This is a genomic window from Actinomadura rubrobrunea NBRC 15275, assembly GCF_001552235.1.
Lineage (GTDB): Bacteria > Actinomycetota > Actinomycetes > Streptosporangiales > Streptosporangiaceae > Spirillospora > Spirillospora viridilutea.
Genome location: NZ_BCQU01000005.1, coordinates 1 through 57,671, shown reverse-complemented (window position 1 = coordinate 57,671; position 57,671 = coordinate 1). Strand labels below are relative to the sequence as shown.

At 73.7% G+C, this 57,671-nt stretch carries 49 protein-coding genes (1 of these 49 running past the window's edge); 34 read left to right on the top strand and 15 right to left on the bottom strand.

Annotated elements, in window-relative coordinates; genetic code table 11:
• Positions 1–1,376, top strand: the 3' portion of a protein-coding gene (locus tag AR3_RS02685; RefSeq protein WP_067907768.1) for a DUF5719 family protein. It extends 67 nt beyond the left edge of the window; only the last 1,376 of its 1,443 coding nucleotides appear in the window; its start codon lies off the left edge, out of view; the stop codon is at positions 1,374–1,376.
• Positions 1,377–1,469: 93 nt separating this feature from the next.
• Here AR3_RS02685 and AR3_RS02680 read toward each other — a convergent pair whose 3' ends face one another.
• Complete coding sequence (locus AR3_RS02680) at positions 1,470–1,898, bottom strand: metallopeptidase family protein (RefSeq protein WP_227022928.1); 429 nt, start codon at positions 1,896–1,898, stop codon at positions 1,470–1,472.
• Between the two features lie 149 nt (positions 1,899–2,047).
• Between AR3_RS02680 and AR3_RS02675 the strand changes: the two genes are divergently transcribed.
• The 9 genes from AR3_RS02675 (at position 2,048) to AR3_RS02635 (ending at position 11,525) form a co-directional block, all read left to right on the top strand.
• A complete protein-coding gene (locus tag AR3_RS02675; protein ID WP_146150157.1) occupies positions 2,048–3,322 on the top strand; it encodes a sensor histidine kinase in 1,275 nt (424 codons plus the stop codon).
• Positions 3,319–4,005 carry a response regulator gene (locus tag AR3_RS02670; protein ID WP_067907757.1) on the top strand — a complete coding sequence of 229 codons (687 nt, stop codon included), beginning with the start codon at positions 3,319–3,321 and terminating at the stop codon, positions 4,003–4,005. The genes AR3_RS02675 and AR3_RS02670 overlap by 4 nt, the downstream gene beginning before the upstream one ends.
• A 169-nt stretch (positions 4,006–4,174) precedes the next feature.
• Positions 4,175–4,561, top strand: coding sequence for a DUF3499 domain-containing protein (locus AR3_RS02665; RefSeq protein WP_067907754.1), 387 nt, complete (start codon positions 4,175–4,177; stop codon positions 4,559–4,561).
• Positions 4,562–4,776: 215 nt separating this feature from the next.
• Complete coding sequence (locus tag AR3_RS02660; protein ID WP_067907752.1) at positions 4,777–6,126, top strand: phosphomannomutase/phosphoglucomutase; 1,350 nt, start codon at positions 4,777–4,779, stop codon at positions 6,124–6,126.
• The gene (locus AR3_RS02655; RefSeq protein WP_067907749.1) at positions 6,123–6,305 is read left to right on the top strand and encodes a Trm112 family protein; all 183 of its coding nucleotides are present in this window, start codon (positions 6,123–6,125) and stop codon (positions 6,303–6,305) included. The genes AR3_RS02660 and AR3_RS02655 overlap by 4 nt, the downstream gene beginning before the upstream one ends.
• A 188-nt stretch (positions 6,306–6,493) precedes the next feature.
• On the top strand, positions 6,494–7,630 hold the full coding sequence (locus tag AR3_RS02650) for a bifunctional phosphoglucose/phosphomannose isomerase (protein ID WP_067907746.1): 1,137 nt from the start codon (positions 6,494–6,496) through the stop codon (positions 7,628–7,630).
• Positions 7,631–7,766: 136 nt separating this feature from the next.
• Positions 7,767–8,753 carry a cation diffusion facilitator family transporter gene (locus AR3_RS02645; RefSeq protein WP_067907744.1) on the top strand — a complete coding sequence of 329 codons (987 nt, stop codon included), beginning with the start codon at positions 7,767–7,769 and terminating at the stop codon, positions 8,751–8,753.
• Between the two features lie 403 nt (positions 8,754–9,156).
• Positions 9,157–10,746 (top strand): sensor histidine kinase, encoded by a 1,590-nt coding sequence (locus AR3_RS02640; protein ID WP_227022929.1) that lies wholly within the window; start codon positions 9,157–9,159, stop codon positions 10,744–10,746.
• A 98-nt stretch (positions 10,747–10,844) separates the two neighbouring features.
• Complete coding sequence (locus AR3_RS02635; protein WP_067907739.1) at positions 10,845–11,525, top strand: response regulator transcription factor; 681 nt, start codon at positions 10,845–10,847, stop codon at positions 11,523–11,525.
• Between the two features lie 66 nt (positions 11,526–11,591).
• Here the strand turns inward: AR3_RS02635 and AR3_RS02630 are convergent, their stop codons facing one another.
• A complete protein-coding gene (locus tag AR3_RS02630; protein ID WP_067907736.1) occupies positions 11,592–12,005 on the bottom strand; it encodes a MerR family transcriptional regulator in 414 nt (137 codons plus the stop codon).
• A 212-nt stretch (positions 12,006–12,217) separates the two neighbouring features.
• On the opposite strand from AR3_RS02630, the gene ahcY (AR3_RS02625) reads away from it, so the two are divergent.
• The 3 genes from ahcY (AR3_RS02625) (at position 12,218) to AR3_RS02615 (ending at position 15,772) form a co-directional block, all read left to right on the top strand.
• Positions 12,218–13,648, top strand: a complete 1,431-nt coding sequence (gene ahcY, locus AR3_RS02625; protein ID WP_067907733.1) for an adenosylhomocysteinase — start codon at positions 12,218–12,220, stop codon at positions 13,646–13,648.
• A gap of 230 nt (positions 13,649–13,878) precedes the next feature.
• On the top strand, positions 13,879–15,135 hold the full coding sequence (ahcY, locus tag AR3_RS02620; RefSeq protein WP_067907730.1) for an adenosylhomocysteinase: 1,257 nt from the start codon (positions 13,879–13,881) through the stop codon (positions 15,133–15,135).
• A gap of 34 nt (positions 15,136–15,169) precedes the next feature.
• Positions 15,170–15,772 carry a hypothetical protein gene (locus AR3_RS02615; RefSeq protein ID WP_067907727.1) on the top strand — a complete coding sequence of 201 codons (603 nt, stop codon included), beginning with the start codon at positions 15,170–15,172 and terminating at the stop codon, positions 15,770–15,772.
• Positions 15,773–15,852: 80 nt separating this feature from the next.
• On the opposite strand, the gene AR3_RS02610 is transcribed toward AR3_RS02615, so the two are convergent.
• On the bottom strand, positions 15,853–17,004 hold the full coding sequence (locus AR3_RS02610; protein ID WP_083950868.1) for an RDD family protein: 1,152 nt from the start codon (positions 17,002–17,004) through the stop codon (positions 15,853–15,855).
• Positions 17,005–17,086: 82 nt separating this feature from the next.
• On the opposite strand from AR3_RS02610, the gene AR3_RS02605 reads away from it, so the two are divergent.
• Entirely contained in the window at positions 17,087–18,082 is a 996-nt protein-coding gene (locus AR3_RS02605; RefSeq protein WP_067907724.1) for a stage II sporulation protein M, read from the top strand.
• A gap of 95 nt (positions 18,083–18,177) precedes the next feature.
• Here AR3_RS02605 and AR3_RS02600 read toward each other — a convergent pair whose 3' ends face one another.
• The 5 genes from AR3_RS02600 to AR3_RS02580 form a co-directional block, all read right to left on the bottom strand.
• Positions 18,178–19,473 carry a DUF58 domain-containing protein gene (locus AR3_RS02600; RefSeq protein ID WP_067907721.1) on the bottom strand — a complete coding sequence of 432 codons (1,296 nt, stop codon included), beginning with the start codon at positions 19,471–19,473 and terminating at the stop codon, positions 18,178–18,180.
• A gap of 136 nt (positions 19,474–19,609) precedes the next feature.
• Positions 19,610–20,611, bottom strand: a complete 1,002-nt coding sequence (locus AR3_RS02595; RefSeq protein ID WP_067907718.1) for an AAA family ATPase — start codon at positions 20,609–20,611, stop codon at positions 19,610–19,612.
• Positions 20,608–21,903 carry a DUF4350 domain-containing protein gene (locus AR3_RS02590; RefSeq protein ID WP_227022930.1) on the bottom strand — a complete coding sequence of 432 codons (1,296 nt, stop codon included), beginning with the start codon at positions 21,901–21,903 and terminating at the stop codon, positions 20,608–20,610. Before AR3_RS02590 ends, AR3_RS02595 begins: the two co-directional genes overlap by 4 nt.
• Positions 21,900–22,685 (bottom strand): DUF4129 domain-containing protein, encoded by a 786-nt coding sequence (locus AR3_RS02585; RefSeq protein WP_083950867.1) that lies wholly within the window; start codon positions 22,683–22,685, stop codon positions 21,900–21,902. The genes AR3_RS02590 and AR3_RS02585 overlap by 4 nt, the downstream gene beginning before the upstream one ends.
• A complete protein-coding gene (locus AR3_RS02580) occupies positions 22,682–23,800 on the bottom strand; it encodes a hypothetical protein (protein ID WP_067907715.1) in 1,119 nt (372 codons plus the stop codon). Before AR3_RS02580 ends, AR3_RS02585 begins: the two co-directional genes overlap by 4 nt.
• A gap of 680 nt (positions 23,801–24,480) precedes the next feature.
• Between AR3_RS02580 and mtrA the strand changes: the two genes are divergently transcribed.
• The 7 genes from mtrA (at position 24,481) to AR3_RS02545 (ending at position 34,659) form a co-directional block, all read left to right on the top strand.
• Complete coding sequence (gene mtrA / locus AR3_RS02575) at positions 24,481–25,158, top strand: MtrAB system response regulator MtrA (protein ID WP_067907712.1); 678 nt, start codon at positions 24,481–24,483, stop codon at positions 25,156–25,158.
• A 155-nt stretch (positions 25,159–25,313) separates the two neighbouring features.
• Positions 25,314–26,936 (top strand): MtrAB system histidine kinase MtrB, encoded by a 1,623-nt coding sequence (mtrB, locus tag AR3_RS02570; RefSeq protein ID WP_067907709.1) that lies wholly within the window; start codon positions 25,314–25,316, stop codon positions 26,934–26,936.
• Positions 26,937–26,965: 29 nt separating this feature from the next.
• Positions 26,966–28,756: an LpqB family beta-propeller domain-containing protein gene (locus AR3_RS02565; RefSeq protein ID WP_227022931.1), complete on the top strand. Its 1,791-nt coding sequence runs from the start codon at positions 26,966–26,968 to the stop codon at positions 28,754–28,756.
• A 59-nt stretch (positions 28,757–28,815) separates the two neighbouring features.
• Positions 28,816–29,493, top strand: a complete 678-nt coding sequence (locus AR3_RS02560) for a ComF family protein (RefSeq protein ID WP_067907706.1) — start codon at positions 28,816–28,818, stop codon at positions 29,491–29,493.
• 1,007 nt (positions 29,494–30,500) lie between these two features.
• Positions 30,501–31,163 carry a ribosome hibernation-promoting factor, HPF/YfiA family gene (gene hpf, locus AR3_RS02555; RefSeq protein WP_067907703.1) on the top strand — a complete coding sequence of 221 codons (663 nt, stop codon included), beginning with the start codon at positions 30,501–30,503 and terminating at the stop codon, positions 31,161–31,163.
• Between the two features lie 234 nt (positions 31,164–31,397).
• Entirely contained in the window at positions 31,398–32,150 is a 753-nt protein-coding gene (locus tag AR3_RS02550; RefSeq protein ID WP_432705402.1) for a response regulator, read from the top strand.
• A 1,330-nt stretch (positions 32,151–33,480) separates the two neighbouring features.
• A complete protein-coding gene (locus AR3_RS02545; protein WP_227022932.1) occupies positions 33,481–34,659 on the top strand; it encodes a winged helix-turn-helix domain-containing protein in 1,179 nt (392 codons plus the stop codon).
• Positions 34,660–34,764: 105 nt separating this feature from the next.
• Here AR3_RS02545 and AR3_RS02540 read toward each other — a convergent pair whose 3' ends face one another.
• Positions 34,765–35,115, bottom strand: coding sequence for an HGxxPAAW family protein (locus AR3_RS02540; RefSeq protein WP_067907698.1), 351 nt, complete (start codon positions 35,113–35,115; stop codon positions 34,765–34,767).
• 182 nt (positions 35,116–35,297) lie between these two features.
• Here AR3_RS02540 and secA point away from each other — a divergent pair, with 182 nt between their 5' ends.
• Positions 35,298–38,195: a preprotein translocase subunit SecA gene (gene secA, locus AR3_RS02535; protein ID WP_067907695.1), complete on the top strand. Its 2,898-nt coding sequence runs from the start codon at positions 35,298–35,300 to the stop codon at positions 38,193–38,195.
• Between the two features lie 806 nt (positions 38,196–39,001).
• Here the strand turns inward: secA and AR3_RS02530 are convergent.
• The 3 genes from AR3_RS02530 to AR3_RS02520 form a co-directional block, all read right to left on the bottom strand.
• The gene (locus tag AR3_RS02530; protein ID WP_067907692.1) at positions 39,002–39,574 is read right to left on the bottom strand and encodes an Rv3235 family protein; all 573 of its coding nucleotides are present in this window, start codon (positions 39,572–39,574) and stop codon (positions 39,002–39,004) included.
• Between the two features lie 284 nt (positions 39,575–39,858).
• Entirely contained in the window at positions 39,859–41,274 is a 1,416-nt protein-coding gene (locus tag AR3_RS02525) for a PTS transporter subunit EIIC (RefSeq protein ID WP_067907690.1), read from the bottom strand.
• A gap of 31 nt (positions 41,275–41,305) precedes the next feature.
• Positions 41,306–42,046 carry a GntR family transcriptional regulator gene (locus AR3_RS02520; RefSeq protein WP_083950866.1) on the bottom strand — a complete coding sequence of 247 codons (741 nt, stop codon included), beginning with the start codon at positions 42,044–42,046 and terminating at the stop codon, positions 41,306–41,308.
• A gap of 356 nt (positions 42,047–42,402) precedes the next feature.
• Between AR3_RS02520 and nagA the strand changes: the two genes are divergently transcribed.
• From nagA to ptsP, 7 genes are read left to right on the top strand one after another with little or no spacing between them, the layout of a single operon-like run.
• Positions 42,403–43,563, top strand: coding sequence for an N-acetylglucosamine-6-phosphate deacetylase (gene nagA, locus AR3_RS02515; RefSeq protein ID WP_067907686.1), 1,161 nt, complete (start codon positions 42,403–42,405; stop codon positions 43,561–43,563).
• Positions 43,560–44,603 carry an SIS domain-containing protein gene (locus AR3_RS02510; protein WP_067907683.1) on the top strand — a complete coding sequence of 348 codons (1,044 nt, stop codon included), beginning with the start codon at positions 43,560–43,562 and terminating at the stop codon, positions 44,601–44,603. The genes nagA and AR3_RS02510 overlap by 4 nt, the downstream gene beginning before the upstream one ends.
• Positions 44,604–44,659: 56 nt before the next feature.
• Positions 44,660–44,893 carry a PTS sugar transporter subunit IIB gene (locus AR3_RS02505; RefSeq protein ID WP_067907680.1) on the top strand — a complete coding sequence of 78 codons (234 nt, stop codon included), beginning with the start codon at positions 44,660–44,662 and terminating at the stop codon, positions 44,891–44,893.
• Between the two features lie 16 nt (positions 44,894–44,909).
• Complete coding sequence (locus AR3_RS02500) at positions 44,910–45,359, top strand: PTS sugar transporter subunit IIA (RefSeq protein WP_067907677.1); 450 nt, start codon at positions 44,910–44,912, stop codon at positions 45,357–45,359.
• On the top strand, positions 45,350–46,123 hold the full coding sequence (locus tag AR3_RS02495; RefSeq protein ID WP_083950865.1) for an HAD family hydrolase: 774 nt from the start codon (positions 45,350–45,352) through the stop codon (positions 46,121–46,123). The genes AR3_RS02500 and AR3_RS02495 overlap by 10 nt, the downstream gene beginning before the upstream one ends.
• Positions 46,120–46,392, top strand: a complete 273-nt coding sequence (locus AR3_RS02490; protein WP_067907674.1) for an HPr family phosphocarrier protein — start codon at positions 46,120–46,122, stop codon at positions 46,390–46,392. The genes AR3_RS02495 and AR3_RS02490 overlap by 4 nt, the downstream gene beginning before the upstream one ends.
• The gene (gene ptsP, locus AR3_RS02485) at positions 46,385–48,100 is read left to right on the top strand and encodes a phosphoenolpyruvate--protein phosphotransferase (protein WP_067907671.1); all 1,716 of its coding nucleotides are present in this window, start codon (positions 46,385–46,387) and stop codon (positions 48,098–48,100) included. Before AR3_RS02490 ends, ptsP begins: the two co-directional genes overlap by 8 nt.
• Before the next feature lie 98 nt (positions 48,101–48,198).
• On the opposite strand, the gene AR3_RS02480 is transcribed toward ptsP, so the two are convergent.
• Both AR3_RS02480 and AR3_RS02475 read right to left on the bottom strand, forming a co-directional pair.
• Complete coding sequence (locus tag AR3_RS02480) at positions 48,199–49,878, bottom strand: glycoside hydrolase family 3 protein (RefSeq protein ID WP_067907668.1); 1,680 nt, start codon at positions 49,876–49,878, stop codon at positions 48,199–48,201.
• Positions 49,879–50,480: 602 nt separating this feature from the next.
• Complete coding sequence (locus AR3_RS02475) at positions 50,481–51,617, bottom strand: N-acetylglucosamine kinase (RefSeq protein WP_067907664.1); 1,137 nt, start codon at positions 51,615–51,617, stop codon at positions 50,481–50,483.
• A gap of 88 nt (positions 51,618–51,705) precedes the next feature.
• On the opposite strand from AR3_RS02475, the gene AR3_RS02470 reads away from it, so the two are divergent.
• Together AR3_RS02470 and murQ are read left to right on the top strand one after the other, a co-directional pair.
• Positions 51,706–52,680, top strand: coding sequence for a MurR/RpiR family transcriptional regulator (locus AR3_RS02470; protein ID WP_169803774.1), 975 nt, complete (start codon positions 51,706–51,708; stop codon positions 52,678–52,680).
• The gene (gene murQ / locus AR3_RS02465; RefSeq protein ID WP_067907659.1) at positions 52,677–53,573 is read left to right on the top strand and encodes an N-acetylmuramic acid 6-phosphate etherase; all 897 of its coding nucleotides are present in this window, start codon (positions 52,677–52,679) and stop codon (positions 53,571–53,573) included. The genes AR3_RS02470 and murQ overlap by 4 nt, the downstream gene beginning before the upstream one ends.
• 129 nt (positions 53,574–53,702) lie before the next feature.
• On the opposite strand, the gene AR3_RS02460 is transcribed toward murQ, so the two are convergent.
• Positions 53,703–54,359, bottom strand: coding sequence for a LysE family translocator (locus AR3_RS02460; protein WP_067907656.1), 657 nt, complete (start codon positions 54,357–54,359; stop codon positions 53,703–53,705).
• A 63-nt stretch (positions 54,360–54,422) separates the two neighbouring features.
• On the opposite strand from AR3_RS02460, the gene AR3_RS02455 reads away from it, so the two are divergent.
• The 3 genes from AR3_RS02455 (at position 54,423) to pruA (ending at position 57,518) form a co-directional block, all read left to right on the top strand.
• A complete protein-coding gene (locus AR3_RS02455) occupies positions 54,423–55,058 on the top strand; it encodes an HAD family hydrolase (RefSeq protein WP_390097762.1) in 636 nt (211 codons plus the stop codon).
• A gap of 91 nt (positions 55,059–55,149) precedes the next feature.
• Positions 55,150–55,662, top strand: coding sequence for a DUF6912 family protein (locus AR3_RS02450; RefSeq protein WP_067907653.1), 513 nt, complete (start codon positions 55,150–55,152; stop codon positions 55,660–55,662).
• A gap of 227 nt (positions 55,663–55,889) precedes the next feature.
• Complete coding sequence (gene pruA, locus AR3_RS02445) at positions 55,890–57,518, top strand: L-glutamate gamma-semialdehyde dehydrogenase (RefSeq protein WP_067907650.1); 1,629 nt, start codon at positions 55,890–55,892, stop codon at positions 57,516–57,518.
• Positions 57,519–57,671: the final 153 nt, after the last annotated feature.

Below are 57,671 nucleotides of genomic sequence, written 5' to 3'. Positions count from 1 at the left end.
CGGCTCTGTACGGTGTGGCGTCGCTGTCTCGGCCCGGCGGGTCCGCCGAGAAGGCGCGCGCCGCCGCCGCGCCGGTCACGTCCACCGTGATGGTGTGCCCGGCGGGGGAGCGCGGCCGGCTGAGCCTCGCGTCGTCCTCCCGGATGCGGACGGCGGGCCGCGCGGACGTCGTGGAGACGCACGACGGCACCGGCGTGGCCTCGCTCGGAACGCCGGGGGCGTTCTGGATGAAGGACGGCCTCAAGACCGACCAGGGCTCCTACACGGTGCGGGCCTCCGGCGCGTTGGCGCCGGGGCTTGAGGCGGAGCGCACCATCCATTGGCCCGGGGGCGCCGACCGGGGCCTCGCCGGGACGCAGTGCGCACGCCCCGCGACCGACATGTGGTTCGTGGGGCCGGGGCCGATGGCCGCCGAGCGCATCGAGCTGTACCTCACCAACGTGGACGCCCAGCCGGCCTCCGTGGACGTCATCGCCCTTTCAGGGGAGGGCCCGCTCGACACGACCGAAGGCCGGGGCATTCCCGTCGATCCCTACACCACCAAGATCGTGCGCATCGGCGACGACGGGGAAGGGCTGGGCGACGTCGTCGCGATGGCCCGCGACCTGTCGCTGCGCGTGCGCGCCACCACGGGCAGGGTGGCGGCGGCCGTGCGGGTGCGCATCGACGAGGGCAAGGGCATCGAGTGGCTGCCGCAGGCGCACCAGCCCGCCACGTCCGTGGTGGTGCCCGGAGTGCCCGGGGGGTCGGGCCGTAGGCAACTGCTGGTGGCCGTTCCCGGTGAGGCGGACGCCCGCGTGCGCGTCCAGGTCGTCACCCCGAAGGGCTCCTTCGCCCCGCAGGGGCAGGACGTGCTCGACGCCCCCGCCGAGACGGTCACGGCCTTGGACCTCGGCCGCGCCCTGTCGGGAAAGCCCGCCGCGGTGCGGCTGCAGTCCGACCGGCCCATCGTCGCGGGTTTCGCGGCCGAACGCGGCGCCGACGTGGCCTACGGGGCCGCGACGCGTCCCCTGGGCGCCGACGGAGGGCTGGTGGCCGACAACCGGTTCGCCGCCTCGCTCCTGCTGACCGCCCCTGACGCGGGCGCCACCGTGCGCGTCACCCCGGTCGGCCCCTCGGGAGCGGGGAATGCGCAGGAGGTGAAGGTCCCCGCCGGGGGGACGGCCGAGGCGAAGCTCTCCGCGCCCCAGGGGGCCGGCGGCGGGTACGCCGTGCTCGTGGCGCCGCGCCCGGGATCCGGACCCGTCTACGCGGCCCGCGTGCTCGCCACGGGCAAAGGCGACGAGGGGCTGGTGACGGTTCTGCCGGTCAACCCCGCCTGGACCACCATGCTGCTTCCCCCCGCCGACGATTCGCAGCGGGCGGTGTTCCCCTAGAGCCCAGTTCCCCGAGAGACCACGGCGAACGTTGCGCGTGCGTGAGGAGGGCGGTCCTCGCACCCCGCTGATCGCCCTCCGCGCGTCGCCCCGCTAGTCGTCGTGGGACTCGTAGGTGGGGTCCACGGACTCGGGGGAGAGGCCCAGAAGATCGGCCACCTCTTCGACGAGGACGTCGCGGATGATCTGGGCCGTCTCGCGCTCGCCGCCGCCGCGGGCCTCCACCGGGCGGCGGAACACCACGATGCGCACGGGACGCGACGCCGTGCCGGGATGGGTCTGGGCGAGCGGCACCGGGCCGTCGAACCACGGCTCCAGCTCGGGGACCTCCTCGACGGCGAACTCCACCCGGGCCAGCTCCCGGCCCCAGCGCTGCCCCAGACGGCGCACCTCGTCGGCGACGAGGTCGTCGAAGCGCTCGGCGCGGGAACGGGAGAGGGGCGCCTGCGGAGGCGCCAGAGGGCCGCGGAGGCCGCGACCGTGCCGGTCGCGGCGGCGTACGCCTGCCACACGGGATCGCACGTCACCAAGAGTACCCCGCCGGGTCGGGGCGGCTCTGCGGGCGGGCGCGACCGGCATCGGGCCTGGTGGCAGCGGTCTGCGCGGGCGTCCGCGAACGGCGGGCGTTTCCTGTACCTCTGTTGCGAATTCAGTGATTAAAGTTACCGAGCGTGGCACACAGACCCGCGTGGCCGATGGCGCGGAGAACCGCCTGGTCGCCGCTGGGGGTGACCTTCCAGCTGCTTCTGTTGTTCCGGGGCCTGCTGCTGGCGATGGCTCTGGTGCTCATGCCCGCCGCCCGCCTGGACCTGGGACTCGCGTCCGCTGTGGCCGCGCTGACCGCCGAGACCGCGCTCGCGGCGGCGGCCTGGCGCACCGTCCTGCCCCGCCTGCGACGCTCCCCCCTGCTGTGCTGCCTGGACGGTCTGCTGGTGTACGCGGTGCTCGCCCAGGGAGGCGTGTACGGAGAGTTCTTCCTGCTGACCGTCATCACGTCGGGCGTCGCGGGCGTCCTGTACCCGTGGCGGCGGGCGGTGCCGGTGTGCCTCGCGCAGATCGCGTTGTGCTGCCTGGCCATGGCGGCGGAGCCCGCGCCGGGCGCCGACGCGCTGGTGGGCCTGCCGGCCTTCTACCCCCTCACGGCGTGCGCCGGCGCCCTGCTGCGCCGGGTGCTCGACCAGTGGGCGCAGGCCGAGGAGGAGCGGCGCCGGATCGAGACCGCGGTGGCCGCGGCCGCCGAGCGGACCCGGCTGGCCCGGGAGATGCACGACTCCCTGGCCAAGACGCTGCAGGGCATGGTGCTGTCGGCGTCGGCGCTGCCGGTGTGGATCCGCACGTCGCCCGACCGCGCCGAACGCGACGCCCGCCACCTGGTGTCCGCGCTGGAGACGGCCACGCGGGAGGCCCGCGGGCTCATCGCCGACCTGCGGGAGGAGGCGTACGGGCTGCCGCTCCCCCTGGCCGTGCGGCAGGTCGTCGCCGCGTGGAGCCGCGACAGCCGGATCACCGCGTACGCGGACCTGGCGGACGCGGCCGGGGCGATGGACGCGCCCTCGATCGTCCGCTACGAGGTCGTGTCGGTGCTCAAAGAGGCCCTCGCCAACGTCGAACGGCACGCCGGGGCCGACGCCGTGCGGGTCCGCCTGCGGTGCGGCGCCGGGCGGCTGGAGCTGACCGTGCGCGACGACGGGAAGGGCTTCGCGCCGCCGCCCGACGGCGCCCTCCACCTGCTGGCGCGCGAGGGCCACTACGGGCTGGTCGGCATGGCCGAACGCGCCCGCCGCGTCGGCGGCCTGCTCACCGTGGACTCCGCGCCCGGCGAGGGCACCACCGTGACCATGGAGCTGCCTTGGTCCGGCGCCCCCGCCGACGCCCGGACGTTCTGGGACGCGGCCGAGCCCGCCCTGCCCGCGGCGGGCGGACCACCTGCGGGGGAGCGACGGTGAGCGGCGCCGGAACCCGCCGCGTGCGCGCGCTCGTGGTGGACGACAACCCCGTCGTCCGCGCCGGGCTCGTCGCCCTGCTGGAGGCGGGGGACGTGCACGTCGTCGGCGAGGCGGTCGACGGCGCGCACGCGATCGAGCAGGCCAAGCGCCTGCAGCCCGACATCGTCCTGCTGGACGTGCACATGCCCGGCGTCGACGGGACGGCCGCCGTCGGGCCGCTCAGCGCCCTGGCCAAGGTCCTCATGCTGTCGTACGACACCGACGTCGACGTGATCGGCGCGGCCATCCGCGACGGCGCGTCCGGCTACCTGGTGCACGGCTCGTTCACCGCGGAGGAGCTGGTGGCCGCCGTGCACGACACGGTCGCGGGCCGGGCCAGCCCGCTCTCCCCGGCCGCCAGCAAAGCCGTCGTCGAAGCGCTTCGCCGCGCCGCGGGCGGCGCCTCCGCCGAGCCCGGGCCCGACCGGCGGGCCCTGGGCCTGTCGCCGCGCGAGGTCGAGGTGATGGAGCTGATCGCCCGCGGCCACGCCAACCGGGAGATCGCCCACGCGCTCATGGTGTCCGAGAACACCGTCAAGAACCACGTGAACCGCATCTTCGCGAAGATGGGCGTGCGGACCCGCGGCGCGGCCATCGCGCGCTGGCTGGGCATCGCGGGCTCCCCGCCGCCCGCCCGCCGCTGACCTTCCGGCGCCCCCGGGACAGACCCGGACACACAGACCCGGACACAAGGTGCGCTGCGCAGCGGGCGACGTACGGATTGTGATCGTTCTCACGTAATTGGGCCGGTAACGGCGACACGTACCTCCGGGTGGTGGCGGAGGCGGCGGGAGCGGGGTACGGTCGGCCATCGTGAGCCCCGTCCGCATCTGCTCCCGCACCGCGTGCAAGGAGCCCGCAGTTTTCACGCTCACGTACGTCTACCGCGACTCCACCGCGGTCCTGGGGCCGCTCGCAACGTACGCCGAGCCGCACTGCTACGACCTGTGCGCCGAGCACTCCGAGCGGCTCACCGCCCCCATGGGCTGGGAACTGGTGCGACTGCCGGTGGAGGAGCAGACCGAACCCAGCGCCGACGACCTGGAGGCCCTGGCCGACGCGGTCCGCGAGGCCGCCAAGCCCGCCCCCGGGGGACGGCAGGAGCCCGTCGGGCAGGGTACCGAGGTCGGCCGCCGCGGTCATCTCCGCGTCCTGCGCTCCGAGCCCGCCGGAGGCCCCCAGAAGACCGGCCGGGACTGAGCCCTTCGCGCCGGGCAGGACGCCGTGGAACCGGCGGTCCCTTCCGGCGTGCGCGAACGACCGCGCGGTCGCCGAGGGGACGCCGCGCGCGGTCGTGCGGTCGTGGTCGCCCTCGCGGGGCGGGCCGGGCGCGCCCGGTAGGCTCGAGGCCGGGTGCCGGCAGCCAGGGAACGTCCCCTGGGAACGGACACAGCGAGTCGGACAGGGGAGCTGGAGTGGGCGATCTCGCCAAGATCTTCAAGGCGTACGACATCCGCGGCGTCGTACCGGAGGAGCTCGACGCGCAGACCGCCGAGGCGGTGGGCGCGGCGTTCGTCCGGGTGACGGGCGCGGACGCGGTGGTCACCGCGCACGACATGCGGACCTCGTCGGTGCCGCTGGCCGAGGCGTTCGCGCGCGGCGCCACCGCGCAGGGCGCCGACGTCATCCAGGCCGGGCTCGGCTCGACCGACATGCTCTACTACGCCAGCGGCAGCCTGAACCTGCCCGGCGCGATGTTCACCGCCAGCCACAACCCGGCCAAGTACAACGGGCTGAAGCTGTGCCGGGCGGGCGCCAAGCCGGTCGGGCGCGACACGGGCCTGGCCGAGATCCGGGAGCTGGTGGAGAAGGGCGTGCCCGCCCACGATGGTCCGCGCGGCACCGTCTCCTCCCGCGACCTGCTCAAGGGGTACGCCGACCACCTCAAGACGCTGGTGGACCTGTCGGGCGTGCGGCCGCTCAAGGTCGTCGTGGACGCGGGCAACGGCATGGGCGGGCACACCGTCCCGGTGGTGTTCGACGGCCTGCCGTTCGAGCTGGTGCCGCTGTACTTCGACCTGGACGGCACGTTCCCCAACCACGAGGCCAACCCCATCGACCCGGAGAACCTGCGCGACCTGCAGGCCAAGGTGCGCGAGACCGGCGCCGACATCGGGCTGGCCTTCGACGGCGACGCCGACCGCTGCTTCGCCGTGGACGAGCGCGGCGAGATCGTCTCGCCGTCGGCGATCACCGCCCTGGTCGCGGTGCGGGAGCTGGCCAAGCACCCGGGCGCGTCCATCGTGCACAACCTGATCACGTCGAAGGCGGTGCCGGAGATCGTCGCCGAGCACGGCGGCACCCCGGTGCGCACCCGGGTCGGCCACTCGTTCATCAAGCAGACGATGGCCGAGACCGGCGCGGTGTTCGGCGGGGAGCACTCGGCCCACTACTACTTCCGCGACTTCTGGTACGCCGACTCGGGGATGCTGGCCGCGCTGCACGTGCTGGCCGCGCTCGGCCAGTCGGACAAGCCGCTGTCGCGGCTGCTCGCCGAGTACGACCGCTACCCGTCGTCCGGCGAGATCAACAGCGAGGTGGCCGACCAGGCGGCCGCCGCCGCCCGGGTCCGGGCGGCGTTCGAGGGCCGGCCCGGCGTGACCGTCGACGAGCTCGACGGCCTCACCGTCGGCACCGAGGACTGGTGGTTCAACCTGCGGCCCTCCAACACCGAGCCGCTGCTGCGCCTGAACGTGGAGGCGGCGGACGAGACGACCATGGCCGGGATCCGCGACGAGGTGCTGGCGATCGTGAGGGAGAAGTGACCGTGAAGCTGGACGCCTGGCTGCTGGAGATCCTGGCCTGCCCCAACTGCAAGGGCTCGCTGCGCCCCGACGACGAGGCCGCCGAGCTGGTGTGCCAGGGCGACTGCGGCTACGCCTACCCGGTGCGGGACGACATCCCGGTGCTCCTCGTGGACGAGGCCCGCGCCCCCGCGTCCTGACGCGCGGCGCCGCGCCGACGCCCCGAGCCGATGTGACGATGATCGCGTCCGACCGCATTTTCCCTTATGGTCCGGAACGCCGGCGGCGGCGTGCGCGTCCGGAAAGTAGGCGGCCGCGGCGGGGCCGGGGCGCCGGTGCTGGTTGAGGACGGCGCCCGCGGGGCGTCGCGGAGGCGAGCGGAGACGCGATGAGCGACCCGGACGGGGCGGGCGGGCTGGAGGATCCGTCCGCGATCGAGGCCGCCGACCCGGGCGGGATGCTGCGGCAGGTGGCGTCGTCGGCCGCGCAGATCAGGGAGGCGCGGCGGCGGGCCGTCGAGGCGGGCGTGGCGCGGCTGGCCGAGGACGGACGGCCCCGGGCGGTGGTGGTCGCCGGCATGGGCGGCTCCGGGATCTCCGGGGACGTGCTGGCGGCCGTCTGCGGCACGGGCTGCCCGGTCCCGGTGGTCACGGTGCGCGGCTACCGGCTGCCCGGCTGGGTGGGCGCCGCGGACCTGGTCGCGGCGGTGTCGTGCTCGGGCGCCACGGAGGAGACCCTCGCGGTGGCGGCCGAGGCGGCGCGGCGCGGCTGCCGCCTGCTGTTCGTGGGCGGCGCCGACTCGCCGCTGGCGGACCTGGCCGCGCGGACCCGGGCCCTGTTCGTGCCGGTGCGGTCCGTGGGCCAGCCCCGCGCCACGCTGTGGGGCTTGACGGTCCCGCTGCTGGTCGCGGCGCGGGAACTCGGCGTGGCGGACGTGCCGGACGCGCTGCTGGAGGCGGCGGCCGGGCGGCTGGAAGAGGTGGCGCACCGCTGCCGTCCCGCCAGCGAGCCCTTCATGAACCCGGCCAAGCGGATCGCTCTGGACCTCAAGGGCGACGTCCCGCTGGTGTGGGGCACGTCCCCGCTCGCGGGCGTCGCGGCCTACCGGTTCTGCTGCCAGCTGAACGAGAACGCCAAGTATCCGGGCGTGTTCGGGGAGCTTCCGGAGGTCGACCACAATCAGGTGATGGCGTTCGACGGGTACTTCGCCCGTTCCGCCGCCGACGCCGACGACTTCTTCCGCGACCGCGCGGAGGAGGCCGAGCACGGCCTGCACCTGGTGGTGCTGCGGGACGCGGACGAGCACCCCCAGGTGAGCAAGCGCCGCGAGGCGTCCGTCGAGCTGGCGGCGGCCCGGGGCGTGCCGGTCACCGAGATCGCCGCCGAGGGCGCGCATCCGCTGGAGCGGATCGCGACGCTGATCGCGCTGTCGGACTACGTCACGGTTTACTTGGCTATCGCGCTGGGCGTCGACCCCACGCCCGTGCCTGCCATCCAGGAACTCAAAGCGAGGATTGTGGAATGAGAGCTGTGCGGCCTGCGACCCCGTCCGGCGCCGCCCTCACGACGGCGCCCCCCGCGGCGGAGCGCCGACCGCGGAGCCGACGGTTCGCGACCAGGGCTGTCCCCGCCGTGCGCGGGATGCGGAAGGGAGGTGCGCGGTGAGCGCGGAAGGCGGAGCCAAGGCGATCGTCGCGGCGCTGGGCGCCAACCTCGGCATCGCGGCCTCCAAGTTCGTGGCGTTCGCGTTCACCGGCTCGTCGTCGATGCTGGCCGAGTCGATCCACTCGGTCGCGGACTCGGGCAACCAGGTGCTGCTGCTGCTCGGCCGCAAGCGCTCCCAGCGCGCCCGGACCCCGCAGCACCCGTTCGGCTACGGCCGCGAGCGCTACTTCTACGCGTTCGTCGTCGCCGTGGTCCTGTTCACCGTCGGTGCGGCGTTCTCGCTGTACGAGGGCTACCACAAGATCCACGACGCCCTCGAGCATCCGGACCACGAGCTGGAGTCGCCCGCGTGGGCCTTCGGCGTGCTGATCGTCGCGATCCTCCTCGAGGCGTTCTCGTTCCGCACCGCCATCAAGGAGTCGAACCCGCTGCGCGGCGACAAGTCGTGGTGGCAGTTCATCCGGCACGCCAAGGCCCCCGAGCTCCCGGTCGTGCTGCTGGAGGACCTCGGCGCCCTGGTCGGCCTGATCCTGGCCCTGGGCGGCGTCACCATGGCCACGCTCACCGGGAACCTGGTCTGGGACGGCGTCGGCACGATCGCCATCGGCCTGCTGCTCGGCACCATCGCGGTCATCCTGGCGATCGAGACCAAGAGCCTGCTCATCGGCGAGGGCGCCGGCCCGGAGGTGGAGCGGCAGATCATCGACGCGCTGGAGTCGGTGGACCAGGTCGACCACGTCATGCACATCCGCACCGAGTACCTCGGCCCCGAGGAGCTGCTGATCGCCGCCAAGATCGCCGTCAACCACGACGACACGGCCGCCGACGTGGCCCGCGGGATCGACGCCGCCGAGGCCCAGGTCCGGCAGCGGTTCCCGCACGCGCGCCTGATCTACCTGGAGCCGGCGCTCGACCAAACCCCCGGCGTGTCGGCCGACGGCGCCGAGACCGGGGACGCGGCGCCCGCCGCGGCGGAGAACTGACGGGCGGCGCGCCCGTTCGCCGGCGTCCGCGCACGACGTCCGCACACATGGGAAGGCAGCCCCCCTCGCCGGTCGGCCGAGGCCGTGCCGGTCGACCCCAGCCCAGGAATGACCGGCAGCGCCTCCGCGGAGACCCACGGCCGCACCGGCGAGGGCGCCTTCCCAAGCGCCCGCCCGGACCCCTGCATCCGGACGGTCTGGCGTGACCGCGGCAGCCCCGCCGAACCCCCTGCGCCGGCGGGTCTGCCGTTCTCGGTCACGGACACGACATTACGTGTGGGCCGCCGTCGCGCACGTCGTCCCAGAGGAGGGAACCGGGGTCGTCCTCCAGGGGGATCCGGACCGGCGGCGTAGCCCCGCACGGTGAGGTGCGTCAGGGCGGGCACCGGCCAGTATGGAAGGCGTGACCAGTGACCACCGCCAGCAGAACGCCCCGCCGACGAACTTCGGCCCGACGCTCGCCCGCCACGCGTGGCGGCTGTCCGGACGCGTCGTCGCGGGACTGGGCCAGCTGCTGCTGTGGGCCCTGACCGGTGTCGGCGGCCTGCTGCGTCCGCTGGCGGCCCGCATCGGCGCCAAGCTGTACGGCACCGCGCGCCGCCCGCCGCAGGGCGCCCCCGGCGCCCCCGGGCGTCCCGGGGCGCGGGACGGCAGCACCCGCGTCGCGCCGCCCGTGGACGCGACCGCTCCGCTGCCCCGCTGGATCAACGCGTGGCACGAGTTCCACGCGTCCTGGTACTACGCCCCGCTCACCGGCCTGGCCCTGACCCTCGCGGCGCTGGCCGAGCTGGCGCCGCGGACCGAGTCGCCGATCAGCGTGGCCGGCGGGTTCGCGATCGCCTCGACGCTGCCGCTGGTGTGGCGGGAGGAGTTCCTGCGGCCGGTGGCGGCGATGGTGCTCGGCGCGTACGCCGCCGCGCTGCTCACCGGGCAGGCGCTCCTGGTCACCACGGCGTTCGCCGCGCTCTACACCCTGTACTCGCTGGCCCGCCGACTGCCCCGGCAGGCCACGGGCGGGCTTGCGGTCGGCGGCGCGGTCACCATCGCCGTCGTCTACCTGACCGCGAACACCCTCGACCACATCCCCTGGTTCGCCGCCGTCCTCGTCGTGCTCGCCGCGGTCGGCCTCGGCGACGCCCGGCGCACCCGGGAGACCGCGGGACGCACCGAGGCCGAGGCGAACGAGCGCACCAGCGAGACCCTGACCCGGCTCATCGCCGTCCAGCGCGAGCAGGCGGTGATGCGGGAACGGGCCCGCATCGCCCGGGAGCTGCACGACGTGGTCGCGCACTCCGTCTCGATGATCGCGGTGCAGGCCGAGACCGCCCCGTACACCGTGCGGGACCTGTCGCCGGAGGCCCGCGAGGGCTACGCCGAGATCGCCCGCACCGCGCGGGAGGCGCTGGTGGAGATGCGCCGCCTGCTCAGCGTGCTGCGCGCCGACGCCAAGGCCGAACCCGAGTCGGCCCCGCAGCCGCGCCTGGACGAGCTGCCCGCCCTGATCGAAAAGCACCGCGGCGCCGGAGGCCGGGTCGAGCTGACCGTCCGGGGCGAGCCGCGCACGCTGTCCACGACCGTCGAGCTGTCGGCGTACCGGATCGTCCAGGAGGCCCTCACCAACGCCCGCCGCCACGCGCCCGGCGCCGAGGTCAAGGTGGAGCTCACCTACCTGCCCGACAGGCTGGCCGTCCGGGTGGTGGACGACGGGGGGTCGGCGCCCACCATGGTGATGAACCGGAACGGGGCGTCGTCCCGTACCGCGGTGCTGGATCCCCAGTCCCCCGGCGCGGGTCCCGAAGAGCCCACCCGCTTGGAAGAGGCGCCGTCGATGGAATCGGGCGGCGGACACGGCCTCCTCGGGATGCGGGAACGTGCGACCATGCTGGGCGGGAGGTTTTCCGCCGGTCCGTCCGAACAGGGCGGGTTCGTGGTGGAGGCCGAGCTGCCGGTGTCGAGGGCGGCGCCGGCGGACGCGGGAGGCGGACCGGGATGACGAGGAGGGCCGGTTGATGCGGGACGGCGCGGACCGCGCCGCGGCGGGAGGAGGAGCGCTGTCGTGATCGCCGCCGCCGGCTCTCGGGGGAGGTCGCGTTGATCAAGGTGCTGATCGTCGACGACCAGACGATCGTGCGCGCCGGGTTCGCCGCGCTGCTCGACGCGCAGTCCGACATCTCGGTGGTGGGGGAGGCCGGCGACGGCCGCGAGGCGCTGCGGCTGGTCGAGCGGCACCGCCCCGACGTGGTGGTCATGGACATCCGGATGCCCGGCATGGACGGCATCGAGGCCACCCGCCGCATCGTGTCCGGTCCGGGCGCCGACAACGTGCGGGTGCTCGTGCTCACCACCTTCGACATCGACGAGTACGTCTACGAGGCGCTGTCGGTGGGCGCCAGCGGCTTCCTGCTCAAGGACGCCACCGCCGACGAGCTGGTGTCGGCCGTGCGGGTGGTGGCGCGCGGCGATTCGCTGCTGGCGCCGCAGGTGACCGGGCGGCTGATCCGCGAGTTCACCCGCCAGCGCCGCAGCCGTCCGCGGCCCCCGGCCGAGCTGTCCACGCTCACCGCGCGCGAGACCGAGGTGCTCACGCTGATCGCGGGCGGCCTGTCCAACAGCGAGATCGCCGAACGGCTGGTGGTCAGCGAGCACACCGTCAAAACCCACGTGGCCCGCGTCTTCACCAAGCTCGGCGTGCGCGACCGCGCCCAGGCGGTGGTGCTCGCCTACGAGTCCGGCGTCGTCGTCCCGGGCGAGAACGAATTGCCCCGCAACTGACCCCCGCGGGGCAGCCTGGGAGCCCCGCGGCGCCCGGCGCCTCGGACGGCCGGAGGCGCCGGCGCGTCAGCGGCGGCGCTGCAGGAGGCGCAGGGCCTTCTCCTTCTCGAAGTCGAGGGCGCGGGCGGGCGGCGCCGAGAGGCGGCCGATCCGCTCGCCGAGCTCGCGGACGCGCGCCTGCACCTCCGGTTCGGCCAGGACGCGCAGCCCGAACGCCAGCTCGGCCGGACCGATGTCGTAGCGTTTCTCCAGGTCGAGGGCGAGCGCCACGGCGCGCAGCTCGGCCTCGCCGAACTGCCGGTGGCCGCCGCCGCGGCGCGCGCCGCGCCCGGACGCGGCCTGCGGGCGGTCCCCGCCGGGTCCGGAGGCCGGACGCCGCGGCGCGGGTTCGCGGGTGGCGGGCAGCAGGCCCAGGCTCTCCCGGTAGCGCAGCATCCGGGGTGACGTGCCGAGCCGCCGGGCCGCCTCAGTGATACGCATGCCACCGATTCTGACAAATGAGTGTCAGAAAGTCGCCTCCGGTCGTGCCAGCGGGCGGGTGCCGCGCCTAGACTCGCGAACAGACCGGACCGGCGCCCCTGATCGAACCGTTCTCGTCCGCTCCCGCCGGACAGGGCCGGCCGGGGGACGGTGCTCGATCACCCGGCGCGGCGGACGCGGTTTCCCAGTTCACCGAAGGAGCTACGAAAAGCATGGAATACAAGGTCGCCGATCTGTCGCTGGCCGAGTTCGGGCGCAAGGAGATCCGGCTCGCCGAGCACGAGATGCCCGGCCTGATGGCGGTGCGCAAGGAGTACGCGGACGCCAAGCCGCTGCGCGGCGCCAAGATCATGGGCTCGCTGCACATGACGGTCCAGACGGCCGTGCTCATCGAGACCCTCGTCGAGCTCGGGGCCGACGTCCGCTGGGTGAGCTGCAACATCTTCTCCACCCAGGACCACGCCGCGGCCGCCGTCGTGGTCGGTCCCGACGGGACCGTCGACGACCCCAAGGGCGTGCCGGTGTTCGCCTGGAAGGGCGAGACCCTGGAGGAGTACTGGTGGTGCACCGCCAAGGCCCTCCAGTGGCCCGACGGCACCGGCCCGAACATGCTCCTGGACGACGGCGGCGACGCCACCCTCCTGGTGCACAAGGGCGTCGAGTACGAGAAGGCGGGCGCCGTGCCCACCCCGGCCGAGGACGACCCCGAGGAGTGGAAGGTCGTCCTGGAGACGCTGCGCCGCACCATCGCCGAGAAGCCGGGCCGGTGGACCGCCACCGCCGAGGGCATCAAGGGCGTCACCGAGGAGACCACCACGGGCGTGCACCGCCTGTACGAGATGGCCAAGAACGGCACCCTGCTGTTCCCGGCCATCAACGTCAACGACTCGGTCACCAAGTCCAAGTTCGACAACAAGTACGGCTGCCGCCACAGCGTGGTGGACGGCCTGAACCGCGCCACCGACGTGCTCATCGGCGGCAAGGTCGCGGTCGTGTGCGGCTACGGCGACGTGGGCAAGGGCTGCGCCGAGGCGCTGCGCGGCCAGGGCGCCCGGGTGATCGTCACCGAGATCGACCCGATCTGCGCGCTGCAGGCCGCGATGGACGGCTTCCAGGTCACCACCCTGGACGACGTCGTCGAGACCGCCGACATCTTCGTCACCGCGACCGGCAACCGCGACGTCATCCGCGCCGACCACATGCAGCGGATGAAGCACCAGGCGATCGTGTCCAACATCGGGCACTTCGACAACGAGATCGACATGGCCGGGCTGGCCCGCATCCCCGGCATCGAGAAGATCGAGATCAAGCCGCAGGTGCACGAGTGGCGCTTCCCGGACGGCCACTCGATCATCGTGCTGGCCGAGGGCCGCCTGATGAACCTGGGCTGCGCGACCGGGCACCCGTCGTTCGTGATGTCCAACTCGTTCACCAACCAGGTGATCGCGCAGATCGAGCTGTTCACCAAGACCGACGACTACCCGGTCGGCGTGTACACCCTGCCCAAGCACCTGGACGAGAAGGTCGCCCGCCTGCACCTGGACGCGCTCGGCGTCAAGCTGACCAAGCTCACCAAGGAGCAGGCCGAGTACATCGGCGTCGACGTCGAGGGCCCGTACAAGCCCGACCACTACCGCTACTGAGCGGCACACCGGGGAGGGGACGGCCGCGGCGCCGTCCCCTCCCCGCTTGTCGGCGGCCGGCCTCGCTCCGGGGGCGGCCGCCGCGCGGCTTCTCGCCCCGGCCGGCACTCCCCGCGCGCACCCCGAGGGGATCCGCACGATTTGATGGGGTGTGAGCGCACGGGGGACGGAACCCGTGTGAAGATCGTTCCGATCGTGCGAGACGGACGGTCCGAAGGGAAGGTGTGCGGGTGAGCGACATCGCCGACGTGTCGCTGGCGTACGAGGGCGTCAAGCGGATCGAGTGGGCCGACCGGGCCATGCCGGTGCTGCGGCAGATCCGCGAACGCTTCGCCGCCGAGCGGCCGTTGGAGGGGATGCGGATCGCCGCGTGCATGCACGTCACCACCGAGACGGCGGGGCTCATCCGCACCCTGCAGGCCGGCGGGGCGAGCGTGGCGCTGGCGGCGTCCAACCCGCTGTCCACGCAGGACGACACCGCGGCCGCCCTGGTGCGCGAGTACGGGGCCGAGGTGTTCGCCCGCGCCGGGATCGACCGCGAGGGCTACTACCGGCACATCCACCAGGCGCTCGAGACCGGCCCGGACCTGGTGCTGGACGACGGCTGCGACCTCGTCAACACCCTGCACACCGAGCGGACGGACCTCATCGGCACCGTCCGCGCGGGCTGCGAGCAGACCACGACCGGGGTGATCCGGCTGCACCAGATGGCCCGCGAGGGCGCGCTGCGGTTCCCCGTGGTGGCGGTCAACGACACCGACACCAAGCACATGTTCGACAACCGCTACGGCACGGGCCAGTCGACGCTGGACGGCATCATCCGGGCGACCAACACGCTGCTGGCGGGCAAGACCGTGGTGATCGCGGGGTTCGGGTACTGCGGACGCGGCCTGGCCGAGCGGGCCCGCGGCCTCGGCGCGCGCGTGGTGGTCACCGAGATCGACCCGGTCAAGGCGCTGGACGCGGCGCTGCAGGGGTTCGCGGTGCAGCCCATGGCGCGGGCGGCCGAGCACGGCGACGTGTTCATCACCGCGACCGGCAACCGCGACGTGGTGGCCGCCGAGCACCTGGCGGTCATGAAGGACGGGGCGATCCTGGCCAACTCCGGGCACTTCGACGTGGAGATCGACGTGCGGGCGCTGCAGGACCTGGCGGTGGAGGTGCACCGCGGGGTGCGCCCGCAGGCCGACGAGTACGTGCTGGCCGACGGGCGCCGGCTGGTGCTGCTGGCCGAGGGCCGCCTGGTGAACCTGGCGGCCGCGGAGGGGCACCCGGCGGCCGTCATGGACATGTCCTTCGCCGACCAGGCGCTGACCTGCGCGTGGCTGGCCGCCGCGGCGGACTCGCTGGACGCGGCCGTGCACCAGGTGCCCAAGGAGATCGACACCGAGGTGGCGCGGCTGAAGCTGGCGTCCATGTCCATCGAGATCGACGCGCTGACCCCCGAGCAGGAGGAGTACCTGCACTCCTGGCGCCTGGGCTCCTGAGCGCGGGTTCCCGAGCGCGGGGTAGCGTTCTGGCGTGCCCCGCGGAACGTACCTGCACGTCGAGGAGAAGGTCGAGGAGCGCTTCCAGTGCGCCCCGGGCCCGGGCGGCTGGCGCTACATCGGTGAGCGCTCCGACGGCCGCCGGGTGGACCTGGTCGTGGACGCGCGGTGGCGGCAGATCCGGGTCGAGGTGCTGGCCCCCGGCTGGTGGATCCGCGGCGGCGTCACCGGATACGACGTGGCGTGGGTGCGGGGCGCGCACTCGGAGGACGAGGCGGGCGAGGCCGCCGAGCACGGCGCCCGCGCCCACGGGTTCCTGGGGGAGTCGCCGGGGTTCCTGGTGACGGTCGCGCGGTCGCTGCGCCTCGCCGAAGGCGGCCGGGCCGACGTCCGGCTCGTGCGGCTGGGCGGTCCCGCGCTGTCGGCGCTGACGGTCGCGCAGCGGTGGCGGCTCGGCGAGATCACCGCCTACGAGACCGAGACCGAGCCGCTGCCCGTCGCGCGCTACGAGGTCGTCGACCTGGCCACGGGCGAGACGGACGAGATCCACATCGCGGGGGACGTGGTGGTCGCCGCGCCCGGCGTCGAGCTGACCGACCTGGACTCCCCGCCCCACCTGGGTGATCTCGGCCTGTGACCGGGCTTATCGGGCGGTCCGACCGACGGTCCGGCGCCGTCCCCGAACCACGCTGAACGACGCGCTTGCGGCCCGCACCGTCACCGCGCCGATGGGCCGCCCTGCGGGAACCCCTGGCCGTCTTCCGCCGCAGATGTCTGCGGGGCAGTCGGCGGAGCGCCATACGGAGCCTGAGGGGCGTCCTGCGGTGCGCTCTGCGCGGGCGCCGGGTGCGGCGGGGCCATGGGGAAGGGCTGTGTGGGCCCGTAAGCGGGGCCGTGAGGGGCGTTCTGCTGCTGGAGCACGTGCCGGTAGGGCCCGGAGCCGTAATCGGCCGGAGCAAGGAACTGAGGCTGCCCCGGCTGCGGCGGGCTGAACGGGGGCGGCTGAGGCGGCTCCTGCGGGGCGGCCGCGGCCGGAGGCGGGCCGGCCGGCGCCATCGCCGGTTCCCCCGCCGGGACGACGGACGCCGCCGGGACGGCCGTCCGCATGCGGCGGGCGCGGCGCTGGGCGAGCCGCCACTCGTCGCGGCGGCGGCGTTCGGCGAGCACCGCCGACAGCACGATCTCGGGCCGCACCCCCGCCGGAGGCGGCGGGCTCACCACCGCGAACACCTGCTGGGTGATCCGGGCGCCGAGGGCGTCCCGCACCTCGGGCAGCAGCTCCCAGAACCGCGCCAGGTACTGGCGGGCCGCCAGCGCGAGGCCGTCCGGCAGCCGCGACAGCTCCAGCCGCTGCGCCCACGCGGCGAGCTGCGGCGGCATCACGGCGACCGGTCCGAACACCGGGTCCTGCGGCACCCGCTCCTGGATGACGATCGTCCCGGCGAACAGGTCCCCCAGGCGCTTGCCGCGCCGGTTGCACAGCGACGTCAGCAGCGCCGGGACGCCCGCCAGCGTCCAGAACTCCACGATCGCGGCCAGGCTGCGCACCAGCGCCTGCCGGAACCGCACCGGCCCGCCGTCGTCGGCCACCACGCGCAGCCCCAGCGCCAGCTTGCCGATCGTGCGGCCGCGGCTGAGCGTCTCGAAGAGGCAGGGGTAGCCCACCAGCACCCCCGCCGTCGTCGCGATGCTCAGCCCCGCCGTCCACGCCTCGTCGGCCACCAGCGCGGTCACGCTCACCAGGTTCAGGGCGACGTTGAGGATCGTGACCTGGAAGAACAGGTCCAGCAGGAACGCGCAGCCCCGGCTGGCCAGCCGCGCCACCCGGATGTCCAGCGCGACGGCCTCACCGGTGACGAGAGCGGCCATGGGCGGTCCTCCAGCGCGGGGGCAGGGCCCCACCATTCTGCCCGCTCCGCGCGGGTGGCCGGGCAGGCGTTACTCTCGCCGGGTGGACGTCGACGCCTATGTGGCCGCCCATAACGCCGAGTGGCAGCGCCTGGAACAGCTGATCAACAAGAGCCGCGGGCTCACCGGCGCCGAGGTGGACGAACTGGTCGAGCTCTACCAGCGCACCGCCACCCACCTGTCCGTCGTGCGCTCCAGCGCGCCCGACCCGATGCTGGTGGGACGGCTGTCGTCGCTGGTGGCGCGGGGCCGGGCGGCGGTGAGCGGGGCCCAGGCGCCGCTGTGGCGCGACGTGGGCCGCTTCGCCGCCCGGTCGTTCCCCGCCGTCGCCTACCGGCTGAAGTGGTGGTGGCTCGGCAACGCCCTGCTGGGCAACCTGCTGGCCCTGGCGCTGGGGATCTGGGTGGCGCGCAGCCCCGATGTGCAGGCCGCGATCGCCACCCCCCACGAGATCCGCGAGCTGGTCGAGCACGACTTCGCCAACTACTACGTCGAGCACTCGGCGGCCTCGTTCGCCTTCCAGGTGTGGATCAACAACGCCTGGGTCTCGGCGACGGCGCTGATCAGCGGGATCCTGCTGGGCGTCCCCACGGTCTACGTGCTGGCCGTCAACCAGCTCAACCTCGGACTGACCGGCGGGCTGATGTTCGCCCACGGCAAGGGCGACATCTTCTTCGGCCTGATCCTGCCGCACGGCCTGCTGGAGCTGACCGCCGTCTACCTGGCCTGCGCGGCCGGCCTCAAACTCGGCTGGACGATCATCGACCCGGGCCCCCGGCGGCGCGGCCAGGCCCTGGCCGAGGAGGGCCGGTCGTGCGTGGCGATCGCGATCGGCCTGGTCGGGGTGCTGCTGGTGTCCGGGCTCATCGAGGGCTTCGTGACGGGCTGGGTGCACATCACCTGGCTGCGCATCGGCATCGGCGTCGTCGCGGAGGCGGCCTTCCTGGCGTACGTGATCGTCCTCGGCCGCCGCGCCGTCCGCCAGGGCGATCAGGGCGACGCCGACCTGCGCCCCGACACCGCCCCCGTGTCCGCCTGAGCGTGGCGCCGCCGAAACCGCGGCGCCACGTGCGGGCGCGGCCGCGCCACCCGTTCCGGCCGCCCGTTCCGGGGCGTCCGCCGCGCCGGTGCCGGTCAGAGACGGCCGGCGGCCTTGAGGGCCAGGTACGCGTCGGCGAGGGCGGGCGCGATCTCGTCGGGCGGCGCGTCGACGACCTCGACGCCGTACCGGCGCAGCTCGGCGGTGAGGCGGCGGCGGTCGGCGCGGGCGCGCTCGGCGGCCGCGGCGTCGTAGACGGCGGCCAGGTCGCCGCGGGCGGCGGCCATCTCGCCGACGCGCGGGTCCGCGACGGCGGCCACCATGACCAGGTGGCGGGCGGTGAGCCGCGGCAGCACCGGCAGCAGGCCCTCCTCGAGCGCGGCGGGGTTCAGCTCGGTGAGCAGCACCACCAGGCAGCGCTGCCGCACCCGCGCCATCAGGGTGGACACCATCCCGGCGGCGTCGGATTCGATCAGCTCGGGCTCCAGCGGGGCCATCGCGCGGACCATCGCCGGCAGCAGGTCGGTCCGGGACGCCCCCTCCACCCGCGCCCGCACCCGCCGGTCGTAGGCGAGCAGGTCGACGCGGTCGCCCGCGCGGGAGGCCAGTGCGCCCAGCAGCAGCGCGGCGTCCATCGAGCAGTCCAGGCGGGGGATGTCGCCGACGCGTCCGGCGGACGTGCGGCCGGTGTCGAGCACCAGGTAGATGCGGCGGTCGCGCTCGGGACGCCAGGTGCGCACCACCACCTCGCGGCGGCGCGCCGTGGCCCGCCAGTCGATGGAGCGCACGTCGTCGCCGTCCACGTACTCGCGCAGCGAGTCGAACTCGGTGCCCTGGCCGCGGATCTGCGCCACGTGCTGCCCGGTCAGCTCCCGCAGCTTGGCGAGCTTGGCGGGCAGGTGGCGGCGGGACGGGAACGCCGGCAGCACCCGCACCGTCCACGGCGCGCGGCGCGACAGCTGCCGGGCGGCCAGTCCCAGCGGGCCCGACGAGCGGATCGCCACGGTCACCGCCTGCCGGTCGCCGCGCCGGGTCGGCACGAGCGTCGTCTCGATGCGGCGGCGCTCCCCGGCCGGGACGTCCAGCCGCACCGCGCGGGGTCCGGCGGCGCCCGCGCTCGGCGGCCACACGTCGCGCAGCCGGCCCTTCACCCGGCGGCGTCCGGTGTTCTCCACGATCAGCGACACCCGCGCCGTCTCGCCGAGCCGCACGCTGGCGTCGCCCTCGCGGTGCAGCCGCAGCGCCCGCACGTTCCCGGCGAGCGCCAGGTCGACCGCGACGCCGGCCAGCAGCACGCCCCACAGGCCCGCCAGCGTCCACCAGCTCGGCAGGACGATCGGCACGACCGCCCCGATCAGCGCCAGCAGCCCCAGCCGTCCCGTCACCGCCATGCCATGACCCCCGCACGCCCCCGGGACGCCCTGCGCGCACCGCCTTCCCGCGCCGCGGGCTCCGCCGCCCGGGCGGCGCCGCGTCCCATCGGCTCGCTCATCACGTGCTCCCCGGTCGCCACGATGCCGTGCCGGATCAGCGCGGAGCCGGGACGTGGGCGAGGATGCCGTCGAGCACGCCGTCGGCGGTCGCGCCCTCCAGCTCGGCCTCGGGACGCAGCTGGACGCGGTGGCGCAGGGTGGGGCGGGCCAGCGCCTTCACGTCGTCGGGCGTGACGTAGTCGCGGCCGGACAGCCACGCCCAGGCGCGGGAGGTGGCCAGCAGCGCGGTCGCGCCCCGAGGGGACACGCCCAGCTGCAGGGACGGCGACTGGCGGGTGGCGCGGCACAGGTCGACGACGTACGCGGCGACCTTGGAGTCCAGGCGCACCGCGTTGACGGCGGCGCGCCCCGCGGCCAGGTCGGACGCCGTGGCGACCGCCTGCACCTGCGACAGGTCGCGCGGGTCGAACCCTGCCGCGTGCCGCTCCAGCATCGCGATCTCCTCGTCGCGGGACGGCACCGGCACGGTCAGCTTCAGCAGGAACCGGTCGAGCTGGGCCTCCGGCAGCGGGTAGGTGCCCTCGTACTCGAGGGGGTTCTGGGTGGCGCACACCACGAACGGGTCGGGCAGCGCGCGCGCCGCGCCCTCCACGGACACCTGCCGCTCCTCCATCGCCTCCAGCAGCGACGCCTGCGTCTTGGGCGGCGTGCGGTTGATCTCGTCGGCGAGCAGCAGGTTGGTGAACACCGGGCCCTCGCGGAACTCGAACTCCGCGGTCCGGTTGTCGTAGATCAGCGAGCCGGTCACGTCGCCGGGCATCAGGTCCGGGGTGAACTGGACGCGCTTGAAGTCCAGGTCCAGGGCGTGCGCGAGCGTCTTGACCAGCAGCGTCTTGGCGGTGCCGGGCACGCCCTCCAGCAGCACGTGGCCCCGGCACAGCAGCGCGATGACCAGACCGGTCACCACCGAGTCCTGGCCCACGACGGTCTTGGCCACCTCGCCGCGCAGCGCGGTCAGAGCCTGCCGGGCCTGCTGGGCCTGAGCGGGGCCGACGCCGGGCGCGCCGTCCTTGGCGAGCGGTGCCGGGTGGTTCACGATTGCCGTACCTGCCTTTCCAGGTCGTCGAGAACGTCGGACAGCCACACGAGTCCGGCGTCGTCCGCCGGTTCAGGACCGTACAGGGCCGCGCCGATGGTCGCCTCGTCGTAGAGCAGGCGGCCGTCCGGGCCGGTGCGGAACGTCCCCGTCGGGGCCGCCCCGGGCGGCGCCCCCGCCCCGGCCGCGCGCACCCGCTCGGCCACCGCGGCGACGACCTCCTGGGCGGCGTTCGGGTCCTGGGCCGCGCTGCGCGGCAGCCCGAGCAGCGGGACGAGGCGTTCGCGCGCCCCGGCGCGCAGGGCGTCGGCGGCGCGGCCGCGGGCGCGGTGGGCGCGGTAGAGGCGGGCGCGGCCCTCCACGGTCTCCGCCGAACGCACCACCACCGGCAGCGGCTCGGCGACGACCGGCCCCAGCCTGCGGGCCCGCCACACCGCGACGGCCGCCACGGCGAGCACCAGCTGCAGGAAGAACAGCTTCACGCCGAACGGCACCAGGTCGCCCAACGTCGCGTCGCCGCTGCCGCTGCCCGGCTCCGGAAGGTCGGGGATGAGCCACACCACGGAGGAGCGGGCCCCGACCAGGTTCATCGCCAGGGCCGCGTTGCCCTCGTCGTCCAGGAACTCGTTGGTGAGAGGGAAGGGCGACCCGAGCACCGTCACCGTGCGGGCTCCGCCGTCAAGCGCCACCTGCACCAGCCGGGGCTTGCCCTCGTCGCGGTAGCACGCCGTCGCTCCGGACGGGGGCAGGTAGGTCTCGGAGCGGCCGAACCGCACCTTCCCCGCCAAGGCGGCCGCCCGCAGCGCGCAGCCGGGCTCGTCGGTCTTCTCGAAGCTGGTGCCCGCCTTCTCGACGCCGGGCGCCAGCGCGTGGAGGACCCTTCGGGTCGGCGCCACGAGCAGCAGGTCGCCCCGGATGCTCCGCAGCCGGTCGATGTCGGCCCGCGTGAGCCGTCCCGACCAGGTGACGACCGTGACGGATCCGGCGGTGGCCCGTTCGGCCGCGTCCGCGGCGCTGCGCGACACCGCCACGGGCGTGCCCCGCTGCCGCAGGATCTCGGCGAGCGCGCGGGTGCCGCCCCGGCCCGGTGACTGCGGGTCGAGGTCCTGTTCGGCGGCGCCGGGACGCAGCACCGCCAGGATCACCGCGACCGCGACGACGGCCAGCACGACCGCGAGGACGCCCCGCGAGGCCCGCCAGCGACGCCGGGCGACCTGCCCCGCGGTCGGCTCCGCGCCGCCGCCGGACGACGGCGGCGCGTCGGGAGCGTCGGGAGTCAACGTCGACGTCACCGGCGATCACCGCCGTCGGAGTCCGTGGAGAGCTCAGAGTCCGTGGAGAGCTCGGAGTTCGTGGAGAGCATGGCCGGCACGGGGAGACCGGGCTGCGCGCTCTCCTCGGAGGAGCCGCCCGTCTCGCCCAGCGGGCGCGGTTTGGCGGCGCGGATCCGCTCGTCCAGGTCGCGCAGCTGCGCGTACCCCTCCGGGGTGCCGGGCCGCCCGCCGTACCAGACGTCGTCGAAGATCCGCACGCCCGTCCGCAGCCGCGCCGCCACGTCCGGCAGCGCCCGGCCCGCCTCGGCCGCCAGCTCGTCGGCGGTGCGGCCCGGACGCGGCCCGAGCACCGCCCGCTCCTCCAGATCGCGCGCGATGGCGCGCAGCCGCTCGCGGATCGCCTCCGCCCAGCGTCCGGCCGCCGCGTGCTCCTCGGCGCGCTCGCGATGGCTCTGCGGGGTGGACGGCGTGTCGTCCAGCAGCGCCCGCCGGGAGCCGCGGGTGTTGCGGCGGCTGCGCATCAGCCACGCGACCAGGCCGATCGCCACCGCCACGAGCAGCAGGATCACGATCCAGGAGATCCAGCCGACGCTGTGCGGCACGGTCGGGTTCGGCGACCGGTCGAGCAGGTCCCGCAGCCACTCGAAGATCCGCACCAGCAGCCGCTCCAGCAAGGACGGCTGGTCCCGGTGGTAGATCGGCTTCTCCAGCTCGCGGCGGGCCAGCTCGCGGGCCTCCTCCCGGCCGATCGGATCGGTGGTCAGGGCGGTGAGCACGGCGGCGATCCTGTCGATGATCATGTCGACGTCCAGGTCTGCGGCGGCTGCTGCGGCGCCTGCGGCGCAGGCGGGCCGGGCGGGGCCGGCGGCTGAGCCTGCGGCGGCTGCAGATAGGGCTGGAACTGCGGTGGCGGCTGCGGCGGCGGTACGGGCGGCGGCAGGGGAATGTACACAGGCGGCTTCGGGGGCCGCGACGGCCGCGCTCGCGCGACGATCGGATCCGGCCGCCACAGGTCGAAGAAGCCGTCGTCCGAAGCCACCTCGTCCGCGCGGCCGTCCGCGGGGGCGGACGCGGCGGGGGCGCCGCCCTGGGCGGCGGGGCGCGCACGGGTCCGCAGGTCGAGGTCGAAGCCCTCGCGGCGCATCCGCCGGTCGACGTACAGCAACGCGATGACGCCGGCGTCGAACGGCAGCACCACCGACCAGCTCACGATGCGTCCCAGCGTGTCGACCGCCAGCGCCCCGGCCGTCGCGCCGGTGCCCTCCGCGTCGCCGAACACGATCACCTGCACGAACAGGAACGGCACGCGCAGTGCCAGCAGCCCCATGAACACCGTGATCATCAGGGCGAGCAGCAGCGTGCCGCAGGTGCGCCACCAGCGGGCGCGCGACAGCGCGCGGGCCCGCCGCAGCGCGCCGCCGACGCTCTCCCGCTCCATCACCACCGCGGGCGCGGCCAGCACCAGCAGCACGTACACCCACGTCATCGCGGCCAGGCCGAGCGGGATCCCGAGCATCCCGGCGATGATGATCGCCGGGACGGGCCCCTCGACGGCGACCAGGATCAGCAGCGGCGCGCTCGGCAGCGCCAGCGCGGCGAGCGAGCACGTCATGATCACCGCGGCGACGCCGGCCAGCCGCGCCATCCGGGGCCGCGCGTCCCGCCACGCCCGCCGCAGCGAGGTCGGCATCCCCAGCAGCCCGCGTCCCAACAGCGGCGCGAGCAACCCGGCCAGCAGCAGGATCCCGTACGCCGACAGCACCAGCCCGATGGCGCCCAGGACGAACTGCGTCCCCACGGTGCGGATGAGGATGCTGGGCGTGAGCTCCTCACGGGCCTCGGGGCCGATGAAGTAGTACGCCAGCAGCGACCCCGTCACCTGGATGACGGTGGAGACGGCGATGGACAGCCCCAAAGTCGCCCGTGGATGTCGCCGTATACAGGCGATGGCCCCGTCCAGCATCTCCGAAATGGACAGCGGCCGGAATGGGATGTCGCCCCCGAGGAGATCTGCGTCCGCCAAGGGCGTCTTCAAAGCGGCGGCCGCGGGCTGAGACGCGGGTGCGGAAGCGGCGTCCGGGGCAGGAAGGGACAAAGCCTCCGATGGGGAAGCAGACGTGGGGGCGGAAGGCGCGGGCGCGGCCGGGGTCTCTCGGTCGCCCGGAGCAGCCCAGCCGTTCGGTACCGACATTCTCAACTCCCCGTCCGTAGCCCCGTTCCGTATGCCCGATTCGCGACGCCCGCCCGCTTGACGGCCCGTCCGGCCATCCTGTCACGGGCAAGGCTCAGTGATTGCCTCCTCTTGACGCTACTTCGACGATGGAACCGAACGGCCGCTATCGGACGCGCCACGGGTTGGGCGGCGCACCCGTGTCTAGAATCCGTTTCTTCGGACGCGGCCGGGTGCACGCCGCCCCATCGCCGGTCGGGAGGGGTCATGGACGAGGCAAACGCAGGTAACCTTGCCTGCCAAGGCATTTGTCTCCCTGGCGAGGTGGGGCCGGTCCGCCGTCCGGGGCGCGACGGGGGCGTCGATCACGTGCGCGACGCGCTTGCCGTATCCCACCGAACCCCGATTTTGCGACGATGAGGGCCATGAGAGGACGTGTACTGGTCGTCGACGACGACCTCGCTCTCGCCGAGATGCTCGGCATCGTGCTCAGGGGCGAGGGTTTCGAGCCATCCTTCGTCCACGACGGCGACAAGGCGCTGGAGGCGTTCCGGGAGACCCGGCCCGACCTGGTGCTGCTCGACCTGATGCTGCCCGGCGCCGACGGCATCGACGTGTGCCGCCAGATCCGCGCCGAGTCCGGGGTCCCGATCGTCATGCTGACGGCCAAGAGCGACACGGTCGACGTGGTGCTCGGCCTGGAGTCCGGTGCCGACGACTACATCGTCAAACCCTTCAAGCCCAAGGAGCTGGTCGCCCGGGTGCGCGCCCGGCTGCGCCGCACCGACGAGCCGGCGCCCGAGACCCTGCAGATCGGCGACATCACCATCGACGTGGCCGGGCACTCGGTCAAGCGCGGCGACAAGACCATCCCGCTGACCCCCCTGGAGTTCGACCTGCTGGTGGCGCTGGCCCGCAAGCCGCGCCAGGTGTTCACCCGCGAGGTGCTGCTGGAGCAGGTGTGGGGCTACCGGCACGCCGCCGACACCCGGCTGGTCAACGTGCACGTCCAGCGGCTGCGCGCCAAGATCGAGAAGGATCCGGAGCACCCGGAGATCGTCGTGACGGTGCGCGGCGTCGGCTACAAGGCCGGTCCCGCGTGATCCGATCCGTGTGACGGCGACGACGACCCGATGAGCAGTCCCCCCGTGACGGTCGAGGCCCCGCCCACCCCCCGGCCATGGAACCGCCCCGACCCTGCGGTCGCGTGCGCGTCGCGGGGGAGGACGCCGTGCGCCCTCGGGGGAGGGGTGCGGCGATGAACGCGGCGAAGCGGATCGCGCGGCGCGGACTGCGGGCGTCGCGGCGGGTCCTGCGCCGCGCGGTCGGACGGGCCTACACCCGCTGGCGCCGCTCCATCCAGGTCCGGGTGGTCACCTCCACGCTGGTGATCTCGGCGGTCGTGGTGGCGATCCTCGGCGCGTTCCTGCAGCAGCAGATCTCCGCCGCCCTCATGGAAAGCAAGATCAAGGCGGCGATGCTGCAGCTCGACGAGGGCCTGGGCAGGGTGCAGCGGGACCTGGGCGGCCCCTCCTCCGACGACGACGGGCGGCTGGACAGCGTCGTCAACGCCCTCAAGGCCCGCAGCGGACCGTCCGGACTCTACGAGATCTACATCCGCGACGCGAAGAACCCCTACTACGACGGCTTCGCCACCAACGAGCTGCGTCAGGAGAGCGTCCCGCAGCGGCTGCGCGAGGAGCTGCGCCGCGGGCCGTCCGGGGCGCGCGTCTACACCTTCGGCAAGCTGTCCTATATCGGCCGCGACCGCGAACCCGGTCTCATCGTCGGCGGGAAGACCGGGCAGTTCGAGCTGTACTACCTGTTCCCGCTCACCCAGGAAGAGCGCACCCTCACCCGGGTGGCGTGGTCGCTGCTCGCGGTCGGCGCCGTGCTGGTGCTGCTGCTCGCCGCCATCGCCTCGCTGGTCACGCGGCAGGTCGTCATCCCGGTGCGGCTCGCGGCGCAGGGCGCGCAGCGGCTGGCCGCCGGACGGCTCGAGGAGCGCATGCGGGTGCGCGGCGAGGACGACCTGGCGCGCCTGGCCACCTCGTTCAACGAGATGGCCGCCAACCTGCAGGAGAAGATCGGCGAGCTGGAGAACCTGTCGCAGGTGCAGCGGCAGTTCGTGTCGGACGTCTCGCACGAGCTGCGCACCCCGCTGACCACCATCCGCATCGCCGCCGACATGATCTACGAGCACCGCGACACCTTCGACCCGGCCGTCGCGCGCTCCGCCGAACTGCTGCAGAGCCAGCTCGAACGCTTCGAGTCGCTGCTCACCGACCTGCTGGAGATCAGCCGCTACGACGCGGGCGCCGCCACCCTGGACGCCGAGTCGCTCGACATGCGCGACCTGGTGCTGCGCGCCGTCGGCGACATCCAGGGCCTGGCCGAGCGCACCGGCAGCAAGGTCGTCCTGCAGCTGCCCGGCGAGCCGTGCATGGCCGAGGTGGACCGCCGGCGCGTCGAACGCATCCTGCGCAACCTGCTGGTCAACGCCGTCGAGCACGGCGAGGGCGAGGACATCGTCGTGACCGTCGCCGCCGACCGCGACGCGGTCGCCGTGGCGGTGCGCGACCACGGCGTGGGCCTCAAGCCCGGCGAGAGCCAGATGGTGTTCGACCGGTTCTGGCGCGCCGACCCCGCCCGCGCCCGCACCACCGGCGGCACCGGGCTCGGCCTGGCGATCTCCAAGGAGGACGCCCAGCTGCACGGCGGCTGGCTGCAGGCGTGGGGCGAGCCCGGCAAGGGCTCCCAGTTCCGGCTGTCGCTGCCGCGCGTGGCGGGCGCCGAGCTGCGCGGATCCCCGCTGCCGCTCGTCCCGCCCGGCGTCCGCGACTCGCGCGCCGTCTTCGCCGAACTGGAGGCGGGGGAGTGACCGGACGTCCCGACGGGAGGGGCCGACGGGTGATCGGAACGGCCCGGGTGCGCGCCGTGCTCGCCGCGGCCGTGACGCTGCTGATGACCGCGGGCTGCGCCACCGTGCCGACCGGCGGCCGCGTCGTGTCCGGCCAGCCGGCCGACCGGTCCGAACAGGTCGACGACTCGTACGTGCGGCTGGTGCCGGTGCGGCCTCGCCCCGAGTGGGGCCCGGCGCAGATCGTGTCCGGGTTCCTGTCCGCCTCGGCGAGCTTCGACGACGACCAGAAGGTGGCGCGCGAGTACGTCTCCCCGTCCGCCGGGTGGCGGCCCGGCCTGCGCCCCGCCGTGGCCGTGTTCCAGGACCGCGACGAGCCCGTCCTCGTCAAGGAGAGCGGCGCGCAGGCCACCGTCCGGGTGGAGGGCGACCAGCTCGGCACCATCGGACCGGACGGCCAGTACACCGCCGACCCCAAGCACCTCGAGGTCACCTTCCAGCTGGCGAAGACCCCGCAGGGCGTGTGGCGCATCACCGAACTGCCGACCGAGGTGCGGGGCGGCCTGCTGCTCACCAAGGCCGACGTGGAACGCGCCTTCCGGACCGTCAACCTCTACTACTTCGGCCCGGACGGGCGGACCCTGGTGCCCAACGCCGTGTTCCTGCCGCTGGCCAACCGGCAGGACCTGCCCACCCGGCTCGTCCAGGCCCTGCTCGTCGGCCCCACCTCGTGGCTGGCGCCCGCCGTCCGCAGCGCGTTCCCGCCCGGCACCCGGCTGCGCGGCGGCGTCACGATCAGCAAGGACGTCGCCGTCGTCGACCTGACCGGCCAGGCCCGCTCCGGCAGCCTCGAACGCATGTCCGCGCAGCTCAGCTGGACGCTGCGGCAGCTGTCGGAGGTCAAGCACTTCAAACTGCAGATCGAGGGCGAGACGGTCACGCCCGAGGGCGTCGGCTCCGTCCAGTCCGTCCGCGCGTGGGCGGGCAACGCCCCCGACGGCGAGTCGTCCGAGCAAGGCTCCGTCCCGCAGAGCGCCTACCTCATCGGCGCCGCGGGCCATCTGAGCCGGCTCGCCGGCGATGTGCCGCAGCCCATCGTCACCGGCACCGCCGGACGCCTCGTCCATCCCGCCGTCGCCCCCGACCACCAGGAGGTCGCCGGGCTCAGCCCCGACTCGGGCGAGGTCTTGGTCGGGACCCTCGTCGCCGGGTCCACCGACATCCGGCCCATCCTGACGCGCCGCGACCCGAAGGCCCGCTTCACCGCCCCGTCCTTCGACCGCAACGGCATGCTGTGGACGGTGGAGAGCACGAAGGACGGCTCCACCTTGTGGGTGCGGCCGCGCGGCCGGGCCCCCGTGCGCGCCGCCCACTGGGGGCTGGGCGGGCGCCAGGTGCTCGCCCTGCGCGTGGCCCGCGACGGCGTCCGCGTGGCCGCCATCGTGAAGATGGACCGCCGCGCCCAGGTCCACATCGGCCGCATCGTCCACCGCCCGGACGGAGGCGTCGAGGTCGGCTCGTTCCTCCCGGTCAGCTCCGAGCTTCAGGACGCCATCGACCTCGCCTGGCGCGACTACGGCACGCTGGCCGTCCTCGGACGCGCCAAGTCCGACTCGCAACCGCTGCCCTACCTCGTCCCGGTGAGCGGCGGCGCCATCAGCTCCCTCGGCGTCGGCGCCCTGGGCCTGCCCCAGACGATCGCCGCGGCCCCCAAGAGCCCGGTTCTCGTCGGGACCCGCTCGTCCCACCAGAGGCGCGTGTGCCGTCAGCGCTCCTACCGCGACCAGTTCAGCGAATGGGTCTGCGCCATCCCGGGCAGCGACCCGACCTACGCCCAGTAGTTATCCACAATCTCTCCGCACCCTGGCGGTCGGGACGCGCCGCCGGGCAGCGTTGAGGCATGCGGCTGCTCAACGACCTGATCAACCTGGTTCTGGCGGAGACCTGCGCGGGCTGCGGCCTGGCGGCCGGACTGTTGTGCCGACGCTGCGCGTCCCGGCTGGAGACCCCCGCCCGCCGCGTGGGGCGCTCCTCGGGCGCGCCGTGCCCGTGGGCGGTCACGGTCTATGAGGGCCCCGTCCAAGCGATGCTCGTCGCCCACAAGGAGCACGGCAGAACGGCACTGGCGCGCCCCCTCGGCGCCGCCCTGGCCCGCGCCGTGCGCGCCGCCCTGGCCGAGCATCCGGGCGCCCCGAGGGACCCGCCCGTCGCCCTCGTTCCAGTGCCGTCGGCACGGTCCGCCGTCCGGCGCCGGGGTCACGACCCGACGCGGCGCATGACCGACGCCGCCGTCCGGGAGCTGCGCACTACTGGGATGGCGGCCGTCCGCGTGGACGCCTTGCGGCACCGCCGCCGGGTGGCCGACCAGGCCGGCCTCACAGCCGCCCAACGCGCCGCCAACCTCGAGAACGCGCTGACGGCCAGGCGACCGCTTCCCGGCCGACGCCTCGTCGTCGTGGACGACGTCGTCACCACCGGCGCCACCCTGGCGGAGGCCACCCGCGCCCTGACCGAAGCAGGCGCCACCGTCATCGCCGCCGCCACCGTAGCCGCCACCCCTCGCCACCACCCACCTTGATCCACCCCCAAGAGCCCGAGGAATCCACGCCCCTGCCCCGCGCACAGCCCGACGCGTCGCCCAAATCGCCTGCCACCGCCAACACCGGCACCGCGGGGGTGTGGCGGCTTGGCAGCGGCGTCCTGGACCGTCTTCTCACAGAGGACGTTCGGCGCGTTTCTGAGGACGAACGGCAGGGTGCCTTTGAGGGCGAAAGCGGCGAGTTTATCGGTGCGGCCGTCAGGGGGCGGAACGGCAGGAAGGGAGCGTTCGGGTGCGTCCGGAAGCGGTCGGCAGAGGCCCAGCGCTGTGCTGGCGGCGCTCGGACCAGCGGCGACGCGATCGCCTACGAAGGTCACCGGGAAGAGAGGTGAGATTGTTCATGCGGACGACTGAACCCGTAGGTCGTTGCCGAGCGTAACCATGAATGACCCGGGTCACCGCTGGGAGCCGGGTCGATCGCGACGCCGGGGTCGCCCCCCGTATCGCGATGAGAAGGCGGTCGTCGAAGTCTCACCGTCTCGGGAGGTCGCCCTGACCTGCGAGGTCTTGATCATGCTCGAGTCCCCGCGGGCGCGGCGGTCCGCGGGGCGCGGGCGGCCCCCGAGGGTGAGCGCGCGCACCGGAAGGAGGTTCCGTGATGACGCACTGTGAGTATTTCCTCTCGTCACCCCCCTGACATTCGTGGCGTTACCGATTAGCGTTCCTGACATGGCACCCGCCCGGGTCCGTGGTTGCGTCGGACTGCGGTGCTCGTCGCGAGCATGTCCGCCAGTCCGGCTAGCCGATGCCAGGCGCAGGCGAAACGGCCCACGTAAGGCGACTTCTCGTCGACCGATCACGGTGCGCCTTAGAGGTAAGTCCTGCCCCGTCGGGGGATCGGACATCCCCCGAGCAGGGAGAAGGGGAGTAGTGGCGAGAGCGCTGCGAGACCCTCAGCAGGCGGATGTGGGGACGAAGACCAGGTCGGCCGGGCGGGTGCGACCCCGACAACGCGACTCCGTCATCCGGGAGAAGGGGGGTCCCGCGTGAACATCACCGTCAGGGGCCGTCATACCGATGTCGACGACCGGTTCCGGCGGCACGTCGACGGAAAACTGGCAAAGATCGAGCGGCTGAACCACAAGGTCATCCGCGTGGACGTGGAGGTCTCTCAGGAGCGCAACCCGCGGCTGGCGGACCAGCGCGAGCGGGTCGAGCTCACGATCCGGTCGCGAGGTCCGGTGATCCGTGCCGAGGCCGCGGCCGAGGGCCGCTACGAGGCCCTCGATCTGGCGCTGGACAAGCTGGAGAACCGGCTGCGTCGGCAGTGCGACCGGCGCAAGGTGCATCACGGCAGCCGGTCCCCGGCCAAGCTGGCCACGATGGAGCCGCTCCCCGAGCCCCCCTTGAGCGAGGCGCCCGCCGCGTCCGGTTCCGACGCCCCCGCCGCCGAAGGGGAGACGCGTTCGGAGTCCTCCGCCGAGCCCGAGGAGAACCTCGTCCCGATCCCCATGGAGGGCGACGGCCCGGTCGTCGTCCGCGAGAAGTTCCACAAGGCCGAGCCGATGGGCGTCGAGCAGGCCCTGTTCGAGATGGAGCTGGTGGGTCACGACTTTTACCTTTTCCGCGACAAGGCCACCGGCCATCCCTCCGTGGTCTACCGGCGGCGCGGCTGGAACTACGGAGTCATCCGCCTTGTCGAAGAGTGATGCGACACTTGCGGCACGTCACCGGCCGGGTCATGTCATGATCTAGAAAGGCGTAAATTCGGCAAGCCGCGGACGCGGTGGTCCGGGGCGGCGGGGCGCGTGCGCGCGCCCGCGGCGCGCGGCTCGCGCCTCGTGCCGCGTCGCCCGAGGCCACCGCTCCGCGGAACCCTCCGGAAGACCAGATCACGGACAGCGAAGGGGGGAAGCGGCGTTCTCCTCCACGCCGCGACTCAGGTGAGCGAGAATCCCGAGGCTCGCGGCGCCGCCGCGGTGCCCCGTCAGGTCGCGGGCGGCAACGGCAAGGGTGGCGCGGAGACCTCCTCCGACCCCATCCGCGTGCTCATCGTGGACGACCACGCGTTGTTCCGCCGCGGCCTGGAGATGGTGCTGCAGAGCGAGCCCGACATCGAGGTCATCGGCGAGGGCGCGGACGGCCACGAGGCGGTCGAGATGGCCGGCGATCTCCTCCCGGACGTCGTCCTGATGGACATCCGCATGCCCCGCCGCAGCGGCATCGAGGCGTGCACGGCGATCAAGGACGCGGCGCCCAGCGCGAAGATCGTGATGCTGACCATCAGCGACGAGGAGGAGGACCTCTTCGAGGCGATCAAGGCCGGCGCCACCGGTTACCTGCTCAAGGAGATCTCCATCGACGAGGTCCCGCAGGCGGTCCGCGCGGTGCACGGCGGCCAGTCGCTGATCAGCCCCTCGATGGCGTCGAAGCTGATCACCGAGTTCGCGGCGCTGGCCAAGCGCAGCGAGGAGCGCCAGCAGCAGGTGCCCGCGCCCAAGCTCACCGAACGCGAGATGGAGGTCCTGCGGCTGGTGGCCCGCGGCCTGGGCAACCGGGAGATCGCCCGCGAGCTGTTCATCTCGGAGAACACCGTCAAGAACCACGTCCGCAACATCCTGGAGAAGCTGCAGCTGCACTCCCGCATGGAAGCGGTCGTCTACGCGGTCCGGGAGAAGCTTCTGGAGATCACCTGACCGACGTCTTTGCGGCCGTCCTGGACGAGCCCGCGGGACCGGCCCCGGCACCACCCTCGAGACGCGGCCGCCCCGACCGGTCCCGACAGCCGCCCCCGCGCCTCGCGTCGACCGTGAGCCGCATCGGGGCCTCGCCTCACACCGCAGTGGGACACGTCGCCCACACGACTCTCGCGGCGGACAGCACGGGCGGCGCAGCCCACCTTGGCATGCCGCCAACCCTCCTCAAGCACCCGAAGCCACGCCTGCTTCCAACCTGTGTCCGAGCCGTGGGCGCCCCGGTTCCCGCCCCGGGTGCGCCCCCACACTCCATGAACTGACCTCACCCGACCAGGCGGTCATGCCTCATCAGCCCAGCCCCCTCCGCCACTCCACTCCCGCCAGGCCGCCCACCGCCTCCACCCGAACGTCACCCACCCAGAAACGGATCTCTGCGGTCCCGGGTTGCGCAGCGCTTGACGATCGACGTCGAGGGCTCCAGCCGCAGCGGCTCCTCCGTCACCGCTTCCGTGACCCCCGGCGGCACCAGGGCAGAACTCCGGCGAACGCAGCACGAAGCCATCACCCACCTCGGCCCGCCACCCGGCCGGACCCCGTCACGCACGCAGTCTGGGGGACCCGCCGCATTCACCCGCGCCAGCAGTGGCGGAGGGGGCGCTGGGCTGATACGGGTGCCGCCACATTCCACCCCTGCGGCTTGCCCCTGGTCATGCCACGAGGACGTCGCGGGTCATGCCGCCGCCTTCCGAGCCGGTCCGCTTGCGCGCTCCGCCTTACCTTGGTGCCCTCCCGCCTTCACCTGTGCTCCCACTGCAAGTTCCGCCATGAACTGATCCCGGAGTCGGCAACCTCTGCCTGCACTCCGCCTCTACCGCCGCACTTCCGCTGTAGCCCGCGCACCACCCGGGCTCCCCACGGCAATCACCGCGACTCTCACATCGCGCCGCCGGGCTGGTGGAGACGGCCGGGCTGTGGGCCCGTGTCTACGCCCGTATCGAGCCGGATCGAACCGCTTGCCCGGCACTTGGTTCGTGGTCCGCGATGGAGCTCTTGGCCGGGGTCAGGAGAGGCGGAACGTGGGACGGAGTGCGCGGCGGTACCCGCATCAGCTCAGGCCCGTCCGCCACTGCTGGTGCGGGTGAATGCGACAGGTATCCCATGCTGTTCGCGGCGGCACGCGTGCGACGACGGGCGAGTTCGCTGTGACGTGGTGGGATGGCGTCGGGGGCTGGGCCGGGGTGCCGTGATCGCGGGGTTGTGGGGATCGGGGTGCGATGGAGGTGTCACCGGCTATCGTGTTTTGTCGGTGTCGTGACCTAACATCGCCGGGGTGACGGACATAGAACTCAGCGCGGACGAGGCGCGGCGGCTGCAGCTGCGCGCGCAAGGGCTGCTCGGGGCGGACGGCCGGCGGGGCGGCGTGCCCGGTGTTCTGCAGCGGCTGAAGGCCGTCCAGCTGGACACGATCTCCGTGCTCGCCCGTTCGCACGAGCTGGTGCCGTACGCGCGTCTCGGTCCGGTCGGCAGGACGGCGGTCGAGAAGGCGTACTGGAGCGGCGGCACCGGGTTCGAGTACTGGGCGCACGCGGCGTCCGTGCTGCCGATGACGGAATGGCCGTTCTTCGCCTTCCGGCGCCGCGAGTTCCGCCGCCGCGGGTTGCGTTGGCACAAAGTCCCCGAGGGGGTGTGCGACGACATCCTCAAGCGGCTGCGCGTCGACGGGCCGCTCACCACGAAGGAGCTGGGCGGCGCCAAGGCCGGGGCGGACTGGTGGCAGTGGAGCGACCACAAGATCGCCATCGAGTGGCTGCTGGACATCGGCGAGGTCGTGTGCGTGCGGCGGATCGGCTGGCGGCGCGTGTACGACCTGGCGGAGCGCGCCGTCCCGGCCGAGCTGCTGGCCGAGGAGCCGGACGACGAGACGTGCCTGACCCGCCTGGTCCGGCACGCCGGCCAGGCCTTGGGCGTGGCGACCCGCGCGGACCTCGCCGACTACTTCCGGATCAAGGCCGAGCAGGTCGACGCCGTGGTCGAGGCGTCCGGGCTGGTGCCGGTGCGCGTGGCGGGATGGCGGAACGGGGCCTGGGCCGATCCCGAGGCGCTCGCCGTCCCGCCGCGCGGACGGCACGTCACGACGCTGCTGTCCCCGTTCGACTCGCTGGTCTGGGACCGTGCCCGCACGTCCCGCGTGTTCGGGTTCGACCACCGGCTGGAGGCGTACGTGCCCAAGGCCAAGCGCGTGCACGGCTACTTCGCCATGCCCCTGCTGGCCGGGGGACGGCTCATCGGCCGCGTCGACCCGGCTCGCGAGGGCACGACCCTGGTGGCGCGTCAGGCGTCGCTGGAACCGTGGGCGACGCGCACGGCCGGACGCACGGAGTCGTCCGTCGCCGCGTTGTGCGCGGCGCTGAGGAGCGCCGCCGAGTGGGTCGGCTGCGACGCCGTCCGCGTCGAGCGGATGACTCCGGCGGAGCTTCTCGCCCCCGTCAACACCGAGTTGGCGCGTTAGGTCTCAGCGGCGATCAGGGGCCGTCCCGTGAAAGGGCCGTGAAATTTTACGTTCGTGTCCTCGTCCGGCCGCACCGCCGTCCGCAGGGGCCTCCCGCGTGGACGATCAGCCGTGGGGGGTGCTCTGGCTGTCGGTGCGGATGGGCTTGTCGATCGTCTCGCCGGAGGGGCCGCCGCGGCGCTTGTCGGTGCGGGTGCCGAAGACGGAGTAGTCGACGATCTCCGGAATCACCCGCGGCGCGTCCACCACCACGTCGGAGAAGATGTGCACCATCCCGCCGACGATGAAACCGATCACCACGATCCCCACGCCGACCCAGAACGCCACCCAGGCCGGGCCCGCGCACAGGGCGACGCCGCCGACCACGAAACCGCTGATCATGATGCCGACGGCCGCCCACGAGCCGGGCCGTCCGGCGTGCGAGCCATGTCCTTCGTGCGGCCGTTCTTCGGTCATCGAACGCCTCCCCTCGGGTATGGCCTAAGACCTTCCTCGGGGACGGAAAGGTCAAACGGCGCGCGTCCTGGATTGCGCCGCGCAGTGACCTAGACCATCCTGAGACTCGCCTACGATGGCATCGTACGTGTGGTGTGCGTACCGCCGAGCGGCGGTGACCCGCGATCTGCAAGGAGCCTTGAGTGCCACCGGTCATCGACAAGATCCTTCGTGCGGGCGAAGGAAAAACCCTGCGCAAGCTCAAGAAGCTCGCGGATCAGGTCAACTCCATCGAAGAAGACTTCCTGGAGATGAGCGACGCCGAGCTGCGCGAGCTGACCGACAAGTACCGGGAGCGGCTCGCCGACGGCGAAACTCTGGACGACCTGCTGCCCGAGGCGTTCGCCACCGCTCGCGAGGCCGCCCGCCGCGTGCTGGGCCAGCGGCACTTCGACGTGCAGATCATGGGCGGCGCCGCGCTCCACCTCGGCAACATCGCCGAGATGAAGACCGGTGAGGGCAAGACGCTCACCGCGGTCCTGCCGGCGTACCTGAACGCGCTGTCCGGCAAGGGCGTGCACATCGTCACGGTCAACGACTACCTGGCCAAGCGCGACGCCGAGTGGATGGGGCGCGTGCACCAGTTCCTCGGCCTCGAGGTCGGCGTGATCCTGCCGCAGATGTCGACCGAGGAGCGGCGCGCCGCCTACAACGCCGACATCACCTACGGCACCAACAACGAGTTCGGCTTCGACTATCTGCGCGACAACATGGCCTGGAGCCTGGACGAGTGCGTCCAGCGCGGCCACAACTTCGCGATCGTGGACGAGGTCGACTCGATCCTGATCGACGAGGCCCGGACCCCGCTGATCATTTCGGGTCCGGCCGAGCAGAACTCCAAGTGGTACGTGGAGTTCGCCAAGCTCGTCCCGCGGCTCAAGCGCGCCGAGCCGATCCCCGGCGAGGTCGACAAGTACGGCCCCGGCGACTACGAGGTCAACGAGAAGAAGCGCACGGTCGGCATCACCGAGTCCGGCGTGGAGAAGGTCGAGGACTGGCTCGGCATCGACAACCTCTACGCGCCGGAGAACACGCCGCTGGTCAGCTTCCTCAACAACGCGCTGAAGGCCAAGGAGCTGTTCAAGCGCGACAAGGACTACGTCGTGATGAACGGCGAGGTCCTGATCGTGGACGAGTTCACCGGCCGCATCCTGCACGGCCGGCGCTACAACGAGGGCATCCACCAGGCCATCGAGGCCAAGGAGGGTGTGCCGATCAAGGACGAGAACCAGACGCTCGCCACGATCACGCTGCAGAACTACTTCCGGCTGTACGACAAGCTGGCCGGCATGACCGGTACCGCCATGACCGAGGCGGCCGAGTTCAACAAGACCTACAAGATCGGGGTCGTGCCGATCCCGACCAACAAGCCGATGATCCGCAAGGACATGCCTGACGTGGTCTACAAGACCGAGCAGGCCAAGTTCGAGGCGGTCGTGGAGGACATCGCCGAGCGGCACGCCAAGGGCCAGCCGGTCCTGGTCGGCACCACGTCCGTGGAGAAGTCCGAGCGGCTGTCGAAGATGCTCAAGCGGCGCGGCATCCCGCACCAGGTGCTGAACGCCAAGCACCACGAGAAGGAGTCGGCGATCGTCGCCGAGGCGGGCCGCAAGGGCGCCGTCACCGTGGCCACCAACATGGCCGGTCGCGGCACCGACATCATGCTCGGCGGCAACCCCGACTTCCGCGCCGACCTGGAGCTGCACCAGCGCGGCCTGTCGCCGCTGGAGACGCCCGAGGAGTACGAGGCGGCCTGGCCGGAGGCGCTGGAGAAGGCCAAGGAGGCCGTCAAGGGCGAGCACGAGGAGGTCGTCAAACTGGGCGGCCTGTACGTGCTGGGCACCGAGCGGCACGAGTCGCGGCGCATCGACAACCAGCTGCGCGGCCGGTCCGGCCGGCAGGGCGACCCGGGCGAGTCCCGGTTCTACCTGTCGCTGGAGGACGACCTGATGCGGCTGTTCAACTCCGCCCGGGTCGAGGCGATCATGACGCGCCTCAACATCCCGGACGACGTGCCGATCGAGTCCAAGATCGTCACCAACGCGATCAAGTCGGCGCAGGGCCAGGTCGAGCAGCAGAACTTCGAGATGCGCAAGAACGTCTTGAAGTACGACGAGGTGCTCAACCGGCAGCGCCAGGTCATCTACGCCGAGCGCCGCAAGGTCCTCGAGGGCGCCGACCTGGACGAGCAGGTCCGCAAGATGATCGACGAGGTCGTCGACGGGTACGTGGCGGGCGCCACCGCCGAGGGCTTCGCCGAGGAGTGGGACCTCGACAAGCTGTGGAAGGCGTTCAAGCAGCTGTACCCGATCTCGTTCAGCGTCGAGGACCTGATCGAGGAGGTCGGCGGCGACATCTCCAACCTGGACGCCGAGACGCTGGCCGAGCGGGTCCGCAAGGACGCCCAGGCCGCCTACGACCGGCGCGAGGAGGAGCTCGGCTCGGAGGTCATGCGCGAGCTGGAGCGGCGCGTCGTGCTGTCGGTGCTCGACCGCAAGTGGCGCGAGCACCTGTACGAGATGGACTACCTGCAGGAGGGCATCGGCCTGCGGGCCATGGCGCAGCGCGACCCGCTGGTGGAGTACCAGCGGGAGGGCTACGACATGTTCAACGCGATGCTCGACGGCATCAAGGAGGAGTCGGTCGGCTACCTGTTCAACCTCGAGGTCGAGATCGAGGACCAGCCGCAGACTCCCAAGGTCGGCACCGCCCCGGTCGAGGTGTCCAAGACGGCCCCGGACGGCGCCGCCGCGGAGGAGGCCGCCGCGGGCGGGGCTTCGGCGGAGGAGGAGAAGGCCGCTTCGTCCGAGAAGGGCGAGGGCGAGCACGAGACTCCCACCATCCGCGCCAAGGGGCTGGAGCAGCCGCAGCGTCCCAAGAAGCTGGACTACTCCGCGCCCACCGTCGACGGCGAGGGCGGTGTGGAGCACCACAGCGAAGAGGTCAAGGACCCGTACGAGGGCGTGGGCCGCAACGACCCGTGCCCGTGCGGCTCGGGCAAGAAGTTCAAGCGCTGCCACGGCGACCCGCGCAACAAGTGACCCGCACGACCTGACAGCGGCCCCCAAGGCACCAGCCCTGGGGGCCGCTCCCCGTTTCCGGCCCCCATGCCGCACGCTGACCCGCCGAAATGACGCTGGTGGGCGATGTCGGCGGCGGCCAGGGGGTGGTGCCATAGCCGTGAGCGGTGGCACGGGCCGTTGTCGGCCGGCACGCGCTGGACGGTGATCCGGCAGGAGGCGAAGAACTGCTGGGCGCGTTGCCCGGAACGCGGTGGCGCAGGTGGCGATCAAGCGATGCGGCTATGTGCGGCCGGCGGGGGAGCGGCCCGCCGGTGCTCGGCCGTGGTGCGCGGGTGGCTGAGCTCTAGGTGCTGGTCTTGCGTCGCTCTGGGTGGGGAGTCGCTGGGCGTTTGATCTGGGGTGTGGCCGGGCGTGTCCCCTGAGTGCGCTGAGGGGCACTCTGCGGTGACACGCCCGGCCGCTCCGCTGCGTGGACGGAGGTGCGCTGATCGCCGTCTGGCGGGCGTCCCGTCGTGGTCGGCGGTCATGCTTGCTGTGCCGCAATCGTCCCCCGGTGTGATTGCCGCCATGAGGGCCTTGTTGGCGCTTGGGTGTGATGTATGGGTCGGCTGGGAGTCGCTTCTGCGGCACCTGGGCAGTGAGCCGCGGTCGTGCCGTGGCCGGGCGTGTCCGCTGAGCGCTTTGTGGTGCGCTCTGTGGGGCCACGCCCGGCCGGTTCGTTACGTGCACGCCGACCACCGATTGGTGGTGGCCGGTCGCGGCGGGTGCGGCCGTGCTGGCCGCACCCGCCGCTCTAGTGGCTGGTCAGCCCTGAGGTAGCACGGTCAGGCGCTGCGGCTGCGGGGCGGTCTCGGCTGCGGTGATCGCCGTGGGCGGCCGTGCGGAGGTCGCGGCTGGGCCGGGCGACCTGCGCGGTCGCGTGGCGGTGCGGTGGTCTCCACTGCGGTGCATCGCCAGCGGCCTCGGTGGCGTTCCAGGCGGACGGCGAGGGCCTGGACGCGTCCGGCCACGATGACGACGGCGCCTGTCTCGGCGACGCCCGGGGCCGGTTCCTGGAGCCAGGTCGTCAGGACCCGCGGCGGGGCGGTCCGTGCGCCGGAGGCGAGCGGGAGCGCATGGGCGGCCAGGCCGTGGCAGACCTCCGGAGCGGCCCGCCGGGACAGGTGCCGCAGGGTGCGCGTCCCCGCGAGGACCTCGGTGACCAGGTGGACGATCGCGGCGGCCGCGCCGCGGAGGTCTTCCTGCGGCGGACGTCCGGCCACGTGGAGCGGGGCCTGACCGCGGGTGCGGGACGGGGAGGCGACGGCGCGGACGGGGCGCGGACCGGGTGTGGAGGGGGTCGGACGGAGGGCGAGGGCGCCGTCGGTGGGGTGGAACTGCCGGGACTGCTCGCGCATGGTGGTCTCCTCGTGTCAGGGCGCCGGGACGCAAAAGGGCGCCGACTACAAGGAGCCGGAGACGGCCCGTTTGATACGTGGTGGCCACTTCCGGTCGACCCGCGTAACGAATGCGGGGGTGCGGCGAACACGGGCCATGCGGGAGCGAGGGCGAGCACCTGCCCGTGAACAGAAAAACCGCGGCGGCGGGCGTCACGCCCGCCGCCGCGGCCCGAGTCCCCAGTGGGCGGGGACACGGGGACTCGTCGGACGGCCCTAGAAGAACGCCGGTCGTCCCGGCAGGGTCACGAAGCGCCGGATTGCGCGGCGTCGCCCTTCTTCGAGCGGCTCGACTTCTTGGACGCTCCCGCCACCTCCGGCGAGGTGGCCGGGTCGGCGGCGACCGACTCCACGCCCTCCGGCTCGCGGCCGGGGGTGGGGATGTTCAGCTTCCTGATCAGGAAGCTGAACAGCAGGTAGTAGATCACCGCGTAGATCAGGCCCATGATGATCAGCGGCACCAGCTTGTGGGTGTTGTCCTTGGAGCCGTTGATCAGCATGTCGATGGCGCCGGCGGAGAAGCTGAAGCCCAGCTTCATGCCGAGCGCGTCCGCGACCGCCATGGAGACGCCGGTCAGCACGGCGTGCACGCCGAACAGGATCGGCGCCACGAACACGAACGCGAACTCGATCGGCTCGGTGATGCCGGTGACGAACGCGGTCAGCGCGGCGGAGAACATGATGCCGCCGACGGCCGAGCGGCGGTGCGCCGGGGCGGCGCGCCACATGGCGAACGCGGCGGCGGGCAGCGCGAACATCAGGACCGGGAAGTAGCCGGTCATCGACCAGCCCGCGCCGTCGGCGCCGTTCAGGTAGCAGTTGAGGTCGCCGGCGTAGGTCTTGCCGTTGACGGTGCACTCGGGGATCTGCGTCCACACCACGTTGTTGGGGATGTGGTGCAGGCCGAGCGGCAGCAGCAGGCGGTTGATCACGCCGTAGACGCCCGCGCCGATCGTGCTGTTGTCGGCCATCCACTCGCCGAAGGAGGTGAGCCACTTGCCGAGCACCGGCCAGATGAAGCCGAACACCACGCCGAGGATCATCGAGGTGAACGCGGTGATGATCGGGACGAAGCGGCGGCCGCCGAAGAACGCCAGCCACGTGGGCAGCTTGACCCGGTAGAAGCGCTGGTAGAGCAGGGCGGTGGTGAGCCCGATCACAATGCCGCCGAGGACCCTGGTGGGGTTCTGGGTGGCCAGGTCGAGGACGAGGTCGGGCTGGCTCGGGTTGTCCGGGTTGTAGAGCTGCTTGCCGATCTTCGCCTTGAGTTCGTCGTCGAACCGGACGAAGAAGATGTTCATGCTGACGTAGTGGAAGACCAGGTAGCCGACGACGGCGGCCAGCCCGGTCGAGCCGTCGGACTTCTTGGCGAAGCCCACGGCGACGCCCACCGCGAACAGCAGCGGCATCCAGTCGAACAGGGCGCCCCCGGCGCCGGAGAAGACCTGCGCGACCCGGTCGGCGCCGCTGAAGCTGATCCACGGATCCGCCGCCTCGTCGGTGCCGAGCACGTCCGGCTGTCCGAGGCGCAGGAGCAGGCCGGCCGCGGGCAGGACGGCGATCGGGAGCATCAGGCTGCGGCCGATGCGCTGGAGGACGGCCAGGGCGGCCGATCCGCGGCCTGGTGCCGCGGTCCCGCCCACTGCGGTTGTGGAACTCATCGGGGTTTTCCTCCTTGTAGCCGGGGGAGTGCTACGTGCGCGATGGCGGGTTTCCGAGGGACGTGCGGATCTGGTAGCGGTCGGCCCGGTAGGTCGACACGCCCAGCTCCGCGCACACGCCACCGGTGTAGGAGCGTCGCCGCAGGAGCAGGACGGCGCTGCCGCGGGGTATCTGCAGGTGGCGGGCCTCCGTGGCGTCGGCCACGGCGGCGTCGATGGTCTGGTCTCCGGCGTCGAACACCACGCCGTAGACCGCCTCGAGGACGCCGTACAGGGAGCGGTCCGCCAGCCGGCGGTCCAGCAGGTCGGGGGCGAGGGAGGCGAGGATGTGCGCCCGTTCCAGCGCCATGGGCTGGCCGTCGGCGGTGCGCAGCCGCTCGATGACGTGGATGCGGGTGCCGGGTTCGACGTCGAACAGCCGGGCGAGGTGGGCGTCGGCGGCGATGGTGCGCCGGTCCAGGTCGATGGCGCCCGGCCGCATCCCGCGCGCCAGCATGTCCTCGGTGAACGAGACCAGCCGCAGCGGCATCTCGATCTTGGGTCGCGCCACGAACGTGCCCTTGCCCGGCACGCGGTACAGCCGCCCCTCCGAGACCAGCTGGTCGACGCCCTGCCGGACGGTCATCCGCGACAGCCCGTACCGGACGCACAGCTCGCGCTCCGACGGGATCGGCGCGTCCACCGGCAGCTCCTCCGACTCGATCATTTCGAGCAGGATCGCCCGGAGCTGGGAGTACTTCGGTACGGGGCTGTGCGGGTCGATGGCTGTCACGGGGTCGTCGTCCTCGGGGTGCGGACCTGAGGCCTGGGTACGAACTGGTCTAGGCCGGACTAGACCACAGCCATAAACGTCATGTCAATGCACAGATGTATAACGGCCGGATCACGCCAGAACGCCGCGAAACAGCAGGTCAACCGCCGTGGTGACGGGCCGTGGAGGCGCCGTGACCGCGTCCGAATCCGCGCCGCCGCCGGGCGGGCCGGCGGACGATTCGGCGGTCGCGCCGCCGTGCGGAGTTGCGGGCGGGCTCTTCTGCTCTGTCCGATTGGTGGAGTATGGTGACAACTGGTCTAGGCCGGACTAGACCAGTCCTGAAGCCTCGCCCTTCGCCTTGGAGAGCACCCCCCATGCCATCACTGCTCCTCGCCGCGAAGAACCTGATCGCCGCCCCCGGCGGGGGCCCGACCCGCGTGCTCTCCCCGGGATTCGTCCGCGTCGAGAACGGCGTGATCGCCGAGGTCGGCGAGGGCGAGCCGCCCGGACCGCCGGACGCGGACCTGCCGGACGGAACGCTCGCCCCCGGCCTGGTCGACCTGCAGGTGAACGGCTGCTTCGGCCACGACCTGGCGGACGCGGACGAGGCCGGATGGCACGAGGTCGTCCGGCGGCTCCCGGAGACGGGCGTGACGGCGTTCCTGCCCACGTTCATCACCGCGCCGGTGGAGGCGCAGGCCGAGTCGCTGCGCCGCGCCCGCGACCTGCTGCCCGGCCTGCCGGCGGGCGCCCGCGTGCTGGGCGTTCACCTGGAGGGGCCGTTCCTGTCGCCCAAGCGCCGGGGCGCCCACAACGCCGACTGGCTCGCCGACCCCACGCCCGAGGCCGTCGCGACGCAGCTGGAGACCGGCCTGGTGAAGCTGGTGACGCTCGCGCCCGAACGCGACGGCGCCCTCGACGCGATCAGGACCTTCGTCGAGCACGGCGTGGTGGTCAGCGTCGGGCACAGCGACGCCACCGCCGAGCAGGTCGCCCGCGCCGCCGACGCCGGCGCGCGCAAGGTCACCCACATCTTCAACGCGCAGAGCGGCGTCCACCACCGCGAGCCCGGGGTCGCCGCGCAGGCGCTGGCCGACCCGCGGCTGCACCCCGGCCTCATCCTCGACCTGCACCACGTGTCGGCCGTCGCGGCCCGCGTGGTGTTCGCGGCCGCCGCCGGACGGGTCGTGCTGGTCACCGACGCCGCGGCCGCCGCGGGCATGCCGCCGGGCGCCTACGAGCTGGGCGGCGAGCCGATCGAACTGCCCGCCGAAGGGCCGCCGCTGCGCGCCGACGGCACGATCGCCGGGTCCGCGCTGCGCCTGGACGCCGCCGTCGGCAACGCCGTCGCCCTGGGCGTCGACCCGGCCGCCGCGGTCGACGCCGCCGCCCGCGTCCCGGCCGACCTGATCGGCCGCGGCGACCTCGGCCGCATCGCGCCCGGCGCCGCCGCCGACCTGGTGTGGCTCGGACCCGACCACCGGGCGCGCACCACCTGGGTCGGGGGGCGCGTCGTCTTCCAGGGGGCCTCATGACCACCAGCCGCATGCGAGCCGAGATCGACGAGCAGCCGGACGCGCTGGCCCGCACGATCGAGGCGCTGCTGCCGCGCGCGTCCGACGTCGGGCTGCTGGCCCGGGACACCCGCCAGGTGCTGTTCATCGCGCGCGGGTCCTCCGACAACGCCGCGGTCTACGGGCGGTACCTGGTGGAGTCGCACACCGGGCGGCTGGCCACCCTCGCCGCTCCGTCGATCGCCACCGCCTACCGCAGCCGCGTCGACCTGTCGGGCGTGCTGGCCGTGGCGATCAGCCAGTCCGGCAAGACGGAGGAGATCGTCGAGACGCTGGCGTGGGCGGCCGACTGCGGCGCCCGGACCGTCGCGGTCACCAACGGCGCCGCGTCCCCGCTGGCCGAGGCCGCCGAGGTGGCGCTGATCACCGAGGCCGGGGACGAGCTGGCCGTGCCCGCCACCAAGACCTACACCACCCAGCTCGCCGCGCTGGCCGTGCTGGCCCTCGGCCTCGGCGCGCGGGTCGACCGGGCCGACCTGCGCCGGGCGCCGGACGAGGTGCGGCGGCTGATCGCCGAGACCGAGGCGCACGAGGCGCTGCCCGCCATCGTGGCGGAGCTGGCCGCGGTGCAGGGCGTGGTGGTGTCGGGACGCGGCATCGCGTTCGGCACCGCCCTCGAGCTGGCCCTGAAGATCAAGGAGGCGTGCTACCTGCACGCCATGGGACTGTCGTACGCCGACCTGCTGCACGGCCCCATCGCGGTGGTGGACGAGCGGACCCCCGCCCTGCTGGTCGCCGCCGACTCCGGACCGACCCTGCCCGGGACGATCGCGCTGGCCCGCCGGGTGCGCGGCGCGGGCGCCCGCGCGTACGGCATCGGCGGGGGCGACGGGCTGGCGGGCGCGTGCTCGCGCGCGCTGCCCGGCCCCGACCTGCCGGAATGGGTCGCGCCGCTGGGGCTGATCGTGCCGGGGCAGCTCGTCGTCGAGGCCCTGGCCCGCGACCTCGGTGTGGACCCCGACGTGCCGCGCGGGCTCAATAAGGTGACGCAGACCGACTAGGCGGACTCCCCGGTCCGCCAGGTTTCCCCGGAAACATCCAGGAAAGGGACGAGCGGATGGACAAGGCCGAGGCCATCATCGCCGCGCTGGGCGGCGCAGACAACATCGAAGAGATCGAACCGTGCGCCACCCGGCTGCGCACCGTGGTCTCGGACGCGGACCAGGTGGACGAGGCGGGGCTGAAGGCCGCGGGCGCGTTCGGCGTGATGCGCAGCGGCAACGTCGTGCAGGTGGTGGTGGGGCCCGAGGCCGACACCATCGCCAGCGACATCGAAGACCTCCTCGACTGACCCCGGAGACCCCGCGATGACGCGAGTTCTGTCACCGGTCAGCGGCCGCGTCGTCGGCCTGGCCGGAGTGCCCGACCCGGTGTTCGCGCAGGCCATGGTCGGTCCGGGCACCGCGGTCGACCCCGAGCGCACCCCCGGGCAGGCCATCGCCCCGGTGACCGGTACGGTCGTCAAGCTGCACCCGCACGCCTACGTCGTCGTCGACGACGAGGGCCACGGCGTGCTGGTGCACCTGGGCGTGGACACCGTCCAGCTCAAGGGCGAGGGGTTCGAGCTGCTGGCCGCCGAGGGCGACGCGGTCGTCAAGGGGCAGCCGCTGGTCGGCTGGGACCCCGCCGCGATCGAGGCGGGCGGCCGGTCGCCGGTGTGCGCGGTGGTGGCGCTGGACGCGGCCGCCGACGCGCTGTCCGACGTCCGGGAGTCGGGAGAGGTCGAGAAGGGAGCCGAGCTCTTCGTATGGCGCTGAGCGAGCAGGACCCGCCCGGCGTACGCGGCGGCGCCGCGGCGGACGGCCCGGCGCGGCTGCCGCTGCGGGCGGTCGTGTTCGACCTCGACGGCACCCTCGTCGACACCGAGCCGCGCAACCGCGCCATGTGGATCCGGCTGTTCGAGGCGCACGGCGCCCCCTACGACGAGGCGCTCATCGCCTCGTTCGCGGGGCGCCGCGGCCTGGAGGTGCTGGACGAGCTGGCGCACCTGTTCCCCGGCCGCACCGCCGAGGAGCTGTTCGCGCAGGTGGTGTCATACGGCGCGGCGCCGGACCTGCCGCCCGCGGCGCCGGTGCCGGGCGCGGTCGAGCTCGTCCGGGCCCTGCACGACGCGGACGTGCCGACGGCGATCGTCACCTCCGCGCAGCGCCCGTACGCCGAGGCGGTCCTGGACGACCTCGGCATCCGGGGGCTCCCGGCGGCGACGGTGACCGCCGGGGACGTGGCCGCCGGCAAGCCGGACCCGGAGGGCTTCCTCGCCGCGGCCGGGATGCTCGGCGTGCCGCCCGCCGAGACGGTGGCCTTCGAGGACGCCCCGGCCGGGGTGGCCGCCGCGAAGGCCGCGGGCATGACGTGCGTCGGCGTGACGACCACCCAGCCGGCGCGGGCCCTCGCCGGGGCCGACCATCTGGTGGCGAACCTGAAGGAAGTGGAGCTCTCGCCAGGACCCGTCCTGCGGGTGTTCGGGGGCCGACCGCGCGGGGACGACCCCGGTCGCGGCGACGATGAGGAGTATCTGTGAGCCAGCGCACCGTCAAGATCGAGTCCAAGGTGGGGTTGCACGCGCGCCCGGCCGCGCTGTTCGTGCAGACCGCGGCCAAGGCCGATGGCGACGTGACCGTGGCCAAGCCGGGCGGCAAGCCGGTGAACGCCAAGAGCATCCTGGCGGTGCTGGGCCTGGACGCCCGGCACGGCGAGGAGGTCGTCATCAGCGCCGACGGCGAGGGGGCCGAGGAGCTGCTGGACGCGCTGGAGGCCGTGCTCAAGCAGCCGGAGCCGGAAAGTGCCTGAGGCCGCCGCGCCCGCGGGCGGCACGCTGCGCGGCGCGGGCGTGAGCCCGGGCGTCGGCGCCGGACCGGTGCGCGTGGTGGCCGCCGCGGTGCCCGAGCCGCCCGCCGGGGCGCGGCACGGCGGCGACGCCGAGGCCGAACGGGCGGCCGCGCTGGCCGCCCTCGAAGCGGTGGCCGCGGACCTGGAGGCGCGGGCGGCCCGCGCGGAGGAGGTCGGCAACGCCGAGGGCCGGGACGTGCTGAACGCGCAGGCGCTGATGGCCCGCGACCCCGGCCTCGCCGACGGCGTCGCCGCGAAGATCGGCGAGGGGACGGCGGCGGCGCGGGCGGTCTACGAGGCGTTCGGCGCCTACCGCGACATGCTCGCCGGCGCGGGGGAGTACCTGGCCGCGCGGGTCGCCGACCTGGACGACATCCGCGACCGCGCCGTCGCCCGGCTGCTCGGCGTCCCCGTGCCGGGCGTGCCGGAGTCGGACGAGCCGTTCGTGCTGGTGGCGCGCGACCTGGCGCCCGCCGACACCGCCGTGCTCGACCCGGCCAAGGTCGTCGCGTTCGTGACCCTGGAGGGCGGCCCCACCAGCCACACCGCGATCCTCGCCCGCACCATGGGGGTCCCGGCCGTGGTGGCGTGCCCCGGCTGCACCGACCTGCCCGAGGGCACGCGGGTGCTGGTGGACGGCGCCGCCGGGACGGTGCGTGTGGACCCGTCCGACGACGAGGTGCGGGCCGCGCAGGACGCCGCGGCCGCGCGCGCCTCGATCATCGCGTCGGCGGCCGGGCCGGGCGGCACCAAGGACGGGCACCCCGTGCCGCTGCTGGCCAACATCGGCGGCCCCCAGGACGTGGAGGCCGCCGTCGCCAACGGCGCCGAGGGCGTCGGGCTCTACCGCACCGAGTTCCTGTTCCTGGACCGGGCGACGCCGCCGTCGGCCGCCGAGCAGGAGGAGGCGTACCGCAAGGTCCTGGAGGCGTTCCCCAAGGGCAAGGTGGTGGTGCGCACCCTGGACGCCGGCGCCGACAAGCCGCTGGCGTTCCTGCCGCCGCCCGGCGACGAGCCCAACCCCGCGCTCGGCGAACGGGGCCTGCGCATGCTGCGCCGCCACCCGGAGGTGCTGGAGGCGCAGCTCGGCGCCCTGTCCCGCGCCGCGGAGGGGCTCACCGCCCGGCTCGAGGTGATGGCGCCGATGGTGACCGACGCCGAGGAGGCGGCGTTCTTCGCGCGGGCGTGCCGGGACGCCGGCATCGCGCACCCCGGCGTCATGATCGAGGTGCCCGCGGCGGCGCTGCGGGCCCGCGACCTGGCCGCCGAGGTGGAGTTCTTCAGCCTCGGCACCAACGACCTCACCCAGTACGCCTGCGCCGCCGACCGCCAGATCGGCGGGCTGGCGCACCTGCAGGACCCGTGGCGGCCCGCCGTGCTCGACCTGGTCGCGCTGGCCGCCGGCGCCGCCGCCGAGGCGGGCCGGTCCTGCGGCGTCTGCGGCGAGGCGGGGGGCGATCCGGCGCTGGCGTGCGTGCTGGTGGGGCTGGGGGCGACGTCGCTGTCGATGAGCGCGCCGTCGCTGCCCCTCGTCCGCGCCGCGCTGGCCCGGCACACCTTCGACCAGTGCCGCGAGGCCGCGCAGGCGGCGCTGGGGGCCAGGACGGCGCAGGCGGCCCGCGAAGCGGCCCGCGCCCTCCTTCCCGGCCTGGCCGAACTCGGCTTGTAAGAGGCCCGTCCCTAACAGGCGTCGGCTCGTCCTTCCCCTGCCGGAGGACGAGCCGACGCTTGCGTTTATGGGATCGGTGGGCCGCGCCGCCGCGCCGGTCAGGCGGAGCGGTAGGACAGGCCGTGCCCGATGGGGTGGCCGCCCGCCTTCACCGGGAGCCTGCCGGTCGGGTTGACGGCGCCGGTGAGCACCTTGGCCAGCGCCCGGACCGACACCGCGGCCGTGGAGTAGGCGGCCAGCGTCGCGGCGGCGCCCCGCGCGGAGTCGAGGTCGTAGGGGCGTCCCAGCGCGGCCACGACGACCGGCTTGGGGCGCAGCTCCCGCACCTTGGCGGCCGTCGCCTTCCCCGCGTCGACGGTGGTCAGCACCGCGACGTCGGCGGCGCGGGGCGAGTCGGCGACGCGCACGCCCTGGCCGCGCAGCGCCGCGGCCAGGGCGGCGCTCTTGGGGCCGGTGACGTGCACGGTCTTGTTCTTCAGCGGCAGCAGCCCGCCGTCGTTGGTGACGAGCGTGATCGAGTGCTCGGCGATGCGTTGGGCGGTGGCCCGGCCCGCCGCCGTGCGGACCGCCGCGTCCGCGCGCGCCTCGTCGGCCTCGACGCCGCGGAACAGGCCCCGCCGCTCCTTCATCTGCAGGATGCGGGTGACGGCCTCGTCCAGCCGCTTTCGGGGGATCCGCCCGTCGCGCACCGCGGACAGAACCGCGTCGTAGGCGGCGGGCAGGCTGGGCGGCATGAGCAGCTGGTCGGCCCCGGCGTTGACGGCGCGCACGGCGGTCTCGCCCGGCCCGTACCGGACCATGGCGCCCTCCATCTGCAGCGAGTCGGTGACGATCACGCCGCGGTAGCCGAGGGAGCCGCGCAGCAGCCCGGTCAGCACCGTGCGCGACAGCGTGGCAGGGGCGCCCGACTTGTCGAGGCCGGGGACGACGATGTGCGCCGTCATGATGGCGTCCGCCCCGGCCGCCACGGCGGCGCGGAACGGCGGCGCGTCGACCCGCTCCCAGGTGGCCCGCGAATGTTCGATGACGGGCAGGCCGGTGTGGCTGTCGGTGTCGGTGTCGCCGTGCCCGGGGAAGTGCTTGGCCGTGGCGGCGACGCCCGCCGCCTGGTAGCCGGCGACGGCCGCGGCCAGCATCCGCGACACCAGCGCGGGGTCGGCGCCGAACGACCGCACGCCGATCACCGGGTTGGCCGGGTTGACGTTGACGTCCGCGACCGGCGCGAAGTTCTGGTTGATCCCCACCGCGCGCAGCTCCGACCCGGTGACCTGGGCGGCGGCCCGCGCGTCGTCGGGGCGGCCGGTCGCGCCCAGCGCCATGTTGCCGGGGAAGCGGGTGGTGAACGGCGCGCGCGTCACCGTGCCCTGCTCCTCGTCCACGGCGAGCAGCAGCGGGATCTTCGACGCCTGCTGCAGCTCGTTGGACAGGGCGGCGGTCTGCCGCGGCGAGCGCAGGTTGCGGGGGAAGTAGATCAGCCCGCCGACGTGGTAGCGCTCGACCATCTCCTTGGCGGACTCGGCGTCGGGGAAGGCGGGGACGAACAGCTGCCCCACCTTCTCGCGCACGCTCATCGCGGCGACGAAGCCGGGGATCCAGGAGCCCTGGGGCCGGGCGGGAGTGCGGGACGCGGCGGCCCCGGACGGCCGGCCCGCCGCGCTCGCGGTCCGGTCGGCCCGCGGTGCGGCCTCGTCCTCGGCGCCGCCGCTGCAGCCGGCCAGCGAGGGGCCGAGCGCCGCCGCGACCGCCGTGAGGAGCGCGAGTGAACGTGGAGCACGCACTGGACCAAGCCCCCCGACATGGTCGTCCGCTGTCCGCTTCGAAAGGATCCCCGCGACGGTAACCCGCGGCCGGGACCGTGTCGACCCGCCGCCGGTCAACGATCTGATCGGATGCCGTCGATCACTTCCGCCGGGCGGACGGCCCCGTCCGGCCGCCGGTTCGGGCGGCCGAAGGCCGAGAGCGGCCGTGCGCTCGGGGAGTGAACTCCGTCTCCCGCAGGTAATACGAGGGTATGCGCCTTGGTGGTCAGGTCGGCGCCGGGCGGCTCCCGGCGCGCATCCGACCTGCTTTCGGGCATGCTCGGCTCAGGACATGGCCGTGGTCGCTGTGCGCGGGGCGTCGGGGGAGGGCGCTCGGCGCGGCGATCGGCCGAAGGATCCGGCGCGGCGCGCTCGTTCGGGATCAAAGGCGGCGCGTCGCGGCCGGAGCGGATCGCTCAGCCGGCGGGCGCTTCGCCGGTCTCAGCGCGATGTCAGCGCAGGTGACGCGGGGTGTGCGGCACTCGGGCCCGCGGACGGGCGCGGGCGGGGCGGTCGGCGGTCGGCGGGACCGCGGGGGGTTCGGCTCGGAAACGGCGGTCGGTCGGCGGTCGGTCCGCGGGTCAGCCGGGCTTGGGCGGCAGGGGGAAGCCGAGGCGGCGCAGCGCCAGCCCGGCCGCCCCGACGGCGCCGTCGCCCGCCCGGTGCGGATCGGCGGCGAACCGGGCGCGCAGCCCGTCCCGCACGGCGTCGGCGACGGGGCCGTCCCGCAGCACCGAGCCGTGCATGACGACCGGGGCGCACGGGTCCGGCAGGGCCGGACGCACCGCGTCGACGTCCCGCAGCAGCCACTCGGCGGCCTCGCGGGTGATGCGCCGGGCCACCGGATCGCCCGCGTCCGCCGCCGCGGCGACGACCGGCCCGAGCCGGCCGAGGGCCGCGACCGGACGGCCGTAGACCTCCTTGATGATGGCCTGGGCGAGCCGGGGGTTGGGCCGGCACTCGGTCCGCATGACGGCGGACGCGGCCTCGTCCGGGGCCAGGTCCTCGTCCGCCCGCCCGCCGGATCCGAACGGGGCGCCGTCCAGCACCGCCGTGCCGGGCCGGCGGCCGCCGGAGGACCCGGCCGACGACGCGCCGGCCAGGGCCAGCGTCCGCCGCCGCGGCGCCCGCCGGGGCGGACTGGCGGTGAGCTCGGCGACCACCGCCGCGCCGAGCAGCGCCCGGGGCACCGACTCGGTCAGCAGGGTCGGGGAGCCGCGGCCGTCGTAGGCGGCCAGCGCCGCCCGCACCGCCTCCTTGCCCAGCCACACCGCCGAGCCCTCGTCGCCGACCAGCCAGCCGTAGCCGTCGGCGCGCTGCACGATGGCGCCGTCGCTGATCACCGCGGCCCCGGCGCCGGTGCCGGAGAACACCACGATGCCCTTGGACGCGGTGGTCCCGGCGGCGAACGCCACCGCGATGTCGGTCACGACCGCGGGCGAGCCGCGCAGCCCGACCGCCTGCCAGGCCCGCCGCGCCGCCGTGACGGCGGCGGGACGGCCCGCCGACCCCGCCCCGGCGATCCCGAAAACGCCGGAGAGGATCAGGGAACGGTCCAGGTCACCGAGTGCTTCCCGCAGGGCAGTGGTGAGCGCCCCCGCGGTGTCGCCCCCGGAGTTGGGGTTGGCGCCAGGGCCCATGCCCACTCCGGCGATCGCTCCCCCGAGCGTGAGCACGACACAGCGGGTCTTCGTGCCACCCGCGTCAATACCGATCACGTATGGACCGGCCAAATGGGTCAACACATGCCGACGGTAGCCCTTTCTACCGTTGACGTGACATCCCAGCAGTAAGAAAATTTCTTCCATGAGGAAACCCACCAGCCCAGAGGCGGGGGGATCGGCAGAGTCCGGTGCACCCCGTACCGAAGCGGCATCAAAGGAGGCGCAGAAGGAGGCGACGCCGCTCAGCACCGTCGTGCGGGTGCGCTCCCTGCTGCCCTCCCTCCCCCCGGCGGAGCGGCGCGTCGCCCAGCGGGTGATCGACGATCCGGAGGGCGTGGCCAACTCCACCATCACCGAACTCGCCCAGGCCTGCGGCACCTCGGAGACCACCGTCATCAGGTTCTGCCGGGCGATCGGGTTTCACGGCTATCCGGAGCTGCGGCTGACCCTCGCGACGGAGGCGGGCCGGGCGCAGAGCGCCGCCGGAGGCCGGGTCATCGGCAGCGACATCAGCCCCGACGACTCCCTCGAGCAGATCGTGGAGAAGGTCACCTTCGCCGACGCCAGGGCCGTGGAGGAGACCGCGTCGCAGCTCGACATCAAGATGCTCGAGCAGGTGGTGGACGCGATCGTCGCCGCGGACCGGGTGGACGTCTACGGCGTCGGCGCCAGCGCCTTCGTCGCCAAGGACTTCCAGCAGAAGCTGCACCGCATCGGCCGGGTCTGCTACGCCTGGTCCGACGCCCACATCATGCTCACCAGCGCCGCGGTGCTGGGCCCCGGGGACGTGGCGATCGGCATCTCCCACACCGGCGCGACGATGGAGACCATCGACGCGCTGGAGGTCGCCGCCAACAGGGGGGCGACCACCGTGGCCCTGACCAACTTCCCCAAGTCCCCCATCGCGGAGGTGGCGGACCTCGTCCTCACCACCGCGGCGCGCGAGACCACGTTCCGCTCGGGGGCGACCGCCAGCCGGCTGGCGCAGCTGACCGTGGTCGACTGCGTGTTCGTCGGCGTGGCGCAGCGCACCTACGGGCCCACCCGCAAGGCCCTGGAGGCCACCTACGAGGCGGTCCGCGGCCGGACCGTGCGAGCCGACCGGAGGCGTCGGTGATCGATTGCGATCTGCCCACCGAGGGCCGCAACCCGCGGACCCTCGACGTCGACACGCTGCCCACCCTCGAGGTGCTCAGGCTGATCAACAACGAGGACGCCACGGTCCCCGTGGTCGTGGCGTCCGTCCTGCCGCAGATCGCCCGGCTGGTGGACGCGGCGGTCGAGTCGCTGCGCGCCGGCGGCCGGGTGCACTACTTCGGCGCCGGCACGTCGGGGCGGCTGGCCGCCCTCGACGCCGCCGAACTGCCGCCCACGTTCGGGATCTGGGGCCGGGTGGTGGCGCACCACGCCGGCGGCCCCGGGGCGCTCGCCCAGGCGGTGTCCCACGTCGAGGACGACGACGAGCAGGGCGCCCGCGACGCCGCCGAGGTCGCCGCCGGGGACGTGGCGATCGGGATCGCGGCCAGCGGCCGCACGCCCTACGTGGTGGGCGCGCTGCGCGCGGCCGCGGCCGCCGGGGCGTACACCGCGCTGATCAGCTGCAATCCGCACACCCCGTACGGCGACGAGGTGGACATCCACATCGGCCTGGCGACCGGGCCGGAGGTGATCAGCGGGTCCACCCGCATGAAGGCGGGCACCGCGACCAAGCTGGTGCTCAACTCCTTCTCCACCACCCTGATGGTCAGGCTGGGGCGCACCTACTCCAACCTGATGGTCAGCGTCAACGCGCTCAACGCCAAGCTGCGGGCCCGGCTGGTGCGCATCCTCATCGAGGCCACCGGCCTCGACGCGCGCACCTGCGAGAAGGCGCTGGCCGAGGCCGGCGGTGACACCCGCGTGGCGCTGGTGTCGCTGCTGGGCGAGGTGCCCGCGGCGCGCGCGACGGTGGTGCTGGAGGAAGCGGACGGCGGGGTGCGCGAGGCGTTGCAGCGGCTGCGGTCCGCGTGACGGCGGCCGACGGCGGGGCCGAGGACGCCGTGCGGCGGGGCCGCGCGGCCAGGGGATCATTCGTGGCTACGGGGGGTGTGCGGACACGACGGGGGTGTGCGGGTACCACGGGGGTGAGCGGTCGCCAGGTCATTCGGTCGCGACGCGGACGCCGAGGCCGATCAACGTGACGCCCAGCAGGCGCTCCTGGACCCGGCGGAAGCGCGGCGACGCGACGAACCGGCGCACGCGGCCGAGGGCGAGCGCCCACAGGCCGAGCCCGGTCATGCTGAACGCGACGGCGATGGCGGCCAGGCCCAGCGCGGTCGGCAGCGCCCCGGCCGGGTCGTCCGGGAGGAACTGCGGCAGCGCGGCCAGGAAGAACAGGGTCGCCTTGGGGTTGGTGAGGTTGGTCAACAACCCGGCCGCGAACGCCCAGCGCTCCCCGCGGCCGGGCCGGCCGGCGACTGCGGCGGCGTCGCCGCCGAGGGCCCGGTCGTCGGCGTGGCCGTCCGGAGCCGTCCCGCCGCGGCGGCGGGCGTCCCACAGCGCGCGCACGCCCAAGACGACCAGCAGCGCCGCCCCGGCCAGCTTGATCGCCTCGAACGCGACGGCGCTGCGCGCCAGAAGCGTGGCGAGCCCGAGCGCGACGGCGGAGGCGTGCGCCAGCAGGCCGAGCGCGCACCCCGCCGCGGTCAGCAGCCCGGCCCGCGTGCCGCGCATCAGCACGCTGCGGGTGACGACGGCGGTGTCCAGCCCGGGGGTCAGGGTGATCAGCAGGCAGAGCCCCAGATACGCGGTGAGCACGACGCCATGTTCCCTCAGAACGGGCCCTCCGCCCAGACCGGGGCATGGCCTACCATCGGCGGCGTGACCGTCAAAGCAGTGATCACCGACTGGGGCGGGGTGCTCACCTCCCCGCTCGACGAGGCGATCGAGGCGTGGCTGGCCGCCGACCGCATCGACGCCGACCGCTACCTGTCGGTGATGCGCCGCTGGGTCCGGCAGGCCTACGACGGCGACGGCCGCAACCCCGTCCACGGTCTGGAGGAGGGCACGCTGGACCCGGCCGAGTTCGAGCGGCTGCTGGCCGCCGAGCTGGTGACCGTGGACGGCGGCCCGGTCCCCGCCGAGGGCCTGCTCTCCCGCATGTTCGCCGCGTTCGCCCCGGTGGAGGCGATGTACGAGGCGGTGCGCGGCGTCCGCGCGGCGGGCGCGCGCACGGCCCTGCTGTCGAACTCGTGGGGCAACGACTACCCGCGCGACCAGTTCGCTGAGCTGTTCGACGCGGTGGTGATCTCCTGCGAGGTGGGCATGCGCAAGCCGGACGAGCGGATCTTCCGGCACGCCGTCGACCTGCTCGGCCTCACCCCGGCCGAGTGCGTGTTCATCGACGACATCACGCACAACGTGCGCGCCGCCGAGGCCGTGGGGATGGTCGCCATCCACCACCGGGAGGCCGACGAGACGATCGCGGCGCTGCGCGAGCTCGGCGTCCTGCGGTGACGCCGCCGGTGACGCGCCGGTGAGGCCGCCGGCGCCGCGCCGCCCGGCCGCCTGACTGAGCAGGGACGATCTGGCACACTGGCTGATCGTCATGCGCGTCTATGTGCCCGCCACCCTGTCCGGCCTCGCCCGCGTCCACGCGGCGCGGGAGATCGGCCCCGCCCCGCTGACCGCGTACGCGGTGACGTCCGCGCTGCGCGAATGGTACGCGGAGGGCGACGAGGAGGAACTGGAGTACGCGGCCATGACGGCCGCCGCCCGCGCGTCCCTGCGGCTGCTGGCCGACGACCCGGACGCGCCCCGGCGCCGGGTGGTGCTCGCCGCGGAGGTGCCCGAGCGGACGGTCGAGCGCCCGCGCGGGGACGCGGCCGTCGGCGACGAGGGCGCCCGCGCCCGCGTGCTGGTCACCGCCCCGATCCCCTGGCGGAAGATCGCCTCCGGTCACGTCGACGCCGAGGACGCGGCCGCGGACGTGGGCGCCGCCGCGGACGCCCTGGCCGCCGCCGACGCGGGCGACGAGGACGCGCAGTTCACCGTGGACGGCGCCGAAGGCCACGAACTGCTCTGGTTCGCCACCCAGGAGCTCGGCGACCTGCTCTCCTGAGACGGCATCCCGTCGCGGGCTCCCGTGTCGCATGCCCGCGCAACGCCGGGGCCCAGGCTCGCGCATTCGGGCCGCGTGCGGCCGCGTCGCCGAGGGCGGGAGCGGGTATGCGAAAGCGGGGACACCTGCGGCGTCGCGGGGCGATCAACGGCGAATGCCGCAAGCCTCCCTCTTTGTGCGACGATGCCTGCGTATCGACGACGATGTCGGACTTTCGGGAGCAGTAGATGGACGCCGTCACCACCGTGCCGGAGCCGGTGAACGAGCCGGTCAAGTCGTACGCGCCGGGCAGCCCCGAACGGGCCGCGCTGGAAGCCAAGATCAAGGACCTGGCCTCCGGACAGGCCGAGCTCACCATGACGATCGGAGGCGAACGGCGCCTCGGCGGCGGCGAGCCCATCGACGTCGTGCAGCCGCACAACCGCCACCACGTGCTGGGGCGCATGGGCAACGCCACCGACGACGACGTGCGCGCCGCCATCGACGCCGCCCGCGAGGCCGCGCCCGCCTGGCGGGCCATGTCCTTCGACGACCGCGCCGCCATCCTGCTCAAGGCGGCCGAGCTGGCGTCCGGGCCGTGGCGCGCCACCCTGAACGCCGCCACCATCCTCGGCCAGTCCAAGTCGGTGCAGCAGGCCGAGATCGACTCCGCCTGCGAGCTGATCGACTTCTGGCGGTTCAACGTCGCCTACGCCCGCCAGCTGTACACCCAGCAGCCCAACTCCTTGACCGGCGTGTGGAACCGGATGGAGTACCGGCCGCTGGAGGGCTTCGTCCTCGCCATCACCCCGTTCAACTTCACCGCCATCGCCGGGAACCTGCCGACCGCGCCCGCGCTGATGGGCAACGTGGTGGTCTGGAAGCCGTCGCCCACCCAACAGCTCGCCGCGCACTACACCATGCGGCTGCTGGAGGAGGCCGGGATGCCGCCCGGCGTCATCAACATGGTGACCGGGGACGGGCAGGCGGTGTCCGACGTCGCGCTCACCCACCCGGACCTGGCCGGCATCCACTTCACCGGCTCCACCCGCACCTTCCAGCACCTGTGGCGGACGGTCGGCGAGAACATCGCCGGCTACAAGAGCTACCCGCGCCTGGTCGGCGAGACCGGCGGCAAGGACTTCGTCGTGGCGCACCCGTCCGCCGACATCGACGTGCTGAAGACCGCGCTGATCCGCGGCGCGTTCGAGTACCAGGGCCAGAAGTGCTCGGCGGCGTCCCGCGCCTACATCCCGCGGTCGATCTGGGAGCGGATGCGCGACGACTTCTGCGACGAGGTCGCCGCCCTCACCATGGGCGACCTCGCCGCGGACCTGTCGCTGTTCATGGGCGCGGTCATCGACGACCGGGCGTTCGCCAAGCACCGCGCCGCGATCGAACGCGCCCGCGGCCTCGACACCGCCACGATCCTTGTCGGCGGGGAGCTGGACGACGCGCAGGGCTGGTTCGTCCGCCCGACCGTGCTGGAGTGCACCGACCCCGAAGACGAGATCTTCACCAAGGAGTACTTCGGCCCGATCCTGGGCGTGCACGTCTACGAGGACGGCGACTACGACGCGATGCTGCGCCAGATGGAGGGCGTCGCCGAGTACGGCCTGACCGGCGCGATCGTCGCGCGGGACCGGGCCGCGATCGCCGCCGCCACCGAGGCCCTGCGCTTCGCGGCCGGCAACTTCTACATCAACGACAAGCCGACCGGGGCGGTGGTCGGGCAGCAGCCGTTCGGCGGCGCCCGCGCCAGCGGCACCAACGACAAGGCCGGGTCGGTCTTCAACCTGATCCGCTGGGTGAACACCCGGTCGATCAAGGAGGCGTTCCTCCCGCCGACCGACTACCGCTACCCGCACATGGGCTGACCTCCGCCGCGGTGTCCGGCCCCGCCGCCCGCGGCCCGCGCGGTTGCGCGAGCGGGCGGCAGGGCCGACGATATGCTCGCCCGACCGTCGGCGGTGGGGCGGGGCCGGGCGCCGCGCGGGGCCGATCGCCCGCGCGACGGCGGCGCGGCCCCC

What these genes read in the sequence shown, in the direction of transcription:
- AR3_RS02650 (WP_067907746.1), top strand. Translation starts at nt 6,494, where the DNA reads ATGAGCGACCCGGACGGGGCGGGCGGGCTGGAGGATCCGTCCGCGATC.
- AR3_RS02630 (WP_067907736.1), bottom strand. Translation starts at nt 12,005, where the DNA reads ATGCGTATCACTGAGGCGGCCCGGCGGCTCGGCACGTCACCCCGGATG.
- ahcY (WP_067907733.1), top strand. Translation starts at nt 12,218, where the DNA reads ATGGAATACAAGGTCGCCGATCTGTCGCTGGCCGAGTTCGGGCGCAAG.
- AR3_RS02610 (WP_083950868.1), bottom strand. Translation starts at nt 17,004, where the DNA reads ATGGCCGCTCTCGTCACCGGTGAGGCCGTCGCGCTGGACATCCGGGTG.
- AR3_RS02600 (WP_067907721.1), bottom strand. Translation starts at nt 19,473, where the DNA reads ATGGCGGTGACGGGACGGCTGGGGCTGCTGGCGCTGATCGGGGCGGTC.
- AR3_RS02585 (WP_083950867.1), bottom strand. Translation starts at nt 22,685, where the DNA reads ATGATCATCGACAGGATCGCCGCCGTGCTCACCGCCCTGACCACCGAT.
- mtrA (WP_067907712.1), top strand. Translation starts at nt 24,481, where the DNA reads ATGAGAGGACGTGTACTGGTCGTCGACGACGACCTCGCTCTCGCCGAG.
- mtrB (WP_067907709.1), top strand. Translation starts at nt 25,314, where the DNA reads ATGAACGCGGCGAAGCGGATCGCGCGGCGCGGACTGCGGGCGTCGCGG.
- AR3_RS02560 (WP_067907706.1), top strand. Translation starts at nt 28,816, where the DNA reads ATGCGGCTGCTCAACGACCTGATCAACCTGGTTCTGGCGGAGACCTGC.
- AR3_RS02540 (WP_067907698.1), bottom strand. Translation starts at nt 35,115, where the DNA reads ATGACCGAAGAACGGCCGCACGAAGGACATGGCTCGCACGCCGGACGG.
- AR3_RS02530 (WP_067907692.1), bottom strand. Translation starts at nt 39,574, where the DNA reads ATGCGCGAGCAGTCCCGGCAGTTCCACCCCACCGACGGCGCCCTCGCC.
- AR3_RS02525 (WP_067907690.1), bottom strand. Translation starts at nt 41,274, where the DNA reads ATGAGTTCCACAACCGCAGTGGGCGGGACCGCGGCACCAGGCCGCGGA.
- nagA (WP_067907686.1), top strand. Translation starts at nt 42,403, where the DNA reads ATGCCATCACTGCTCCTCGCCGCGAAGAACCTGATCGCCGCCCCCGGC.
- AR3_RS02510 (WP_067907683.1), top strand. Translation starts at nt 43,560, where the DNA reads ATGACCACCAGCCGCATGCGAGCCGAGATCGACGAGCAGCCGGACGCG.
- AR3_RS02505 (WP_067907680.1), top strand. Translation starts at nt 44,660, where the DNA reads ATGGACAAGGCCGAGGCCATCATCGCCGCGCTGGGCGGCGCAGACAAC.
- AR3_RS02500 (WP_067907677.1), top strand. Translation starts at nt 44,910, where the DNA reads ATGACGCGAGTTCTGTCACCGGTCAGCGGCCGCGTCGTCGGCCTGGCC.
- AR3_RS02495 (WP_083950865.1), top strand. Translation starts at nt 45,350, where the DNA reads ATGGCGCTGAGCGAGCAGGACCCGCCCGGCGTACGCGGCGGCGCCGCG.
- AR3_RS02470 (WP_169803774.1), top strand. Translation starts at nt 51,706, where the DNA reads ATGAGGAAACCCACCAGCCCAGAGGCGGGGGGATCGGCAGAGTCCGGT.
- AR3_RS02450 (WP_067907653.1), top strand. Translation starts at nt 55,150, where the DNA reads ATGCGCGTCTATGTGCCCGCCACCCTGTCCGGCCTCGCCCGCGTCCAC.
- pruA (WP_067907650.1), top strand. Translation starts at nt 55,890, where the DNA reads ATGGACGCCGTCACCACCGTGCCGGAGCCGGTGAACGAGCCGGTCAAG.